56 protein-coding genes, 1 tRNA gene and 1 riboswitch (2 of these 58 cut by a window edge) are annotated in these 57671 nt (G+C 62.3%); of the genes, 29 read left to right on the top strand and 28 right to left on the bottom strand.

Translation table 11 applies throughout. From position 1 onward, the window contains the following. From G365_RS0110620 to ccoN, 7 genes are all read right to left on the bottom strand, one after another. Positions 1-545, bottom strand: partial view of a heavy metal translocating P-type ATPase metal-binding domain-containing protein gene (locus G365_RS0110620; protein ID WP_019645506.1) — the start only. Its footprint begins 1861 nt before the window's first position; 545 of the gene's 2406 nt are visible here — the first part of the coding sequence; it begins with the start codon at positions 543-545; the stop codon falls past the left edge of the window. 84 nt (positions 546-629) lie between these two features. Beyond that, positions 630-1160, bottom strand: a complete 531-nt coding sequence (locus G365_RS0110615) for a FixH family protein (protein WP_019645505.1) — start codon at positions 1158-1160, stop codon at positions 630-632. Positions 1161-1284: 124 nt separating this feature from the next. Next, positions 1285-2811, bottom strand: coding sequence for a cytochrome c oxidase accessory protein CcoG (gene ccoG / locus G365_RS0110610; protein WP_245554734.1), 1527 nt, complete (start codon positions 2809-2811; stop codon positions 1285-1287). 495 nt (positions 2812-3306) lie between these two features. Then, positions 3307-4194: a cytochrome-c oxidase, cbb3-type subunit III gene (ccoP, locus tag G365_RS0110605; RefSeq protein WP_019645503.1), complete on the bottom strand. Its 888-nt coding sequence runs from the start codon at positions 4192-4194 to the stop codon at positions 3307-3309. Then, positions 4178-4363 carry a cbb3-type cytochrome oxidase subunit 3 gene (locus G365_RS0110600; protein ID WP_019645502.1) on the bottom strand — a complete coding sequence of 62 codons (186 nt, stop codon included), beginning with the start codon at positions 4361-4363 and terminating at the stop codon, positions 4178-4180. Before G365_RS0110600 ends, ccoP begins: the two co-directional genes overlap by 17 nt. Positions 4364-4373: 10 nt before the next feature. Beyond that, a complete protein-coding gene (gene ccoO, locus G365_RS0110595; protein WP_019645501.1) occupies positions 4374-5120 on the bottom strand; it encodes a cytochrome-c oxidase, cbb3-type subunit II in 747 nt (248 codons plus the stop codon). A gap of 18 nt (positions 5121-5138) precedes the next feature. After that, positions 5139-6617: a cytochrome-c oxidase, cbb3-type subunit I gene (gene ccoN / locus G365_RS0110590; RefSeq protein ID WP_019645500.1), complete on the bottom strand. Its 1479-nt coding sequence runs from the start codon at positions 6615-6617 to the stop codon at positions 5139-5141. A gap of 372 nt (positions 6618-6989) precedes the next feature. Between ccoN and G365_RS0110585 the strand changes: the two genes are divergently transcribed. After that, on the top strand, positions 6990-8183 hold the full coding sequence (locus tag G365_RS0110585; protein ID WP_019645499.1) for a class I SAM-dependent rRNA methyltransferase: 1194 nt from the start codon (positions 6990-6992) through the stop codon (positions 8181-8183). Between the two features lie 54 nt (positions 8184-8237). Here G365_RS0110585 and G365_RS21150 read toward each other — a convergent pair whose 3' ends face one another. The 3 genes from G365_RS21150 to G365_RS21145 form a co-directional block, all read right to left on the bottom strand. Continuing rightward, the gene (locus G365_RS21150) at positions 8238-9716 is read right to left on the bottom strand and encodes a sensor histidine kinase (RefSeq protein WP_019645498.1); all 1479 of its coding nucleotides are present in this window, start codon (positions 9714-9716) and stop codon (positions 8238-8240) included. A gap of 1 nt (position 9717) precedes the next feature. Continuing rightward, entirely contained in the window at positions 9718-11187 is a 1470-nt protein-coding gene (locus G365_RS0110575) for a dihydrolipoyl dehydrogenase family protein (RefSeq protein WP_019645497.1), read from the bottom strand. A 359-nt stretch (positions 11188-11546) separates the two neighbouring features. Then, positions 11547-12299 (bottom strand): TVP38/TMEM64 family protein, encoded by a 753-nt coding sequence (locus tag G365_RS21145; RefSeq protein WP_019645496.1) that lies wholly within the window; start codon positions 12297-12299, stop codon positions 11547-11549. A gap of 241 nt (positions 12300-12540) precedes the next feature. Between G365_RS21145 and rpmH the strand changes: the two genes are divergently transcribed. From rpmH to G365_RS0110540, 7 genes are all read left to right on the top strand, one after another. Further along, positions 12541-12675 (top strand): 50S ribosomal protein L34, encoded by a 135-nt coding sequence (gene rpmH / locus G365_RS23505; protein ID WP_081628516.1) that lies wholly within the window; start codon positions 12541-12543, stop codon positions 12673-12675. A gap of 30 nt (positions 12676-12705) precedes the next feature. After that, positions 12706-13293 (top strand): ribonuclease P protein component, encoded by a 588-nt coding sequence (gene rnpA, locus G365_RS23500; protein ID WP_322095813.1) that lies wholly within the window; start codon positions 12706-12708, stop codon positions 13291-13293. Continuing rightward, a complete protein-coding gene (gene yidD, locus G365_RS21135; RefSeq protein ID WP_019645494.1) occupies positions 13280-13600 on the top strand; it encodes a membrane protein insertion efficiency factor YidD in 321 nt (106 codons plus the stop codon). The genes rnpA and yidD overlap by 14 nt, the downstream gene beginning before the upstream one ends. Positions 13601-13805: 205 nt before the next feature. Continuing rightward, positions 13806-15527, top strand: a complete 1722-nt coding sequence (gene yidC, locus G365_RS0110555; RefSeq protein ID WP_019645493.1) for a membrane protein insertase YidC — start codon at positions 13806-13808, stop codon at positions 15525-15527. 90 nt (positions 15528-15617) lie between these two features. Further along, complete coding sequence (gene yihA / locus G365_RS0110550; protein ID WP_245554741.1) at positions 15618-16187, top strand: ribosome biogenesis GTP-binding protein YihA/YsxC; 570 nt, start codon at positions 15618-15620, stop codon at positions 16185-16187. A gap of 84 nt (positions 16188-16271) precedes the next feature. Further along, complete coding sequence (argB, locus tag G365_RS0110545; protein WP_019645491.1) at positions 16272-17204, top strand: acetylglutamate kinase; 933 nt, start codon at positions 16272-16274, stop codon at positions 17202-17204. 166 nt (positions 17205-17370) lie between these two features. Beyond that, complete coding sequence (locus G365_RS0110540; RefSeq protein ID WP_019645490.1) at positions 17371-18087, top strand: pyrimidine 5'-nucleotidase; 717 nt, start codon at positions 17371-17373, stop codon at positions 18085-18087. 20 nt (positions 18088-18107) lie between these two features. Here G365_RS0110540 and G365_RS0110535 read toward each other — a convergent pair whose 3' ends face one another. The 3 genes from G365_RS0110535 to G365_RS0110525 all read right to left on the bottom strand — a co-directional run bounded on the left by G365_RS0110535 (position 18108) and on the right by G365_RS0110525 (position 21457). Further along, positions 18108-20198: a methyl-accepting chemotaxis protein gene (locus G365_RS0110535; RefSeq protein ID WP_019645489.1), complete on the bottom strand. Its 2091-nt coding sequence runs from the start codon at positions 20196-20198 to the stop codon at positions 18108-18110. Positions 20199-20488: 290 nt separating this feature from the next. After that, entirely contained in the window at positions 20489-20815 is a 327-nt protein-coding gene (locus tag G365_RS0110530) for a hypothetical protein (RefSeq protein ID WP_019645488.1), read from the bottom strand. A gap of 33 nt (positions 20816-20848) precedes the next feature. Continuing rightward, positions 20849-21457, bottom strand: coding sequence for a class I SAM-dependent methyltransferase (locus tag G365_RS0110525; RefSeq protein ID WP_019645487.1), 609 nt, complete (start codon positions 21455-21457; stop codon positions 20849-20851). A 152-nt stretch (positions 21458-21609) separates the two neighbouring features. Between G365_RS0110525 and G365_RS21130 the strand changes: the two genes are divergently transcribed. After that, on the top strand, positions 21610-23193 hold the full coding sequence (locus G365_RS21130; protein WP_019645486.1) for a glycoside hydrolase family 17 protein: 1584 nt from the start codon (positions 21610-21612) through the stop codon (positions 23191-23193). Here G365_RS21130 and modB read toward each other — a convergent pair. From modB to G365_RS0110505, 3 genes are all read right to left on the bottom strand, one after another. Next, on the bottom strand, positions 23183-23896 hold the full coding sequence (gene modB / locus G365_RS0110515; RefSeq protein ID WP_019645485.1) for a molybdate ABC transporter permease subunit: 714 nt from the start codon (positions 23894-23896) through the stop codon (positions 23183-23185). The two genes, G365_RS21130 and modB, sit on opposite strands and share 11 nt — an antisense overlap. A 72-nt stretch (positions 23897-23968) precedes the next feature. Next, the gene (modA, locus tag G365_RS0110510; protein ID WP_019645484.1) at positions 23969-24721 is read right to left on the bottom strand and encodes a molybdate ABC transporter substrate-binding protein; all 753 of its coding nucleotides are present in this window, start codon (positions 24719-24721) and stop codon (positions 23969-23971) included. A gap of 128 nt (positions 24722-24849) precedes the next feature. After that, positions 24850-25227 carry a winged helix-turn-helix domain-containing protein gene (locus tag G365_RS0110505; RefSeq protein WP_019645483.1) on the bottom strand — a complete coding sequence of 126 codons (378 nt, stop codon included), beginning with the start codon at positions 25225-25227 and terminating at the stop codon, positions 24850-24852. Between the two features lie 156 nt (positions 25228-25383). Then, positions 25384-25478: riboswitch (glycine riboswitch) on the top strand. 146 nt (positions 25479-25624) lie between these two features. Here G365_RS0110505 and G365_RS0110500 point away from each other — a divergent pair. Beyond that, positions 25625-27061, top strand: a complete 1437-nt coding sequence (locus G365_RS0110500) for an L-serine ammonia-lyase (protein WP_019645482.1) — start codon at positions 25625-25627, stop codon at positions 27059-27061. A gap of 103 nt (positions 27062-27164) precedes the next feature. Here the strand turns inward: G365_RS0110500 and G365_RS21125 are convergent, their stop codons facing one another. The 4 genes from G365_RS21125 to G365_RS0110480 all read right to left on the bottom strand — a co-directional run bounded on the left by G365_RS21125 (position 27165) and on the right by G365_RS0110480 (position 30065). Further along, on the bottom strand, positions 27165-28010 hold the full coding sequence (locus G365_RS21125; protein ID WP_019645481.1) for a lysophospholipid acyltransferase family protein: 846 nt from the start codon (positions 28008-28010) through the stop codon (positions 27165-27167). Beyond that, positions 28010-28807, bottom strand: coding sequence for a GNAT family N-acetyltransferase (locus tag G365_RS0110490; protein WP_019645480.1), 798 nt, complete (start codon positions 28805-28807; stop codon positions 28010-28012). The genes G365_RS21125 and G365_RS0110490 overlap by 1 nt, the downstream gene beginning before the upstream one ends. 211 nt (positions 28808-29018) lie before the next feature. Beyond that, a complete protein-coding gene (locus G365_RS0110485; RefSeq protein WP_026345260.1) occupies positions 29019-29435 on the bottom strand; it encodes a Fur family transcriptional regulator in 417 nt (138 codons plus the stop codon). Between the two features lie 312 nt (positions 29436-29747). Beyond that, complete coding sequence (locus G365_RS0110480; RefSeq protein ID WP_155976222.1) at positions 29748-30065, bottom strand: hypothetical protein; 318 nt, start codon at positions 30063-30065, stop codon at positions 29748-29750. 360 nt (positions 30066-30425) lie between these two features. Between G365_RS0110480 and G365_RS0110475 the strand changes: the two genes are divergently transcribed. Continuing rightward, positions 30426-30515: transfer RNA gene (locus G365_RS0110475), tRNA-Ser, on the top strand. Between the two features lie 256 nt (positions 30516-30771). Here the strand turns inward: G365_RS0110475 and G365_RS0110470 are convergent. Beyond that, positions 30772-32391: an ABC-F family ATP-binding cassette domain-containing protein gene (locus G365_RS0110470; RefSeq protein ID WP_019645477.1), complete on the bottom strand. Its 1620-nt coding sequence runs from the start codon at positions 32389-32391 to the stop codon at positions 30772-30774. 102 nt (positions 32392-32493) lie between these two features. Between G365_RS0110470 and G365_RS0110465 the strand changes: the two genes are divergently transcribed. The 3 genes from G365_RS0110465 to modC all read left to right on the top strand — a co-directional run bounded on the left by G365_RS0110465 (position 32494) and on the right by modC (position 34935). Next, a complete protein-coding gene (locus G365_RS0110465) occupies positions 32494-32802 on the top strand; it encodes a DUF2293 domain-containing protein (RefSeq protein WP_019645476.1) in 309 nt (102 codons plus the stop codon). 252 nt (positions 32803-33054) lie between these two features. Then, entirely contained in the window at positions 33055-33771 is a 717-nt protein-coding gene (locus G365_RS0110460; protein WP_019645475.1) for a hypothetical protein, read from the top strand. A 39-nt stretch (positions 33772-33810) separates the two neighbouring features. Further along, on the top strand, positions 33811-34935 hold the full coding sequence (modC, locus tag G365_RS0110455) for a molybdenum ABC transporter ATP-binding protein (RefSeq protein ID WP_019645474.1): 1125 nt from the start codon (positions 33811-33813) through the stop codon (positions 34933-34935). A gap of 9 nt (positions 34936-34944) precedes the next feature. Here the strand turns inward: modC and G365_RS0110450 are convergent, their stop codons facing one another. Beyond that, entirely contained in the window at positions 34945-36543 is a 1599-nt protein-coding gene (locus G365_RS0110450; protein ID WP_019645473.1) for a gamma-glutamyltransferase family protein, read from the bottom strand. A 273-nt stretch (positions 36544-36816) separates the two neighbouring features. Between G365_RS0110450 and gpt the strand changes: the two genes are divergently transcribed. Both gpt and G365_RS0110440 read left to right on the top strand, forming a co-directional pair. Next, positions 36817-37305 (top strand): xanthine phosphoribosyltransferase, encoded by a 489-nt coding sequence (gene gpt / locus G365_RS0110445; RefSeq protein WP_019645472.1) that lies wholly within the window; start codon positions 36817-36819, stop codon positions 37303-37305. Positions 37306-37434: 129 nt separating this feature from the next. Then, positions 37435-38199: a methyltransferase domain-containing protein gene (locus G365_RS0110440; RefSeq protein ID WP_019645471.1), complete on the top strand. Its 765-nt coding sequence runs from the start codon at positions 37435-37437 to the stop codon at positions 38197-38199. A gap of 67 nt (positions 38200-38266) precedes the next feature. Here the strand turns inward: G365_RS0110440 and G365_RS0110435 are convergent, their stop codons facing one another. From G365_RS0110435 to G365_RS0110420, 4 genes are all read right to left on the bottom strand, one after another. Beyond that, the gene (locus G365_RS0110435; protein WP_019645470.1) at positions 38267-40666 is read right to left on the bottom strand and encodes a DUF3772 domain-containing protein; all 2400 of its coding nucleotides are present in this window, start codon (positions 40664-40666) and stop codon (positions 38267-38269) included. A gap of 79 nt (positions 40667-40745) precedes the next feature. Next, positions 40746-41150, bottom strand: a complete 405-nt coding sequence (locus tag G365_RS21120; protein WP_019645469.1) for a Rieske (2Fe-2S) protein — start codon at positions 41148-41150, stop codon at positions 40746-40748. A gap of 10 nt (positions 41151-41160) precedes the next feature. Further along, on the bottom strand, positions 41161-41595 hold the full coding sequence (locus G365_RS0110425; protein WP_019645468.1) for an EVE domain-containing protein: 435 nt from the start codon (positions 41593-41595) through the stop codon (positions 41161-41163). Between the two features lie 32 nt (positions 41596-41627). Then, positions 41628-41924, bottom strand: a complete 297-nt coding sequence (locus tag G365_RS0110420; RefSeq protein WP_019645467.1) for a YciI family protein — start codon at positions 41922-41924, stop codon at positions 41628-41630. 345 nt (positions 41925-42269) lie between these two features. Here G365_RS0110420 and G365_RS0110415 point away from each other — a divergent pair, with 345 nt between their 5' ends. From G365_RS0110415 to bioB, 9 genes are all read left to right on the top strand, one after another. Next, on the top strand, positions 42270-43052 hold the full coding sequence (locus G365_RS0110415) for a hypothetical protein (RefSeq protein ID WP_019645466.1): 783 nt from the start codon (positions 42270-42272) through the stop codon (positions 43050-43052). A 67-nt stretch (positions 43053-43119) separates the two neighbouring features. Then, a complete protein-coding gene (pyrF, locus tag G365_RS0110410) occupies positions 43120-43860 on the top strand; it encodes an orotidine-5'-phosphate decarboxylase (protein WP_026345257.1) in 741 nt (246 codons plus the stop codon). Next, positions 43861-44550 (top strand): phosphoribosylanthranilate isomerase, encoded by a 690-nt coding sequence (locus G365_RS0110405; protein WP_019645464.1) that lies wholly within the window; start codon positions 43861-43863, stop codon positions 44548-44550. It abuts the gene before it with no gap. Between the two features lie 95 nt (positions 44551-44645). Then, on the top strand, positions 44646-45938 hold the full coding sequence (ahcY, locus tag G365_RS0110400; RefSeq protein WP_019645463.1) for an adenosylhomocysteinase: 1293 nt from the start codon (positions 44646-44648) through the stop codon (positions 45936-45938). Positions 45939-46203: 265 nt separating this feature from the next. Next, positions 46204-47049 (top strand): hypothetical protein, encoded by an 846-nt coding sequence (locus G365_RS0110395; RefSeq protein WP_019645462.1) that lies wholly within the window; start codon positions 46204-46206, stop codon positions 47047-47049. Between the two features lie 65 nt (positions 47050-47114). Continuing rightward, positions 47115-47795, top strand: a complete 681-nt coding sequence (locus G365_RS0110390) for a Crp/Fnr family transcriptional regulator (protein WP_019645461.1) — start codon at positions 47115-47117, stop codon at positions 47793-47795. Positions 47796-47898: 103 nt separating this feature from the next. Continuing rightward, a complete protein-coding gene (locus G365_RS0110385) occupies positions 47899-48084 on the top strand; it encodes a YgaP family membrane protein (RefSeq protein ID WP_019645460.1) in 186 nt (61 codons plus the stop codon). A gap of 180 nt (positions 48085-48264) precedes the next feature. Beyond that, the gene (locus tag G365_RS22935; protein ID WP_169545118.1) at positions 48265-49155 is read left to right on the top strand and encodes a glycosyltransferase; all 891 of its coding nucleotides are present in this window, start codon (positions 48265-48267) and stop codon (positions 49153-49155) included. A 109-nt stretch (positions 49156-49264) separates the two neighbouring features. Continuing rightward, on the top strand, positions 49265-50323 hold the full coding sequence (gene bioB / locus G365_RS0110375) for a biotin synthase BioB (RefSeq protein WP_019645458.1): 1059 nt from the start codon (positions 49265-49267) through the stop codon (positions 50321-50323). A gap of 104 nt (positions 50324-50427) precedes the next feature. On the opposite strand, the gene G365_RS22930 is transcribed toward bioB, so the two are convergent. Both G365_RS22930 and G365_RS22925 read right to left on the bottom strand, forming a co-directional pair. After that, positions 50428-52392 carry a methyl-accepting chemotaxis protein gene (locus G365_RS22930; RefSeq protein ID WP_019645457.1) on the bottom strand — a complete coding sequence of 655 codons (1965 nt, stop codon included), beginning with the start codon at positions 52390-52392 and terminating at the stop codon, positions 50428-50430. 187 nt (positions 52393-52579) lie between these two features. Continuing rightward, a complete protein-coding gene (locus tag G365_RS22925; protein ID WP_051089872.1) occupies positions 52580-54547 on the bottom strand; it encodes a methyl-accepting chemotaxis protein in 1968 nt (655 codons plus the stop codon). A gap of 297 nt (positions 54548-54844) precedes the next feature. Between G365_RS22925 and coaBC the strand changes: the two genes are divergently transcribed. The 4 genes from coaBC to cysK form a co-directional block, all read left to right on the top strand. Further along, complete coding sequence (gene coaBC / locus G365_RS0110360; protein WP_019645455.1) at positions 54845-56062, top strand: bifunctional phosphopantothenoylcysteine decarboxylase/phosphopantothenate--cysteine ligase CoaBC; 1218 nt, start codon at positions 54845-54847, stop codon at positions 56060-56062. A gap of 35 nt (positions 56063-56097) precedes the next feature. Continuing rightward, the gene (dut, locus tag G365_RS0110355; protein ID WP_019645454.1) at positions 56098-56559 is read left to right on the top strand and encodes a dUTP diphosphatase; all 462 of its coding nucleotides are present in this window, start codon (positions 56098-56100) and stop codon (positions 56557-56559) included. A gap of 17 nt (positions 56560-56576) precedes the next feature. Then, entirely contained in the window at positions 56577-57032 is a 456-nt protein-coding gene (locus G365_RS0110350; RefSeq protein WP_019645453.1) for an RrF2 family transcriptional regulator, read from the top strand. Positions 57033-57131: 99 nt separating this feature from the next. Then, positions 57132-57671, top strand: partial view of a cysteine synthase A gene (cysK, locus tag G365_RS0110345; protein ID WP_019645452.1) — the 5' portion only. The gene runs 420 nt beyond the window's last position; only the first 540 of its 960 coding nucleotides appear in the window; it begins with the start codon at positions 57132-57134; its stop codon lies off the right edge, out of view.

Genomic DNA, 57671 nt, shown 5'->3' with positions numbered 1-57671 from the left:
AGCAGCTCTTTTTCCGAACGCTGTGTCTCCTGATCCAAGGCCGACGGATCATAAGGCACCAGCCGGTAGCCGATGCGGGACACCGGCGCGGTCACCTCCCCGGCCTGATCCGGGGTCCCGGTCCAGCAGAGGGTCAGGCGGCGGGTGGTCATATTAACGCGGGCCTGTGTCACCTGTGGCACCCGGCGCAGCACGGTTTCAATCAGCCAGATACAGGCGGCACACTGCACGCCTTCGACCATCAGATGCAGGGTGGTGACCCCCGTGGCAGTATCATAGTGCCCGTAAGACGCAAAATCGGTGACGGATCCATCGTCGTCATCCGGCCGCAGGGATTTTGCCTGCGGATCAAAACACCGCTTCTGATAATAGGAGTCGAGCCCGAGACCGTTGATCAGATCCCACGCCCCCTTACAGCCGTGACAGCAGAATCCATCCTGTCCATCCGGCACAGCAGCGGGCAGCGGCCCCCCGCAATGACGGCAGACTGTCAGGTCAGCCCCGGACGGGGCGACGGACGGGCTGGGGGCAGAAACAGTCTCCACGGGATGTCTCCCTTACACAAAATGCGGCGGAGCAGAAAAACAAACGGCCCGGCCCAGGTCGGGCCAGACCGGATTGAGAGAATATCAGCGCAATTCCAGACGGGAATTGAGACGGAACACCTGTTCGTTCGGGCTGCCGACATTCCGGCGGGCAACCACCCGCACATCCCAGAGCCCCGGCAGCGGCACAGCCGCCACCGCAGCATACTCACCGGGCGCCGATGCCAGAAGCTCAACCTTCTGATCCATCCCCGCCTGCGTCGGGCGCCGCAGTTCAGCGATCACCGTCAGGCCATCAACCGGGGCCGCGTCTTTATCCTGTATCTTGAAACGGACGGCGGCCTGACGGCCTTCCCCCGCAGCCGCCGGGCGCACGCCGGTGACCGCGAAGTCACCGCTCCAGCCCAGCGAGGCCTGCGCATCAGCGGCGGCAATTTCCTTGTTATAGGCAACGCCCTTCTCATAGGGGTCCGCCGTCTCCAGCCCGTTGAAGGTAGAGGTGGCGAAATAAATCATTGTTGCATTAACACACAGCACAATGGCGAACCCAGCGACGAAGATCCACGGGTACCACCATCCATCCCGGCGCTTCTGTGCAACCTGTGCTTCAGCCATTTTCCGGCCCCTTATATATGACTGCCAACTGTCTGCAGTGCAGATCCTGCATAGGCAACAGGGGCACCATAGCGGTGCCCCTGCCTGTGTTTCAACCAAGTGTCTTTGGGGGTTAATCGGCCGCTTACTTTTCCGGCCCAGCGAACAGAGACTTATGCTCTTTCACCTCACCCGTCTCCGCATTGGTCAACACGAAGATGAGGTCGGTCGCTTTACCCTTCAAGACCTGCGGCTTGGCGGTGACATAAACCCGGAAAGTACCGACAGAGTCGCCCTTCACCGGCAGATCAACCTCCGTCCGGTCTTCTTCCATCAGACCGACAACACGCAGGCTGGCTCCCTCAACCCCTGACAGCTTCAGGCGGTACGTCTGCGGCAGAGACCCCATGTTCAGGACCTTAAAGGTATAGCCATTCCGCAGGGAACCATCAGACAGCGCAACGAACAGCGGGCTGCGCTCATGCAGGACATTCACCTCCAGACGCGAACGGCTGGACAGGCTCCACGCCATCACCGCCGTCACCACCACCAGAAGAACGGCATAGATGACGGTCCGGGACCGCACAAAGTTATGCGGAATCGGCTCACCCTTGGCCCGGGCGATCTGACGGTTATTGCTGTCATAGGTGATCAGGCCACGCGGCAGATTGAAGCGGTCCATCACCGCGTCGCAGGCATCGATACACAGACCGCAGCCGATGCACGACAGCTGGCTGCCATCACGGATGTCGGTTCCGGTCGGGCAGACCTGAACGCACAGGGTGCAGTCCACACAGTGGCCACGGGTTTCAAAGGAGGTGTCTTTTTTGGCAAAGCCGCGCGGCTCTCCACGCCACTTTTCGTAAGTGACGATCAGGCTGTCTTCATCAAACATCGCAGCCTGAAAACGCGGCCACGGACACATATAGATGCAGACCTGTTCGCGGGCCCAGCCAGCCAGCACAAAGGTAAACCCGCCGACCAGCAGAATGGTGGTATAGACCCCCCAGCCTGCATTCAGGTGCAGCAGATCAACCACCAGCTGCGGCGCATCATTGAAGTAGGCGGCCCAGCCAAACCCGGTTGCCAGAGAGATCAGCAGCCAGATGGTGATCTTGATCGACTTGCGGACGAACTTATTCACCGTCCACGGGCCACGGTCCATTTTGATCCGGGCGTTGCGGTCCCCTTCCAGCCAACGCTCAACGGTCACAAAGACATCAGTGAACACGGTCTGGATACAGGTGAAACCGCACCACACACGCCCCAGAAGGGCGGTGAAGAAGAACAGACCGACAGCCCCGAGGATCAGCAGGCCGGTCAGGTAGTACACTTCCTGCGGCCAGATCTCGATCCCCATGAAGTAGCCGCGCTGACCGCTCAGATCCATCAGGATCATCTGGTCCGGTGCGGCCCCCGGGCGTTCCCAACGGAACCACGGCCCGGCGAAATAGATCGCCAGCAGAAAGATATTCAGGAAGTTTTTGATATTCCGGAATTTGCCGGTGACGTGGCGGGGATGAATTTTGTGGTAGTCGGCGTACAGCGACTCCTTCACCGGGCCTTCACCCTTATGCGCCTTGCTCTTGGGCGCAGTACCGGCAGCAGCCCCCTGGGCCTTCTCTTCCGGCGCGACCTTATCCTCGACCGCCATCTCCGACCGACCTTTCATCCTCTGCCGTTCCATCTCCGCCAATCCCACAGCGGACCCCGACGGGGTGGAACGCTCTCTCCAGACAGGACCGCCGCTTTTGGCGCAGCAGCCTTCTTAATTTTCTGCCCTGTGCACGGTCCGGGCCGGGACCTGTGTACAGGGATACCCACATTCCGCATGTTGTAATACCGACCCCGGAGGAAGGCATTGATAACTGTCAATCTGCCTTCCCGCTCAACGCCCCCGGAGCAACACCCAGCCCCCGGACCGTCACCGGCGCGCTTTGAGTATACTGGAGGCTTTCCAGCATGTTCACCCCCTCTGCGTCCGATGGTGCCTAAATACCATGATCCGGCGCGCATAGGTGCCATGCATATACCGCACCCCAACGACGCAAAAGCCGGAAACCATAAAAAAAGCCGCCCCGGAAGCACGGTGACGGCACTTTCACCTCAAGCGGGTGAACAAACAAAAACCGGGATGGGTCACCCCATCCCGGCCTTGCGTAACCGATTACTTACCGCCGCCCAGCGAGTGGACATACACGGCCAGCATCTTGATTTCCTCGTCCTTCAGACGGCCCTGCCACGCCGGCATGACGCCGTGCTTCGGAGCCGCAATCTGGGCGGAAATCATGTCAACGGTCATGTCCTTACCCGGACCGGCATACAGCCACACCGCGTTGCCAAGGGCCGGAGCCCCGACCGCCTGACCACCGTCGGAAACCGGATTGGCCCCGTCGGAAGAATGGCAGGCTGCGCAGTTGTTGACATACAGGTCCTGCCCCGGACCGGCTTCCACCTTGCCCTGCGACATCGCCTTCACATAGGTGGCGACCTGACGGATTTCATCCGCCGACAGGGTCCCGGCAAAGGCCGGCATTTCCGAAACGCGGGTTTCGGCAGACTTATCAGACCGGATGCCATGCAGCAGCGTGGTCTGAATGTCGGTCAGGGTGCCACCCCAGATCCATTCGTCGTCCGCCAGAGTCGGGTAGCCCTTGGCCCCCGCACCGTTGGACTGATGGCAGGGAGCGCAGTTTTCCTTGAACAGCACCGCGCCGCCCGCCATGGCGTACTGACGCAGGTTAGAGTCGGTATAGATCTCATCCACCGACTTGCTGCTCAGACCCTTCAGTTCCGTCTCGTGAACGGAACGGGCCTTGGCGACATCCTTCTCCAGTTCCGCGCGGGAGCTGTAGTTGAAAGTCCCCTTAATGAAGCCGTCCTTCACCGGGAAAGACGGATAGACAACCCAGTACCCCACGGCCCACAGGACGCAGATGTAGAAAACATAAACCCACCATTTCGGGAGGGGGGTGTTCAGTTCACTGATCCCGTCCCATTCGTGGCCCGTCGTGGACTGGCCGGAAATGGCGTCCTTTTCAGGATTTCTCGCCATTGGCTCTCTCCTCGTATTCGTCATCCCGCAGCGGGATCATCGCATCGTCCTGGAACCGGCCCTTATTACGGGGCCGGTAAGCCCACACGATGATCCCGATAAAGACGAGCATCAGCCATAGCCCCCAGAACTGCCGGAGAAACACCGAAAGGTCCTGAAGTGCCTGCATGATGATGTCCTCAGCGGTAGATGTTGGCGTCGGCCTTCTTGGCCGGGTCGAAGTCGGTGAAGTCCACCATGGTGCCCAGAACCTGCAGATACGCAATCAGGGCATCAGCCTCGGTCACTTTCGCCGGGTTACCGTCGAAGTCACCGATTTTGGCTTTCGGATACCGCTGCAGCAGGGCGGCGGTGTCCGCATCCGGGGTGGCCTGCGCCTTGAAGTCCGCAACCGCATTGGCGATGTCGTCTTCAGTATACGGAACGCCAACCAGACGCAGGGTCTTCAGGTGGGCGGCCGCATCATCAAACTTCAGTTCGTTGCGGGCAAGGTGCGGGTAACCCGGCATGATGGATTCCGGAACCACATCACGAGGATTGACCACGTGGCGGAGGTGCCATTCGTTGGAATACTTGCCACCCACACGGGCCAGATCCGGACCAGTGCGCTTGGAGCCCCACTGGAACGGGTGGTCGTACTGGGATTCAGCAGCCAGCGAATAGTGGCCATACCGTTCCACTTCGTCACGGAACGGACGGATCATCTGCGAATGGCAGTTGTAGCAGCCTTCGCGGAGGTAAATGTTGCGCCCGGCCAGCTCGAGCGGGGAGTAGGGACGGACGCCCTTCACCTTTTCGATGGTGGATTCAACAGAGAACAGCGGCACGACTTCGACGATACCACCGATAATGATGGTCACGAAAATACCCAGAACGAGAAAGAGAACATTCGTCTCCATCTTCTCGTGGTGTTTGACCAGACTCATAATCGCAGTCCCCCCGCCTTATCGCCGCACACCGGCCGCCAGGGCTTCCGGCGACTCGTAGGGCTGTTCCGAACGGACATCACCCTTGATTGTACGGTACATGTTGTAGGCCATGATCAGGCCGCCGAGGACGAACAGAACGCCACCGGAAGCACGGATCACGTAGTAGGGATGCATCGCCTCAACCGATTCGATGAACGAGTACTGCAGGAAGCCGAACTCGTCATACGCACGCCACATCAGACCCTGCATGATGCCGGAAATCCACATGGCAGTGATGTACAGCACGATACCGATGGTGGCGACCCAGAAGTGGTAGGACACCAGACGCATGCTGTAGAGAGACTTGCGGCCCCACAGGACCGGAATCAGGTAGTACATGGTCCCGAAGGAGACGAACGCCACCCAGCCCAGAGCACCGGAGTGCACGTGACCGACGGTCCAGTCGGTGTAGTGGGACAGGGAGTTCACCGCCTTGATCGACATCATCGGACCTTCGAAGGTCGACATGCCGTAGAAGGCCACGGACGACACCAGGAAACGCATCACCGGATCGGTACGCAGCTTTTCCCAGGCGCCGGACAGGGTCATCAGACCGTTGATCATGCCACCCCAGGACGGCATCCACAGCATCACCGAGAAGGTCATGCCAAGGGTCTGGGTCCAGTCAGGCAGGGCAGTGTAGTGCAGATGGTGCGGACCGGCCCAGATGTACAGGAAGATCAGCGCCCAGAAGTGCACGATGGACAGACGGTAAGAATAAACCGGACGCTCGGCGCGCTTCGGAATGAAGTAGTACATCATCCCAAGGAAGCCGGCGGTCAGGAAGAAGCCCACCGCGTTGTGGCCATACCACCACTGGATCATCGCCGACTGCACGCCGGCATACAGCGAATAGGACTTCATGCCGACGAAGGACACCGGAATGGACAGGTTGTTGCCCAGATGCAGCATCGCAACGGTGACGATGAAGGCCAGCAGGAACCAGTTGGCCACATAAATGTGGGGTTCCTTACGCTTCATCAGGGTGCCGATGAACGCGGTCAGGTAAATCACCCACACCACGGTCAGCCAGATATCAATCCACCATTCCGGCTCAGCGTATTCCTGACCCTGGGAATAGCCCAGAACGTAGGAGGACGCAGCCATCACGATGAAAATCTGGTAGCCCCAGAAAATCAGGTTCCCGGTAACCTTGCCACCCCACAGCCCGGCGCGGCAGGTGCGCTGGACGATGTACAGCGACGATCCGATCAGGATGCTGCCGCCGAAGGCAAAAATCACCGCAGAGGTGTGAACCGGACGCAGACGGCCAAAGGTCGTCCATTCCAGATCAAGGTTCAAAAACGGGTAGGCAAGCTGCCAGGCGATAAAGTCACCCGCCAGGAAGCCGACCACCCCCCAGAACATCGCCGCGACGACGAAGTTCCGGACAACGTCAGTGTTGTAGGCGGTTGCATCCGCCTGGGCGCCATGCGCCATGGTCGCTTGGGTCATGACCCCTCCTGTATCGACCACTGGATTCCTTCCCGAAGGAAAAGTCTCGACCGCCTTGGTCCAACCCGTCGGCCTGAGTGGTCAGGCGGGCGGTTTCCCCGTGGATCATGGCGGGTGTTTCTGCTGCCATCAGATCTGCCCCTGCGGTGCCCGGGTACCGGACGACAAAAAGCAGACCAAAGAACAATGGCGACAGGCGTGGCAGCCCTTGCAGGCAGAACCACGCTGACGCACTATGCCCCTGACGGCCCGAAAGACCATTGATCTATATCAAACCCCGGGTCTGTTCCAAGTGAAATCCGGCCTTCCGGACCGATCTGTCCCCAACAACAAATCATTGATTTCTGACTGTTTCAGTGGAGTTTTCTCTTGATGACCGCACCGCAGCATCCCCGTGTCACCATCCAGAAGGGGCGGTCGTCGCGCCTGCGCAAAGGGCACCCGTGGCTGTTTTCCAACGAAGTGGACATGACGCCCCAGACCAAAGCCCTGCCGCGCGGCGGGTTGGTCTCGGTGATTGATGCCGGGGGTGAAGCCCTTGGGATTGCCACCTTTAATCCGCATTCCCTGATCGCCGCCCGCCTGCTGACCGCCGATCCGGCCGCCACCATTGACGCCGGTTTTATTGCCAACCGGCTGCGCCGGGCCCTGTCCCTGCGCGACACCCTGTTCCCGCAGCCCTATTACCGACTGATTCATTCCGAGGCGGATGGTCTGCCCGGCCTGATCGTTGACCGTTATGGCGATGTGGTCTCCGTTCAGTTCAACTCGGCGGGGATGGATCAGCTGCGCGACTGCGTTCTGGAAGCCCTGCACACCGTGCTGAAACCGACAGCCATCGTGCTGCGCAATGATTCTCCGGTGCGGGCCCTCGAAGGGCTGGACAGCGGGCATGAAGTCGTTTTCGGCAGCATCGACGGCCCGGTCGAGATTGTTGAAAACGGCACCCGCTTCCTTGCCGATGTCGCCACCGGCCAGAAGACTGGCTGGTTCTTTGACCAGCGGCCCAACCGCGCCTTCATCGCCTCGCTCGCCAAGGGACGGACGGCGCTGGATGTCTACAGCTATGCCGGGGGCTTTGGCCTGACCGCCCTGACTCAGGGGGCAAAAAGCGCCCTGCTGGTGGACCGGTCAGAAGAGGCCCTGTCGCTGGCGAAGCAGGCTGCCGCCCTGAACGGCATGGGTGAGCGGCTGGACACCCGCTGCGGTGACGGCTTTAAGGTGATGGAAGCCCTGCAGGGCGAAAACCGTCGATTCGGCGTCGTTATCGCGGATCCGCCCGCTTTCGTCAAAACCCGTAAGGATCTGGCCAGCGGATCCAAGGGATACCGGAAAATGGCCCGCCTTGCCGCCGCACTGGTGGAAAACGGCGGCTTCCTGCTGTGCGGGTCCTGCTCTCACCATATGCCTGCTGATCAGTTCTTCGAAGAGGTCAGTCTGGGCATCGGGCAGGCCGGGCGCAGCGGCCGTGTGCTGTGGTCACACGGGGCGGGGCCGGATCATCCGGTCCATCCGCACCTGCCGGAAAGCGCCTATCTCAAGGCGCTGGCCTTCCAGCTGGACTAAGCCGGAGAAACAGACTGCGGGGGCTCCGGCCCCCGCAGCCCTCTCCGGCCAATCTTATCCGGCCGGTAAGATCAGGGTCAGGGCCGTTCCCTGCGCTCCGGTTTCCGTGACCTCAAGATCCCCGCCCATTGCCCGCAGAAGATCGCGGGCAATGGGCAACCCCAGCCCGGTCCCACCGGGTCGGGCCGACCCTGAAAACGGCCTGAACAGATTTTCCTGTGCCTTGGCAGGCAGGCCCGGGCCGTTATCACGCAGCAGGATCCGCCGGAACGCTCCGGCGGGTTCAACCGAGACCGCCAGTGCCGTGGCCCCGGCTTCCGCCGCGTTTCGCACCAGATTTTCCACCACACGCAGCAGCATCGACGAATCCGCCATCACCCAGCCGGAACGGTCCTCCGATGCCTGCGCCTCGGGGCCAGAAAACATAAGGCCACTGGCCCGCACCACCCCTGTACAGACCGCCACCGCATCGACCGGCATCAACACCGGCACCGGCGGGCCTTCTGACGCATAGCGCAGAGTCGAGGTCGCCAGACCAATCGCCCGCTCCAACGCCCGGGCGATACCCTGCGTGGTTTCCCGCAGGTCATCGGCGGCGGTCTCCACCTCCAGACGGAACCGGCGGAGACGGCGCCCCGCCAGCGGCGCCGACGACACCAGCCGCACCACCACGCGGGAAGACCCCGCGTTCTGCTCCAGCCGGTCCGACTCCAGCAGGGCGGTCGTCAGCACCCCTTTCAGATCGTGGGCGATCTTTGATACCCCGGTCCCGACCGCCGCCAACCGTTTCTGCTGATGCAGGGCCTGCGCCAGACTGGATTGTAACGCGGCCAGCCGACGCTCAGCCTCCCCCACCTCATTCAGGCGGGGAGACGCCGCCAGAATCCGGGACGGATCCTCAGGATCTTCCTGAAACCGTAGCATCGCCGCACTCAGGCGACGCAGGGGACGGACCAACAGCCAGTGCAGACTGACGCAGACCAGCACCGCCGCCACGGTCGAAATAAACGCTGACAGCGCCAGAATACGCCAGCCGTATTCCCGCATTTCCACGATCATCGGCTGCTCGTACAGCAGGGCCTCGACGATCACCGCCGGATCTTTCGGGGACGGGCCGATCACCGCAATGATCCGCTCCTCCCGTCGGGTCAGGGCCTCCATCGCATCGGCAATCAAAGGAAAGAACATCACAGCGCGGATGTCATACCGGGCATCACTGTCCGGCGGCATATCCGGCCCCAGCACCAGCCGGGGATGATCAGGTCGCCATGCCATCATCCCCAGCGTTCCGGCATTGGCCAGAAGGCGGCGCTGCAGATCCATGTCCACCATACCGTCAGGGGTTGCTTCAACCGCCATCAGTGCCAGATGAGCATCGGCCAGCACGTTCTGGAGATAGGTCAGACGGAACCGGCCGATTGAGGGGGCGAAAATCAGCACTTCCGCCACCATCACAAACAGCACGGTCAGCAACATCAGCCGCCACGACAGCCCTTGCCAGAACCGCACCCCCGGCTGTTCCTGTCCCGCCATCTTACGGCAGCCTCCGCAGCAGGCGTACAATTGCCCGCACCGGGGCGGAAAACACCAATGGCCCGACAGCCTGCGCAGCCGCCGCTTTCACCACCTCAGCCCGGCTGGGATACGGAACAATCTGCGAGGCCAGCACCGCCAGACTGATCGTGCCCTGTACCGCCAATGTCAGAACCGGCAACAAGGCACCGGCACCGGCACCGGCAGCACCGGCACCGGCCAGCCGCCACCCCGGCAGCCGGATTCCCGGCCAGATCTGCCGCCGGACCAACACCAGCCTGCAGTGCCCGTCAGTGCGTTGCTCCGTCACGGCCCGGTCATTCGCCTCAAACCCTGCGGTCACCACCCGCACCGCCGCCGCCCCGGACTGCCGCCGGGCCTCAGCCTCGGTCAGACCGACCCATGCAAGTTCCGGGTCGGTCCAGATGGCACGTGGCACCGGCACCGCCGTCGTTCCCGGCAGGCGGAACAGCGCGGCCCGGATCACCTGTCCGGCCTGCCATCCGGCCATATGGGTCTGGCGAGGCCCCGGCTCCCCATCGGGGGCGGCAACATCGCCAATGGCATAGACCCGGCGGTTGGTGGTCCGGAAGCCACGGCCAACCGTGATCCCCGCCGCATCAAAGGCAATCCCCGCTTCCGCCAGCCCCAGTCCTGCTGTACGCGGCACCCGGCCAGTCGCCAGCAGCAGGTGCGACACCGTCAGGGCCGCATCATCCCCCAGTGTCAGGCGAATCGCCGTCCCCGAAGGGTCAACCCGCCGAAGCCCGGTTCCTTCCCGCAGAGTCACCCCTTCTTCAATCAGGCGGTGCCGGAGGCAGGACACCAGCGCCGGTTCCTCCTGCGGCAGCAACGGTCCATCGGTGATCAGCGTCACCTCTGCCCCCAGACGACGGAAGGCCTGCGCCATTTCCACGCCCTGCGGCCCACCCCCGAGAATGCCCAGATGAAGGGGCAGTTCCGTCAGATTGAACAGGGTTTCGCTGGTCAGGGCCGAGACCTGATCCAATCCCGCAATCACCGGACGGTGGGGCAGACTGCCGGTGGCGATCACCACCCGTCTCGCCCGCACCACCGTCAGGCCGCCGCCGTGAACCGTCACAATCACATCCCGGGCCGACTCGAAACGGGCGGTACCCGACAGCACCGTCACCCCCAGAGCCGTAAAACGCTCCACCGAGTCGTGGGGGGCAATCGTCGCCTGTGCCGCCCGCACCTGCGTCATCACTGCCGACCAGTCCAGCCGACCAGCCCCGGCCTGCATCTGTTTCTGCGCAACCGCCAGAAGGGCCTTAGACGGAACACAGCCTGTCAGCAGACAATCCCCGCCCATCACCCCGGCCAGAGGCCCTTCCGTGGCAATTGCCGCGTCAACCAGCACCACCGACGCCCCCAGCCGCGCCGCGCCGGCCGCCACACTCAATCCTGCCGCTCCGCCACCAATCACGCACAGGTCAGGGGTCAACAGCATGGATGGGGGTTCCTTTCTCTTCTTTTGGTCCCTCACGCGCCGGGCGGGGGCATCCGCCCCCTTGGCTCACGCGCGAATGGTCGCGCGGGGCCTCAATGGCCCAGTCAGGCTGGCAGATGCCAGCCTTCCCTCAACACACCCTCACGCGCCGGGCGGGGGCATCCGCCCCCTTGGCTTACGCGCGAATGGTCGCGCGGGGCCTCAATGGCCCAGTCAGGCTGGCATGTGCCAGTCTTCCCTCAACACGCCCTCACGCGCCGGGCGGGGGCATCCGCCCCCTTGGCTCACGCGCGAATGGTCGCGCGGGGCCTCAATGGCCCAGTCAGGCTGGCAGATGCCAGCCTTCCCTCAACACACCCTCAATCGCCGGGCGGGGGCATCCGCCGCTTCCGCCACAGCACCGGCAGCAATGCCAGCACCGCCAATCCCAGCAAGGGCAGGAAAATATCCGGGCGAAACAGCAGATCCGGATCGGGTTGTTCCATCATATCCGCCAGCCCCGCCCCCAGACTCACATATATAAGTGTCCCCGGCACAATTCCCAGCGCTGTCGCCCCCACAAACACCCGCAGCCGGACCCCGATCAGCGCGGGGATCAGGTTCACCACCCAAAAAGGCAGAACCGGCAGCAGCCGTGCCGCCAGTAATGTCGAGAAGGCGTGATCGCGCAGCCCATCCGTCAAGGCAGCAATCCCCGGCAGCGACTCCATGCGGGAACCACCCGCACCGCCCCATGCGGTGCGGGCCAGCAGAAACACCGCCACTGCCCCACCCGTTGCGGCGACAAACACCAGCCCCGCCCCCCAGACCGGGCCAAACAGATACCCCCCCAACAAAGTCATCCACACCGCGCCCGGCACAGAAAAAGTGACCCCCAGACTATAGACCAGCACAAACAGCAGAGCCGACAGAACCGGGTATACCGCCGTCAGGGCAACAAAACGGTCATGCTGCCCGGCCAGCACCGACCACAGCAGCCCGGCAGGCAACCAACCCACCGCCGCCAAAACAGCCGCAATCACCGCCAGCCCCACGGTCACCGCCAGTACGGACCGGGCCACCCATTGCACAGAGGTCGGCTTGCCCCCGGAGTCGGAGCGGAAAAACAGCACAGCCCCCCCTCCTCTTCCTGCAGACGCCCTTCGGTTCAGTATTCTGTTTATCCCTGAATGCCTGATGGATCGAATAAACTCCCCGTGAGGCCGAAAAAAGCCCCTCTGCCGCCGTAACGGGATTGACTTACAGCCCCACCCCCCGTTATACACGGCCCTCCTGAATGACCCGCAATCCTTGCCGGGCCGCTTCTTCTGTGGCGGTAAGGGTCTTTGATACAGAGTTATCGGAGTTCGTACCGTGAAGCGCACCTATCAACCGAGCAAGCTCGTCCGCAAGCGCCGCCATGGCTTCCGCGCCCGTATGGCGACCCTGGGTGGTCGCAAGGTTCTGGCTAACCGCCGTTCCAAGGGCCGTAAGCGCCTGTCCGCTTAAGTCTGTCGCGTGACGACGGAGAAAGCCCCTGTGTCAGCGACTCCCATTCCGATGGATCTGTGTCGCCTTAAACAGCGCAGGGACTTTTTACGCGTTGCCGCAGAACGCCGGAAGTGGGTGACGCCCGGCCTGATCCTTCAGGCCGCGTCTACCCCGCTTTCCGCACGGACTGAGCGCCAGACTGCTTTGTCCGCCCTACCGCTGCCTTCATCAGAAATGGTGGATGTCAGCTCCGGTCTTCCGGACGGAACGATCCAGGCCTCGGCCCGGGTCGGTTTTACCGTTTCTAAAAAGGTCGGTAATTCTGTGGCCCGCAACCGGGCCCGGCGGCGTCTGCGGGCCGCTGTCGATGCGGTGATGCCTTTGCTGGCACAGGATGGCATGGATTACGTGCTGATCGGCCGCCCCGCCACCATCGACCGCCCCTGGGACGCTCTGCTGAAAGATCTGCGGACCGCCCTGACCCGGATCCGCACCGTGGAAGCAGGCAGCGACCCCCTGCCGCCACGCCGCAAAGGCGGTAAGCCCGGCAAAGGGCAGCAAACCCATTTCGGACGTGGAAAAGGCCCTGCCCCCCGCGATACCGCGCCCGTCAGCACCGGCGATGACCGCACCTGAGCCCCGGCACCGCCTGCCGCGCCTGCCAGCCCTGCTGGATCTGCCGCTGCGTCTGCTGTTGCTGTTTTTAATACATGCCTATCGTCTGGTGCTGTCCCCGGTCCTGCCCCCAAGCTGCCGGTTCACCCCCACATGCTCGACATATGGCCTGGAGGCGATCCGCCGTCATGGCGCCCTTTATGGTGGCTGGCTGACCCTGCGTCGCATTGCCCGCTGCCATCCATGGGGCGGCATGGGGTACGACCCGGTTCCGGGGGAGAGCCATGACCCGGGCTGCAGACACTCCCATCAAAAGCCTGATAAATAACAGCCTTCCCGCCTGCCGACTCGGACAGGGGCAAAGCCGTCGCCGCGTTCATCCGTATAAGAACCGCCTGATACTGCACAGTGCGGTCACTAAAGAACTAGACTTGCCGCGCCTCTGCCTCCATCTTCTCGGCCAAACTATACGGCATGGGCCCCTCCGTCGGGGGCGCTGCTTCCTTTTCGCCTCCTACGCGGACCTTCGCGCAATGCTTGAACAGAAAAACCTTATCATTGCGGTGGCGCTGTCGCTGGTGATCATCGTCGGCTTCGAGTTTCTGGCCCCCAAGCCGCCGAAGCCGGTGGAAACCGCCGCCCAGAGCCAGACGCTGACCCCGCAGCCGTCCACCACGCCGTCTGTGGCCGCCCCGGGGATGCCCTCCTCGGTCAACGGCCTGCTGAAGGACCGGCCGGCCCTGCTGGCTGACAGCAAGCGCGTCACCATCAGCACCCCGTCCCTGTCCGGGTCGCTGTCGCTGACCGGCAGCCGCATTGACGATCTGGTCCTGACCGGCTACCGGGAAACCGCTGCCGCAGACTCGGCCAAGATTGTTCTGCTGAACCCCAAGAACGCCGCCGACTCCTATTATGCCGAATTCGGCTGGGTACCGTCCGCCGCCGGTGTCGCCACCCCGGGGGCAGACACCACCTGGACCGCTGACCGCGACACCCTGACCGACACCGCCCCGGTCACCCTGACCTGGGACAACGGCCAGGGTCTGGTGTTCAAGCGTGTCATCTCGGTGGACCGCGACTTCCTGTTCACCATCACCGACACCGTGGAAAACAAGACCGCCGCCGAGGTGAGCCTGTTCCCCTACGGTCTGGTCGCGCGCGGCTATACCCCGCACACCGCCGACTTCTACATCCTTCATGAAGGCCCGATCGGCGTGTTCGACGGTACGCTGAAGGAAATCAAGTACAAGGCCCTGAAGGACGAAAAGAAGGTCGAGCACGCCTCGACCGGCGGCTGGGTCGGTATCACCGACAAGTACTGGCTGACCGCCATCGATCTGGACAATGCCACCGAAAGCAAAGCCCGCTTCCTGTACACCGGGGGCAACGGCGACCGCTATCAGGTGGACTATCTGGGCGCGGCCCGCCAGATCGCCGCCGGGGCATCAATCACCACCAAGACCGACTTCTTCGCCGGGGCCAAGCAGGTCAACCTGCTCGACCGCTATGCTGAAGAAAAGCATATCGACCGCTTCGATCTGGCGATCGACTTCGGGTGGTTCTACTTCCTGACCAAGCCGTTCTTCTACGCCCTGCAGGCCCTGCACGGCTGGCTGGGCAACTTCGGTCTGGCAATCATTGCCTTCACCGTGGCCCTGCGTCTGGTCCTGTATCCGCTGGCGAACAAGTCCTACATCGCCATGAACAAGATGAAGCTGCTGCAGCCGAAGGTGAAAGAGCTGCAGGAACGCTTCAAGGATGACCGTCAGCGCCTGAATCAGGAAATGATGGCGATCTACAAGGCGGAAGGTGCGAACCCGCTGGCCGGGTGCCTGCCGATCCTGCTGCAGATCCCGATCTTCTTCGCGCTGTACAAGGTGCTGTTCATTTCCATCGAAATGCGCCACACCCCGTTCTATCTGTGGATCACCGACCTGTCGGCCCCGGATCCGACCAGCCTGTTCAACCTGTTCGGCCTGATCCCGTGGACCCCGCCGTCATTCCTGCACATCGGCGTCCTGCCGCTGATCATGGGGATCACCATGTATCTGCAGCAGAAGATGAACCCGGCCCCGGCCGATCCGATTCAGGCCCGCATGATGAACCTGCTGCCGATCGTCTTCACTGTCATGCTGGCAGGGTTCCCCGCCGGTCTGGTGCTGTACTGGACCTGCAACAACACCCTGTCGATCCTGCAGCAGTGGCACATCGCCCGCCGTTACAACAAACTGACCTCCGCCAAGGCGAAGGCGTAAGGAGCGGCCCCGGTGCGCGACGCAACACAACCGCTGGGAACCGAGGAACTGGAGGAGGGCCGCAAGCTCTTCTCCCGTCCCTGTACCTTCATGCTGGGCATGGCCTCCCTGTCCCAGCTGCCGCCTGATACCCTGCCGGAAGTGTGCTTCGCCGGCCGGTCAAACGTGGGGAAATCCAGCCTGATCAATGCCCTGACCGGGCATAACGGGCTGGCCCGCACGTCTGACACCCCCGGCCGGACGCAGGAAATCAACTTTTTCTCCCTCGACGGGATCATGCAGCTGGCTGATCTGCCGGGCTACGGCTATGCCCGTGCCCCGAAAGATCAGGTCGCCCGCTGGACCCGCCTGATCAAATCCTACCTGCGCGGGCGGTCCAATCTGCGCCGCGTGATGCTGCTGATCGACAGCCGCCACGGCATCAAGTCAACCGATGGCGAAATCATGTCGATGCTGGATGCCGCAGCGGTCAACTATCAGGTCATCCTGACCAAGACCGACAAACTGCGCCCGACCGAGCTGGAGGCCGTACTGGCCAAAACCAAGCTGGATCTGGCCAAGCATGTGGCAGCACACCCGGTGATTCTGTGCACCAGTTCGGCCAAAACCACCGGTCTGGACGACGTGCGCGCCGAAATCGCCGCCCTGTCCCGGTTTTAAAAGATCACGCCTGAGCCACGGTTCAGGCGTGATGCCTGAATGCTCCACCCGTCTCTGCAAACGCGTTCACGAGGATCCGTGTCGATGTCCGACAGCAATTCTCCGATCACCAGTGAAATCCCCGCCGCCGAACGCGACCTGTGGCTGCGCAAGGCGCAGACCCTGTCCGACGCCCTGCCGTATATGTGCCAGTTCGGCGGTAAGCGCGTGGTTGTGAAGTACGGCGGTCACGCCATGGGCGAGGAAGCACTGGCCCTGCAGTTCGCGCAGGATATCGTGCTGCTCAATCAGGTCGGCATCGAGCCGGTGGTGGTCCACGGCGGCGGCCCGCAGATCAAGAAGATGCTGGAGCGCCTGAAGATCCAGTCGGAATTCATTGATGGTCTGCGCGTCACCGATAAGGCGACCGTCGATATCGTGGAAATGGTTCTGGCCGGGTCGATCAACGCCGAGATCGTCACCGCTATCAACCGCTCCGGCGGGTTTGCCATCGGCCTGTCCGGCAAAGACGGCAACCTGATCAAATGCCGCAAGCTGGCCCGGACCAAGAAAGATCCTGACAGCTCCATCGAAACGGTGCTGGATCTGGGCTTCGTCGGTGAGCCGGTGGAAGTGAACACTCACATCCTGAAGCACTTCGAACAGTCCGACATCATTCCGGTCGTTGCCCCGATCGGGTATGGCGAACAGGGCGAGACCTTCAACATCAACGCCGATACGGCTGCCGGGTCAATTGCCGGGGCTCTGCAGGCGGCCCGCCTGCTGATGCTGACCGACGTGCCCGGTGTGCTGGACAAAAACAAGAAGCTGATCCCCGACCTGACCATCACCGACGCCCGTCGCCTGATGGAAGACGGAACCATTTCCGGCGGGATGATCCCCAAGATCGAAACCTGCATCGACGCCGTCGAAAGCGGGGTTGAGGCTGCGGTGATCATGGATGGCCGCATGCCGCATGCGGTGCTGCTGGAGCTGTTTACCCCGCGTGGTGCCGGAACCCTGATCCACAAAGGCTAACACCTTCCTCAAAGCTCTTCTCAGCCAGCCCCCTGCCCTTCCGGCGGGGGGTTTGCTTTTGGGGCCGGGCGAGGAAATAGCCCCACCCTGCAAGCGGGTGGGGACGGCACCGGACAGTTCTGGTAAGACTTGACACCCCGATCATCACAGTGAGGACTGATCCTTCATGCCGTCTGCCGTCCAGCGTCTCAGCCCGTCCATCACCCATATTGATACGTGGCTGTTTGATTTGGATAACACGCTGTACCCGGCCAGCAGCAGCGTCTTTCCGCAGATTGACGCCAAAATGAAGGCGTTCATCGGCACCTTTCTCGGCCTGTCACCGGAAGAAGCCTTTGCCCTGCAGAAGCGTTATTACCGCGAATATGGCACCACCCTGCGCGGCCTGATGCTGAATCACGGGCTGGAGCCGGATGCGTTCCTCGACTACGTGCATGACGTCGATCATTCCGCGCTGGAACATGATGCCGCCCTGCGGCGGGCCATCTCGGCGCTGCCGGGGCGCCGTCTGGTGTTCACCAACGGCACGGTGAAACATGCCGACCGGGTTCTGGAGACGCTGGGGCTGGCCGATCTGTTTGAGGGCACGTTCGATATCCGTGCCGCTGACTTCATTCCCAAGCCGCAAATGCAAACCTATCACCGCCTGATCGAGACCTATGGCATTGATCCGCTGCACACCGCCTTTTTTGAAGACAGCCACATCAACCTGAAGACCGCGGCGGAACTGGGGATGACCACGGTTCTGGTGCGGTCCGGGCCGGATCATGCCCCGCTGTCGCAGGTTGATCCGGCCGAGCTGGCGCAGTACTGCCATCACATCACGGATGATCTTGCCCTGTGGCTGAATGATGCGCTGAACGATCTTGGTGTCATCACCTGATCCCTCGGCAAGTTTCACCGTCAGGCGCGGGTGATATCACCAAGGAAGCGCTCGACCTCCTGCCGCAGGGCCTCGGCACGGCTGGACATGGTTTCCGCCGCGTTCAGCACATCGGTGGCGGCATGGCCGGTGCGTTCCGCGCCGCCCCGGACGTCACTGATGCTGCCGGCCACCTCAGAGGTTGAGGTTGCCGCCTGCGAGACGTTGCGGGCAATTTCCTGCGTGGCCGCCCCCTGCTCTTCCACCGCGCTGGCGATGGTGGTGGCGATCTCGTCAATCCGCTGGATGATGCCGGTGATCGTCTGGTTCGACTGCACCGCCTGACGGGTCGCCTGCTGCACTGCACCGATCTGCTGGGTGATCTGCTCGGTCGCCTTGGCGGTCTGGTTGGCAAGGCTCTTCACCTCGTTCGCCACCACCGCAAAACCCTTGCCCGCATCCCCGGCCCGGGCCGCCTCGATCGTCGCATTCAGCGCCAGCAGGTTGGTCTGGTTGGCGATGTCATTGATCAGGTTGACCACCACCCCGATCTGTTCAGTCGAGGCCTCAAGACTGCGGATCAACGCCGTGCTTTCCTCCGCCGCCGTCACTGCCTCGCTGGCAATTCGGGCCGAGGTGGTGACATGGCTGCTGATCTCATTGATCGAGGCCGACAGCTCTTCCGCCGCCGCCGCCACCGTCTCAACATTCTGGCGGGAGGCATCCGCCGCCCCGGCGACCAGACCGGCCTGCTCGCTGGCCGAGACCGCAATCGCATTCATGCCCTGCGCCGTTGCTTCCAGCGTCTGCGCCGTGCTGTCCACCGCACCCAGCAGACTGCCGACCTCTCCTTCAAACGACCGCGTCAGGGTCTGGATCCGTTCTGCCCGCTGCACCTGCACCTGACGGGCCTGCTCCTGCTCCGCCGCCAGTTCGCGGTTGCGGGCCATGTTATCGCGGAATACCGCCATCGCATCCGCCATCGCCGCCAGTTCCTGCGGACTGTGGATCTGCGGCACCGCCTGCAGGTCGCGCCCTTCCGCCAGTTCGGTCATTGCAGCGGTCAGCGTCATGATCGGGCGGGCAATCCGCTGGCCGATCATAACCGCCAGCAGCACCGACAGAACGACGGCGACAAACCCGACCGCCAGCATCATCCACCGCGCCCGCACCGCCTCCGCCATCACCTCGGACTCCGGGGCGCTGACGATCAGCACCCACCGTTCCGCAACGCCATCAACCCCGAACGCCGTCGCGCTGACCAGACTCGGCACACCCGTCGCCGGGTCGGCCATTGCCCGCAGGGCTGATCCGGCCTTCTTCACATCCGACAGAAGCGACAGAATCTCTTTATTCTCAACGACCTTTCCAATAGATGCCTTATCAGGGGTCGCCACCCACTTCCCATCATGGGACACCACCATCGCGTGGCCGGTGTCATACAGCGTCACCTGTGCGGCCCGCTTCTGCAGTGTGGTCAACGGAATATCGACAGTGGTGATACCAACCGGCTTACCCTGCAGATCCAGCGTCGGGCTGGAGATGGTGGTCATCAGGGTCGGCGTCCCCATCACTTCGTATTCATACGGTGGGGTGATGACTGTCCGCTTTTCTTTCAAAGGCAGGTCGTACCAAAACTTCTCAGCCGGATCGCCGGTCATCGGGGCAACGGTGATTCCGGCCTGCCCTTTTGCATCCCGCGCGGCATAAATCAGATAGCGACCGGCATCATCCCCCATCGGGGTCTTGGCATACCGGGCGTCCTGTCCGTCAAAGTTTGGCTCAAAACCGCCATAAAACCCTATAAAGTCAGGATTATCATGAAGTTCTTTCAACAGGACCTGTGAGTACAGAACCCGGTCGAACCCGCCCTCTTTCTGCAAAAAGGCATGGGCAATCGACGCCCCGGAGCGGGAAAATGCAGCCGCCCGCAGCAGCATTGCCCCCATGCTTTCCCCTTCTTCATTCGCCCGGCTGCGCAGGGTATCCTGCGCCCGGCTCTGCGACGCATCGCCCAGGGTGCTTGATGCGTACCAGATTACCGCCAGCAATGATGCCAGCACCGTTGCCAGAAAAGGCACCAGGATCTGGCGGCGGATCGAGCCACTACGGCGGCTGATGGCCTGTGTCATTCCTTACTTTCCCCCACATACTGCTTTAACAGAAGCTGCCCACCGGTTCTGCACCGGCGCATCCCCATGCGCCGGGCCCCGTCTTTTCGGGAAACTCTACACCGACCTTAACATTCGGAGTTTAAAATATGGAGACAAAGTAAGGACTTAGTTCTTTCGAACTACATTTCACGGAGTATTCGGGATACTCCATACGATCAAAGAAGACCTATGCGCGTATATTGTTTCTGTCAGGAAATATTTAAACGACTCCCTCCCCCGCACACAGATCCGGGGCTTGCCCGGACTTATCAATCCAGCAGATCTTCGTCGAGAAGAGCCAGCAGCAGACCGCGGTTACGACGGTCAAGCCCGCCCCAGGCAACCCAGAAATTACTGCTGACATCGACCGCCTGTGCCGCAAAATCAGCCTTCATCAGCAGAGCGGCCAGCATCACCCGCTCTGACTTGTTGCCAAGAAAAGCCGCAACAACCGTATCAACCGCCCCGCCCCCAAGCGCATCAGACAGGGTCATCCAGTCCGGGCATTCCATCACGCCGGGATAGGCCTTCTCCAAAGCAGCCCGAACGGCAGGGTTATGGTTCAGAACACGGGATAACAGGGTCTGTTCTGACATCAGGGTCTCCCTCTCAGTGCTGTCGCGGGTCTCTCAGGGGGCTGAAGGCTTATGGGCAACCAGCCGCACAACGGCAGCCCGCCCCTGATGCAAGGGGCCTTCATCCAGATCTGTCTCCACCTCTTCCAGCAGATCAAGGTGAAGACCGGCAAAGTCACACCGTAAATCCTCAGCCCGGTAGAGCAGAGACGGATCTTTAGGCCCGCCACTCTGGAACGCCAGCTGATCCGGCCGAAAAGCCTCAAGGATCAGGACTCCGCCGGGGCGTAACGCCGCCGCCATCGCCGCATGCATCCGGGGGCGGTCCCCGGCGGCAAAATGCAGGAACACCGATACCACCCCGTCAAAGGCCGCCACCGGCCAGTTCCAGTCGAGCAGATCCGCCTGAACAGTTTTCAGGGGGACATTCTGGCTGGCGGCAAGGCGGCGGGCCTTTTCCAGCCCGACGGCAGAACCATCGACTGACAGCACATCCATCCCCTGCCGGGCCAGCCACACACCGTTGCGCCCCTCTCCGTCACCGGGCACCAGCACCTTCGCCCCGACAAACAGATGGTCCGCCTGATGCAGAAGATGCGTGTTTGGTGCAGTGCCATAGGCATAGGCGCTGCCGGAAAATTTTCCATCCCAGAATGCTGACATCGGGCTCCCTTTCAGCGGGGAAAACAGGAATCGCGAATAGTTGGTCTTTAAAATGCCGGGCACCGCCGGGGGGATGCAAGTTTTCACTTCCCCGGCAGGCGGGCTTGCCGTAAGCAACCCGGATGCAACAGTCTTTTTCACGGGGGCGACAGATGATCGGCCGTGGTGTAGTGGCAGCGGTTCTGGCGGTCTGTGCAGCGGTGGCGCTGGGCAGCTGGGTACGGCTGGGTCAGCCGGTGGCGGTGCCTGATGCGCCTGTCACCCGGGCGCAGTGTGTCTCGTATGCCCCCTTCCGGGGGGAAGAAACCCCCTTTGACAAGACCTTCAGTGTCAGCGAGCAGCGTCTGGAAGAAGACCTGCGCCACCTGTCCGCCTTTACCCCCTGTGTCCGCACCTATGCGACCACCAACGGGCTGGACAAAGTGGCCGCTGTGGCCGAACGGCTGGGGATGACCGTCCTGCAGGGCCTGTGGATCGGCGCCGAAGACGCCGCCAACCGCAAGGAACTGGAGAAGGTGGTCGAACTGGCCCACGCCTACCCCAAGACCATCACCGGGGTGATTGTCGGCAACGAAGTGCTGCTGCGGCGGGAACAGGCGGCCGACCGGCTGGCCGTCTATATCCGCGAGGTCAATGACCGGGTGGAGCAGCCGGTGACCTATGCCGACGTCTGGGAATTCTGGCGTCGCCACGGGGCAGCCCTGAAGGATGCGGTGGATTTCATCACCATCCATCTTTTGCCGTACTGGGAAGATGATCCGTCTGACATCAGCGAGGCGCTGGTGCATGTCAAACAGATCCACGATCAGATGGCTGCAGAATTTCCCGGCAAGGAAATTCTGGTCGGGGAAATCGGCTGGCCGTCAACCGGCCGTCAGCGTGAAGCCGCCGAAGCCAGTCTGGTGAACGAAACACGCTTCATCCGGGGTGTCCTGCAGATGACTGCGGCAGAGGGCTGGCGCGCCAACCTGATTGAAGCCACCGACCAGCCGTGGAAGCGGCAACTGGAAGGTACCACCGGCGGCTTCTGGGGTGTTCTGGGCGAAGGCGGGACCCCGAAAATCACACTGGCTGGTCCGGTGGTGGAAATCGCCGACTGGCAGCGCTGGCTGCTGGCGTCGGTGGCGGTCGGGCTGGGCATTACCCTGCTGGCAGGCCTGACCGGGGGCCCCCGCGCCGATGCCACCGGCTGGACAATCAGCGTAACCGGTGGACTGGCAGCCGGAGTGCTGGTGGTGTTCTGTGCCCGTCATGCCCTGTTTGCTGCCCGGTCTCCGCTGGAATGGGGGGAACATGCCGCCTCTATCGGGCTGGCGGTTCTCGGGCCGGCAATGCTGCTGTCTCTGCTGCGTCAACAGCAGCCGGTCCAACAGCAACTGGGCCAACAGCACCCGGTGGGAACGGCAATCGCCGGCTGGCTGTACCGCCTGACTCTGTTTTCCGCCAGCGTCACCGCGATCGGGCTGGCCTTTGGCGGGCGGTACCGTGACTTTCCGGCAACCGCCATTCTGGGGGTCGCCGTGGCAGTGGTGCTGCTGATGCTGGCCCGCCGCTCAACCGCAGTCCTCCCGGAGCGTCCGGAAGACCGCTGGCTGGCCCTGATCACCGCCGCCATGGCGCTGGGCGTGGTCGGGCTGGAAACCGTGAAGAATGACGATGCGCTGGCGTGGGCAGGATCTGCCCTGCTGCTGGCCGCCCCGGCCCTGCTGCGCTGCCGCAGCAGCCTCAGCCGCTGATCCGCCGTTTCAGAAAGCGTGACAGACCTTCTGACGCCAGCAGCGCCAGAAACGCCAGACAGACCGACAGCACACACAGACGCAGCGCCGCCCAGTCCCCCCCCGGGGTCTGGGCGGCGGTGTACAGGGCCACCGGCAAGGTGCGGGTCTGTCCGGGAATATTCGAGACAAAGGTAATCGTTGCCCCGAACTCTGACAGAGAGCGGGCAAAGGCCAGAATGATCCCCCCGATCAGTCCCGGGGCCATCAGGGGCAGGGTGACGGTCACGAACACCCGCAGCGGGCCCGCCCCCAAAGTCCGCGCCGCAGCCTCAAGTCCGGGGTCAAGGGTTTCCAGCGACACCCGCAGGGCCCGCACCAGCAGCGGAAAACTGACCACCGCCGCCGCCACCGCAGCCCCCTGCCAGGTGAACGCCAGCGTCACCCCAAAGGTATCCAGCAAAATCTTCCCCACCGGCCCTTTCCGGCCCAGCAGCAGCAGAAGAAGATATCCGACCACCACCGGCGGCAGCACCAGCGGCAGGTGAACCAGCCCATCCAGCAGCACCTTACCCGGAAATGACCGCCGCGCCAGCAGCCATGCGCAGGCCAGCGCCAGCGGCAGGCTACCGGATACCGCCCACAGCGAAACCCGCAGGCTGAGGCGCACAGCCTCAGCTTCCGCCGGGGTCAGGCTGAGGGCAGAGAGAACAGAACTATCCATCCGATCACATGCTCCCGGACAGGGGAAAGGGTGACTGTACCCGCCCCCGGCCCGACCGGCCAGTCAGCCTGCTCAGGGTGCCCTGAAGCCATAGCGGGCAAAAATAGCCCGGATCCGGCCCTGTTGCAGAAAAGCGGCAAACCGGTCAGCATCCCCATCTGCCGCCTTGGTCAGGGCCAGCGGGTAAACAATTTTCGGGTGGCTGTCAGCCGGGAAGGTGGCCACGATTGCCACATCCTTCAGACTGGCGGCATCGGTGCTGTAAACAATCCCGTAGGGGGCCTCGCCCCGCTGTACCAGCGCCAGCGCCCCCCGCACATCACTGGCCCGGGCCAGTTGCGGCTCCAGCGCATCCCACTGCTTCAGGGCGGTCAGGGCTTTTTTGGCATACTGCCCGGCAGGCACATGATCAGGGTCCCCCACCGCCAGACGCCCACCCTGCAACAGGCCGGTGATCGGGGTTTTCTCCAGATCAACCGCCGCCGTTCCCACCGGGGCCACCAGAACCAGCGCGTTGCCGAGATAATCGACACGCCCGCCCGGCTTCAGGGTATTGGCTTTTTCCAGATACTCCGCCCACTCGACGTTTGCGGACAGGAATACCTGTGCCGGAGCGCCCTGCTCAATCTGCTTCGCCAGCGTGGAGCTGGAGCCGAACGACGTAATCACCGGAATCCCGGTTTCCTGTTTAAAGGCGGCTGCGGCTTCGGTCAGGGCCTCGTTGGTGGAAGCGGCGGCGAAGACCAGCACATCGGCCTGGGCGGCCTGAGCCCCCAGCCCAAGGACAAAAGCCGTAAACAGAGACAGCAGGGGGCGTTTAGCCATTTCAGACTCCCGAGGTGACAGAAGGGCAACTTTCTATATCTGATTGGATATAGCGCTATTTGATATACATCTGGATATAGCGCAGGGCAAGCAAAGCCCGCCGGTCCCCCACATCTCATTCTGAGGGCTCAGATCTGCGGAGAAGACGGCGACAGCAGAGCTTCCAGCTGTGTCTGCGCCGGAGCCATCGCCCGGCAGGCCTCTTCTTCCATCTGCCGGTACAGGGCGACCACGGCCTCCCCCGTTGCGGTCAGCCGGGCCCCGCCCCCGCGCTGCCCGCCGGTCACACTTTCCACCAGCGGGGTCCTGAAACTGAGGTTGACCGCCTCAACCAGCAGCCAGGCCCGGCGGTAAGACATGCCCATCGCCCGCGCCGCTGCCGAGATCGAGCCGCTGTCACGGATTCTTTCCAGAAGATCAATCCGCCCCGGCCCCAGCACCAGCGTGGCCCCGTCCTTCAGGCGCAGACGGGGATGCAGACGGAAAGGGGGGGCAGTATCGGGCATGGTGGTCTCCGGGCTGAAAACTGTCTGTCCATCAGTGATTTTGCATCTGTATCCCGGCCCCTGACGGAGCCTTGACGGGGGATCACAAGCCCCGTAGCGTGACCGGATCCGGCGGTCAAGACCACCGGCAACGATATAGAACTGATGATACCTCAGACGACCCCTGTGGGAGAGCTGGACCGCACCATGCGGCCCACGCCGAAGGAGCAACCGCCCCGGAACCTCTCAGGCCCCCGTACCACAGACGAATTGAGGCTCTGGAGAGAGGGCGGAACAGCACTGACGCTGCCGCCCCACCGAAGGTCAATCCGGCCCAGCCGGGAATGTCTCAGGTCAAAGGACAGAGAGGGGCATCATCCAAACACCGGGCCCACCGCCCGCACTGGGAGATGCCGTCTTGGATACACTGCCGTCAGGCGCACAGCCGACCCCGCCGCCAACCGCCGGGGCTGCCACTAATCTCAGCGTTTTTGACCTCTACACCATCGGTATCGGGCCGTCATCGTCCCATACCGTCGGGCCAATGCGGGCCGGGTTCCGCTTTTCGCAGGGACTGATCCGGCGCGGCCTGCTGGGACAGACCGCGCGGGTCAAGGTCGGCCTTTATGGGTCTCTAGCCCTGACCGGAATCGGGCATGCGACCGACAAGGCTGTCCTGCTTGGCCTGTCCGGGCAACGGCCCAGCAAGGTTGATCCCGACGCCGCCCCCCGGATTGTGGAAACCATCCGCACCACAGCCCGCCTGCTGCTGGCCGGAGAAAAGGATATCCCGTTTGAAGAGCCGCAGGACCTGCTGTGGCACTACGCCGATGTTCTGCCCGATCATCCCAACGGGATGCGGTTTCAGGCCTTTGCCGCCGATGGATCCCTGTTGCGGGAGCAGGATTATTATTCGGTCGGGGGTGGGTTTGTCGTCGCCCATGGCGATGAGGACGCCGCCATCACACCGGGGTCAAACGTCTTCCACCCCCACCCCTACAGTTCGGCGGCGGAGCTGCTCGATATCTGCGACCGCGAATCCCTGAGCATCGCGCAGGTGATGCTGGCCAACGAACTGGTGTGGCGCCCGGAACATGAAACCCGCGACTTTCTGCAGCGGGTCCGGGATGCAATGATTTCCTGCATCGACCGGGGCTGCGCTCAGACCGGAACCCTCCCCGGCGGACTGAACGTGCGGCGGCGCGCCCACGACCTCTACCGCGAACTGGTCGCCAAGCCGGAAGCAGGGATGCGCGATCCCTTGACCGTTCTGGACTGGGTCAATCTGTATGCTCTGGCGGTAAACGAAGAAAATGCCGCGGGCAGCCGGGTGGTCACCGCCCCGACCAATGGGGCATCGGGCGTCATTCCGGCGGTGCTGGCCTATTACGAACGCTTCTGTCCCGGGGCCACCGCCGCCGGAGTGCAGGATTTTCTGCTGACCGCCGCGGCCATCGGCGCGCTGTATAAAACGCGGGCCTCAATCTCGGCGGCTGAAGTCGGCTGTCAGGGAGAAGTCGGCGTCGCCTGCTCGATGGCGGCCGGTGCCCTTGCCGCGGTTCTGGGTGGCACCCCGGCACAGGTTGAGAATGCCGCCGAGATTGGCATGGAACATAACCTCGGCCTGACCTGCGACCCGATCGGCGGTCTGGTACAGGTCCCCTGTATCGAACGCAACACCATGGGCGCGGTCAAGGCGATCAACGCCGCCCGGCTGGCGCTGCGCGGGGACGGCACCCACAAGGTTTCCCTCGACCGGGTGATCGAAACCATGCGTCAGACCGGGCTGGATATGCAGAGCAAATACAAGGAAACCTCACAGGGCGGCCTTGCCGTCAACGTGGTGGAGTGCTGAGGGGGGGCCCGGACAAGCAGAAGGGGCATTGTGGACGACACAATGCCCCCGGAACGGGCTTGCCCCGGCCCTGCACAGGGTGCATAGACCGGGCTGGCCTTCTTTAGTCTGCCTTACTGCCGGACGCGGCCACCTCTGGCAGCGTCACCGCAACGGGCACGGGCGCCACAACCGGGCGCCCGCTCAGTGCCCCGTTCATACCCCGGCGCACCGCCGATTCGCAATGACGGGCCAGTGCCTTACGGTCACCGCACTGGGCCAGCGTCACCGGCTCCAGCAGGTCAATTTCCACCGTAAAACCGCCTTCGAGCAAGACTTCCCACAGGTGGGTCGCCAGATCCATATCCCCATACCAGGCATATAGCGGGCGCAGACCATAGCCCATCGGCACCCCCCAGTGACGGGTATAGGCAATCGACACCGGCTGTACCGTCACCGGCTGGCCGTCAACATCCTGCTCCGCCACGTTAAACAGGCTGCTGCGGAACGACAGAACCCGGTTGCCGTCAGAAGACGTGCCTTCCGGGAACAAAATCAGCGGCTCGCCCCGGCGCAGGGCATCGGCAATCTGGCTGCGGCTGCGAGCTACGGCCGTCTGACGGCGGTCGATGAAAACCGTGCGGGCCAGACGGGCCAGAATCCCGAAGCCCGGCCAACCACGGACTTCCGCCTTTGCCACAAAGCTGCCCTGCACAAAACTGCCGAGCGCAATGATATCAAGGTAGCTGACGTGATTGGCAACACACAGCAATGGCCGCTGCGGTACCAACCGACCACGCACCACAATCTTCATGCGCAGGATGTGCTCTGCCGTCATCCGCCAGTAAAAGCAGGATATCGCGCGGTATCCGGTGCCTGCCAGCAGGGCAACGCTGTAGACCGGCATCATCACCAATGTCCACAGAACATAGAGCAACAGCCGCACGGTGGCGGAAATGACAGCGAACATCAGGGGGCTTCCGAACGGGCAGTACGGTCGTAGTGCTTATAGTATTTGTCAGAAACCATATCGGTTTTAACAATCACGCACACATCCGTGGTGTTGAACTGGTGATCAATCACGGCCCCGTCGCCGATAAACCCACCCAGCCGCAGATACCCTTTCACCAGCGGCGGCAGAGACGCCAGCCCGCGCACCGGGTTGATGTCATCCTTTGCCAGCAGATTCATCGGGGTATACAGACCGGGCAGAGCCTTCGGACACAGCGCGTCGGGGGCGCGGTGATAATGGTACAGATAGGACAGCGGCAGCGCCAGTTTCTGCGGGTCGGTGCCGTGCAGGCTGGCACAGCCGAACATCAGCTCAATCTTATGATGGAAGACGTACGCCGCAATACCACGCCACAGCAGCTGCATGGTCAGCTTATTACGATACGCGGCATCAACGCAGGAGCGCCCGAGTTCGAGAATTTCGCCCGGATAACTCAGCACCGCACTGAGGTCATATTCCGACACTGAGTAAAACCGACCGATCTCGGCCACACTGCTGCGACGCATCAGCCGGTACGTGCCGACAATGCCCTCAGCTCCGGCACCCCGGTTGCGGTCAATCACCAGCAGGTGATCGCACACCGCGTCAAAATCATCAAAATCCCGCAGCACGGCAGCCATTTCCGCCGTCGGCTTGGCCCCCATCTCGTCATAGAACACACGGTACCGGAGCGCCTGTGCAGCGGCAATTTCACGGTCGTTTTCGGCAAGGCGGATTTCCTGAGACCCTTCGGTCAGGGCGTCAAACGCGGCCATCGTCTATCCTGTCTGTGTGGCGGCCCGTTCCCGGGCACACAAAGGTGGGGCGCATCAAATCGCCTGCCGCCGGATCGCGGATGACCGGGCAGCAGGACACCAGATGTACCGTAAATCATGATAAAAGGGCCACAGAAACCTGTGGCCCTTGGCAACCGGGACACCCCGGGAAAGCACTGTAGCAGAGAAACGCTTTCACTCTGAGATCAGCTTATTCCTGCTCGTCCATCCGCACGCCATAGAGCTCCAGCCGGTGCCCGACCAGCTTGAAGCCATGACTGGCAGCGATACGGCGCTGCAGTTCCTCAATCTCATCGTTATGGAACTCGATCACCTTGCCGGACTTTACATCGATCAGATGATCATGATGCTCGTCCTGCACTTCCTCATAGCGGGCCCGTCCATCCCCAAAATCGTGACGGGCGAGAATCTCCGCTTCTTCCAGCAGGCGGACGGTGCGGTACACCGTGGCGATGGAAATCTTCGGATCAATCTCGGTGGCCCGGCGGTACACTTCCTCCACATCCGGGTGGTCGGACGCATCCGACAGGACGCGGGCGATGACGCGGCGCTGCTCGGTCATCTTCATGCCTTTTTCGACGCACAGCTGCTCGATTCTCGATGGCACGGGACGGCCCTTTCCTTACTGGCTGCGGCTGCGGAGGGGAAGCAGCCGGACTGATTGTATGATCACTCCCAAGCGCCGGAAGGCCATTCCCCACACCGGCAGCCGGAAGAGAACCCGGGCCGCTGCAGAATGGCATGGCTGACCTGACAGAGCAATGCGACTGCTGTCTTATGTAGCGGGCCGGAAGATCAGACGAAAGCCCTTCCTGCGGATAGGCGTGTAAAAAAGTCAGGTATCCCGGTCAGACGCATCCATCGGGTCAGACCCAGACAGGCATGGCCGGAAAAGATCTGACACCATCATCTGGCACCATCACTGGAAAGAAGAGCGGCGGCGGCGGGCCTGATACGCCAGCGACACCTTGCGGGGACGGAACAGCAGCAGCAGGGTCACCCCCAGCCCGCCCATCACCATCCATGCCGGCAGCTGCAGCAGCCATGACGTCACGGCCCATGGCAGATGCAGATGAGAGTTATCGGGAGTTACCGGGGCCTGCCCGGCCAGAAGGGTCAGGATTTCGCCGGTTGCCAGCGTATCGCGCCCGGCAGAACCAAGCGCAAGCACTGCATCGGCTGAGGCGGCCAGAAAGGCCAGCCCAAGAACAAGCCATCCGAAGAACCGTCCCATCATGATGGTCCCCGCGTCGCTGAGAGAGTCGACAAAGCCCGGGCCGCCGGTCTTGCCTGAGCCTTGACGCGGTTGACCGGCGGAATGCTCCCCTGACATAGGGACGGATGCTGCCGGATACGCAAAGCGGGTAAGCGGACGACCTTCTACTGGTGTGTGAGAGTGTCTCTGGAACGCCCTAAAAAATCTATAAAGTTTTCTGCCAAAGAGGGGCGAATTAAAAAAATATCCCCCTGACGGAAAAAAGCCTTTGCATTCAGCAGTCCGGTCGGCTATCTAAACGGCCTCGCGACGGGGAACACCCGGAAGCGACCGGTCCTTAAGGGCAATCAACCTGCCTAACCTTATGACCGGAAAATTTGTGGAGAGGTGGCCGAGTGGTTGAAGGCGCACGCCTGGAAAGTGTGTATACGGGAAACCGTATCGAGGGTTCGAATCCCTCCCTCTCCGCCAGAATTCAGACCGCCCGCGCCAATCAGCGCCGGGCGGTTTTTCTTTGCCAAATCAAGGCATTCTCAGATGTTCTTGCCCTCTCCGCCGGGGCAGCGATCTCCATTTGGGGACCAAGCCGGTACACATTTTGGTACGCGCCGGGCACCCGATGGATGACAGCAGCCGTAAATGAAGAGACTTGGGTCTATTGGGCAAAGCGGCACTCCGGGCTCAGACTCAGCCTGTGCCCGGAGTGTCTCTGATCAGCGGTGACCGGTCAGGACCGCAGCCCCGGCGCTTCCTGCCCGGTACGGGCCACATACTCGGTATAGCCGCCGCCGTACTGATGAATCCCCTCCGGGGTCAGCTCCAGAACCCGGTTTGACAGTTCGGCAAGAAAATGCCGGTCGTGCGAGACAAACAGCATGGTGCCTTCATAGGCAGACAGCGCTTTGATCAGCATTTCCTTGGTATCGAGATCAAGGTGGTTGGTCGGTTCGTCGAGCACCAGAAAGTTCGGCGGATTAAACAGCATGATCGCCATCACCAACCGGGCCTTCTCGCCCCCTGACAGCACCCGGCACGGCTTTTCCACATCATCCCCGGAAAAGCCGAAGCATCCGGCCAGCGCCCGCAAAACCCCTTGATTCGCCTGCGGGAACTGGGTGTCGAGCGTTTCAAAGATGGTCTTATCGCCATCCAGCGTTTCCATGGCGTGCTGCGAGAAGTACCCCATGCGGACACTGGCGCCGATGGTGACGGTCCCGGAATCCGGCTGACTGGCCCCGGCGACCAGCTTCAGCAGGGTCGATTTACCGGCACCGTTGACCCCCATGACACACCAGCGTTCCTTCCGGCGGATCGTCAGGTCGAAATCCTGATAGATGGTGCGGCTGCCATAGCCCTTATGCACCCCGCGCAGAACGGCAACATCCTCACCGGAGCGGGGAGCGGGCGCAAAATCGAACGACACCACCTGACGGCGCTTCGGCGGCTCAAACCGCTCGATCTTATCCAGCTTCTTAACCCGGCTCTGCACCTGAGCCGCGTGAGACGCCCGGGCCTTGAAGCGTTCAATGAACTCCAGTTCCTTCGCCAGCATCGCCTGCTGCCGCTCAAACTTGGCCTGCTGCTGCTTTTCATTCAACGCCCGCTGGCGTTCGTAAAATTCATAGTCGCCGGAATAGGTGGTCAGGGTGCCGCCATCAATTTCGATGATCTTGTTGATGATCCGGTTCATGAACTCGCGGTCATGCGAGGTCATCAGCAGCGCACCGTCATACCCCTTCAGGAAGCCTTCCAGCCAGATCAGGCTTTCCAGATCCAGATGGTTGCTCGGTTCGTCAAGCAGCATCACATCAGGGCGCATCAGCAGGATGCGGGCCAGCGCCACACGCATCTTCCAGCCCCCGGACAGCAGACCGACGTCACCGTCCATCATCTCCTGACTGAAGCTGAGCCCGGCCAGAACCTCGCGGGCCCGGCCTTCCAGCGCATAGCCGCCCAGCTCCTCGAACCTGGCCTGTACCTCGCCGTAGCGCTCGATGACCGCATCCAGATCCTCGCGGTCAAGATCGCACATCGCCACTTCCAGCTCGGCCAGTTCGGCGGCCACAGCGCTGACCGGCCCGGCCCCGTCCATCACCTCCGCCACCGCACTGCGGCCGGCCATTTCACCGACATCCTGATTGAAGTATCCGACCGACACATTCTTTTCAGTGGAGACCTGCCCTTCATCGGGCAATTCCTCGCCAGTCACCAGACGGAACAGCGTCGTCTTTCCGGCCCCGTTGGGACCGACGAGACCGATTTTTTCGCCACGGTTCAGGGCGGCGGAGGCTTCGACGAACAGAATGCGATGACCATTCTGCTTGGTGATGTTTTCAAACCGTATCATTGATGTCTGGGTTCCCTTGGGGTGGTTGGCCCCTTATGCCACAGGATGCCCACCGGGGAAGAGTCCTGTTCACCCCAGCCGACAGAAGAGAGGAGTCCGCCGATGTCCCGTGTTGATGATTTAAAAGCAGCCCTGCGTCGTCTGGCCCCTGATCTGCCACGCTACGATCAGGGGGCGGTGATTGACCATGCCCTTGACAGCCGGGGACTGCGGACCGCCTCGGCGGAGGCTGCGGCATGGCTGTCACTGGTTGCCCATGCCCGCCATGTCTATACCGACTATGACGACCTGATTGCCTCAGGCTATGACCGTGACGCCGCCCGCTTTTTTGTGGTCGATACCCTGAATACCACCATCGGGGACTGGGGCTGCCGCCGCCGGGTGACCGCAGAAGAGATCCCCATCGACTGACGGTCTAACCAAGGGGTGAATTTTTTACCCCCTATTCCCCATAAAGTAGGAAAAATGTGCCCGGTCCGGGCCGCCACAGGCGGGCAGACCACGCCTTTCAGGCCGTCTGCAAACCATTTACCGACCTGAAAACAGCTCTCTTAATGATCTTTGCAGGTCTGCCGCGGCCTGCGGATATGGCTTTGTTTTTGCTTCCGGGATAGTCCTCCACCGTACACACCGGTGTCCCTTTTTCTAAACCCGGAGCCCGCCATGGCTGACGCAATCGGCACAACATCCCGCGATATCTGGACACAGGCCCTGTCCCGCACCCCTTACGCGACCAAAACCGCCTGGTCCGATGACGACTCGAAGGCCACCGAGCAGGCCGGGGCCGCCGCGGTCACCGGGGCAGCCAGCACCGTGGCCCTGTCCGCCAGCGGTCAGGCCGAAGCAACCCTGCAGGGGATTGAGCAGAAAGTCGCTGCAGCCGGGAAGGCACTGGGCCTGTCACCGGATAAAGACGGCAATTACGACTTCACCGGGTCTCTGCGCAAGGCAGTAATCGCGCTGGGTGATCAGCTGAACAGCATCCTGTCCCGCAGCCGAATTCCGGTGGATGGCAACATCAGCGTCTACAAAGCCGCCGATGGTAGCCTGAAAGTCCGGGGCGAACCCCGGATGAAGGAACTGATCGAGAAGGCCATCAACGAAGACAGCTCGTTTAAGGAAAACTTCGACAAAACCAGCTCCATCGCCAAAGCCGATTCGCTGTCCAAAATCGCCGAAGCCGCCCGCCGTTGGAAAAAAGCCTATCCGGCCAAAGAGAAAGAAATCGAGAAGTGGGCCCAGCGCGCCGCCGAGAACGTCCAGAATGCCAGTTTCCAGCTGGATCTCGGCCGGAGCGGTGCCACCGGTGCGCTGGTCAACGGTGACGGCAACGCGATCGGCATTGATCAGCCGGGGGCCCTTGGCGTTCCGCTGATTTAACGGCACTGTGGCATCCTATTCCAAACCAGAGGACCGGCCATGCTGACCGTCGATATTGCCCGCCAGCAAGGGGATCTTTCCCTGTTGCTTGCCTTGTCGGTCGGTGGCGGAGAGCCGGGTATCACGGCGGTCTTTGGCCCGTCGGGGGCCGGAAAAAGCAGCCTGCTGACGCTGATCGCAGGACTGCAGACCCCGGACCGGGGCCTGATCCGACTGGGGGACCGCGTTCTGTTTGAGCGCACCCCCGGCTGCCGCCCCCGCCACAACCTGCCGCCGGAAACCCGGCGGCTGGGACTGGTATTTCAGGATGCCCGCCTGTTTCCGCACCTGTCCGTACGCAGCAACCTTCAGTTCGGCTGGTCCCTGTGTCCGCCGGAAGACCGCCGCCTGACCCTCGGGCCGGTGGCGGAGATGCTCGGAGTATCTTCTCTGCTGGACCGTCGTCCGGCCTCCCTGTCCGGGGGGGAGAAACAGCGGGTGGCCGTTGGCCGGGCCCTGCTGTCATCCCCCCGGCTGTTAATGATGGATGAGCCGCTGGCAGCACTGGACAGCGCCCGGAAAGCGGAAATTCTGCCCTTTCTGGCCCGGTTACCGCAGGAGTTCGGCATCCCGGTCCTGTACGTCACCCATTCGATGGAAGAAGTGCTGCGGCTGGCCGATGATCTGGTACTGATCGACCGGGGGCAGGTCGCAGCACAGGGGCCGGTGGAAACGCTGCTGAACCGCCGCGATCTATGGCCGCTGACCGGCGGGCAGGACCCTGCCACCGTGCTTGCCGCCGAGGTGACCGGAATACACCCTGGATCCCTGCAAGTTCAGACCACCGCCGGGCCGCTGTGGATCGGGGCTGAGACAACGGACGACCGCATCAGTCACGGTCAAAGGGTCCGGGTCCGGATTTTTGCCCGCGATGTCGCGCTGGCGCTGGAACGGCCCCGCGCGATCAGCACCCGCAACATTCTTGCCGCCACCCTGACCGGACTCGACAGCAGCGGCAGCGGTACACTGGATGCCACCCTCCGCCTGCCCGGAGACGGCCAGCTGGCCGCTAGGATCACACGGGCGGCCGCCGACGATCTCGGCCTGCATCCCGGACAACCGGTGTTTGCCCTGATCAAAGCCGCCTCTCTGACGCGCGGCGGCATGATCAGTCACAGCCCATGAAGAAACCCGTCAGAATGCGGCAACCACCCCATTGCTGCGCGGGTCTGCCGCCCCTTCCAGCAGGCCATCTGGGTGCCGCACCACAGCGGCGGCATGGCCCATAATGTCTTCGTAGGCCCCCAGCACGGCAATCTCATGCCCCGCCCGCTCCAGCGCGTCATACAGCGCCGGAGAGAAACGGTTTTCCAGCTTCAGGTCATGGGGCTTCGAGTCGCCATAACTCTTCCCCAACACCCAGCGCGGAGCAGACACCGCCTGTTGCAGCGACTGCCCGAAACGGGCGTAACGGGTAAACAGGGCGGCCTGCGTCTGCGGCTGGCCGTCCCCCCCCATGGTCCCGAAGGCCATCACCCGGCCATCCCGGAACTTGGCCAGCGCCGGAGCCAGCGTGTGCATCGGCTTGCGCCCCGGCCGCAGACAGTTGGGGTGATCCTGCTCCAGCGTGAAACCGGCCCCCCGGTTGTGCCAGAGAATCCCGGTCTCCGGCAGCACCACCCCTGATCCAAAGCCGTGATAGACGCTCTGGATAAAGCTGACCATCCGCCCCTCGCCGTCAGCAGCACAGAGATACACCGTATCCCCGTCCCCCAGACGGGCAGGCCACGGGGCCGCCCTGTGACGGTCAATCTCTTCCGCCAGCCGGTCGAGCACCGAGTCGTGCAGGTACGTGGTCGGATGAACCTCCATACTCAGCGGATCGGTGACATGGGCATTCCGCACCTTCAGGGCCACCTTGGTGGCCTCGACGATGGAATGGATATGGTCAAAGCCTTCCGCCTCTGTCGGGTTGAGGCGGTCAACCAGCGCCAGAACCATCAGGGCCGTCAGCCCCTGCGTCGGCGGCGGGGCATTGAACAGAGAGATACCGCCGTCAACCTGCGTCGCCAGCGGACGCCGCCGCACCGGACGGTGCCGGGCCAGATCCTCGGCCTTCAGCGGACTGCCGCAGCGGGCCAGATCGGCGGCGATCCGCCGGGCGACCTCGCCCCGGTAGAAATCATCCAGCCCGTTCCGGGCCAGCAGCTCCAGCGTGGTGGCCAGCGCCGGCGTGCGCAGAATGGCTCCTTCGGCCGGCACTGACCCGCCGATCAGCATGAAATCCCGGAAGCCTGGCACCGCCTCCAGCACCGGGCGCTGCCGCCGGGCCATCGCGTGCAGTGCGGACGCCACCGGAAAACCGTTGCGGGCATACTGGATAGCATCTTCCAGCAGCCGTTCCAGCGGCAGGGTTCCGTTCCAGCGGCTGGCAGAAATCTCCAGCGCCGACTGCCAGCCCGAAACCGTGCCCGCCACCGTACAGGCCGCCAGCGGCCCGTGCAGCGGCATGCCGGAAAACCCTTTGCTGCGGTACTGGGCCGCATCGGCCTGCCGGGCAGCCGCCCCGGAACCGTCAATCGACACCGGCGGACGCCCGGGCTCGTGGATCAGCCAGAAGCCATCCCCGCCCAGGCTGTTCATATGGGGATAAACCACCGCAATGGTCGCCGCCGCTGCCACCATGGCCTCGATGGCATTGCCGCCCTCCCGCAGGATGGCGAGGCCGCTCTGGGCGGCCAGATGGTGCGGGGCGGCGATCAGGCCACGCAGGGCAGAGGCGGTATGCAGCATCGATGATCCCGTTTGCTCAGTCTGATCTCAGGAGGGCCCGATACCCGGGCCTCCGAGGATCCGGTTGCCCCCGGGGCCGGATCAGGTGCGGAAATGCAAAATTTAAGGCATCCGCACCCGCCGAGGGGGCTTCCGAATTTGGCGTCATTGTTTAAAATGGCGCGCTTCTGGTAAAGCACGAAAATTTCACAGGCCGGACTTTCCGCCTCCAGCCCCTGAAGAAAGGGGTCTGACCGGCGTTTCCCCGGCCTCACCCAACCCGGAAGCCCTGAGATGAAAGACTATACCGCCAGCCGTTATCTTCCGATCGCGTGGGAACTGTTCCACCGCGACACCCGCATGCTGGCCCACAAGCTGGTGCAGATGGCCCCGTTCAAGGGCATCGTCGCCATCACCCGTGGCGGCCTGATCCCGTCGTCGATTCTGGCCCGTGAGCTGGACATCCGCCTGATTGACTGTATCTCCATCGTCTCCTACGACGACCGGGTGCAGGGCGACCCGACGGTGATCAAGGACGTGCAGAAAGACATCGTCGGCGATGGCGAAGGCTGGCTGGTGGTCGACGACCTCGTCGACTCCGGCGTTACTGCCCGTCTGGTGAAAAAGCTGCTGCCGAAGGCCCATATCGCCACCGTCTATGCCAAGCCGCAGGGGCAGGATGCGGTGGATACCTTCGTGGTGCCGATCGAACAGACCACCTGGCTTCTGTTCCCGTGGGATGCCGAACTGCAGCCGAACGAGCCGCTGGCCCGCCGGAAATAACCGGGGCCAGTCCGCCGGACAGGATCCCTGACCGGAAAATTGCAGACGGGGGTGGAGAAATCCACCCCCGTTCCTGTATGCAGGATCCCTGAAACAGACAGAGCCGCCCCCGGCGGAGGAGACAAAATCATGACCACAGCATCAACCGGGCAGATCTGGGATGCCGGACGCTATCAGGCCAACGCCGGATTCGTGCCGGTGCTTGGCGCGCCAGTCCTGACCCTGCTGGCCCCGGCGGAGGGGGAGCGGATTCTCGACCTCGGCTGCGGTGACGGCGCGCTGACCGAAAAACTGGTGGCCTGCGGCGCGGTGGTCACCGGGGTGGATGGATCCGCAGCGATGATTGACGCCGCCCGGGCCCGGGGCCTGACCGCCGAGGTGATGGATGGCCATGCCCTGAACTATTCCGCCTGCTTTGAGGCGGTGTTCTCTAATGCCGCCCTGCACTGGATGACCCGGCCGGAACCGGTGGTCGCCGGTGTCGCCCGTGCCCTGGTACCCGGCGGGCGCTTTGTCGCCGAGTTCGGCGGTTTCGGCAACGTTGCTGCCGTGGTCACGGCCCTCACCGCCGCCCTGAACCGCCGGAACATTGACCCCGCCCCCCGGAACCCGTGGTATTTCCCGACAGTTGAGGAATACTCTGCCCTGCTGATCCGGCATGGCTTCGTGATCGAGGACATCGCGCTGGTGCCCCGGCCGACCCCGCTGCCCACCGGCATGGCCGGGTGGCTGGAAACCTTTGCCGGTCCCTTTGTCGCCGGACTGGAAGAGACCGAGCGGCAGGCCATTCTGGACGAAGCGGTGGCAGCGATGGCCCCGGCGCTGCGGGACGGGTCCGGCGGCTGGTGGGCCGATTATATGCGCCTGCGGTTCCGTGCCCGTCTGGGGGCATAAGTCACCCCGGGATATGCGTTAAAAAAGGGCGGCCCGTCAGAGCCGCCCTTTTTTCTTTACCGGCAGATCAGGACTGTTTCGACCCGTCGTTCAGCATCCGGACCTCGCGCTGCGGGAAGGGAATACCAATTCCCTCAGCCCGCAGACGCTTGAGGATATTGATGCGAATTTCGCTGGAGGCGGAGGTGGCAACCTCAACATCCTCAAGCTGGAAGCGCAGGGAGAATTCCAGCGCACTGTCGCCAAAGTTCATCAGAAAGGCGCTGGGGGAGGCCGAAGACTGAATCACCCGCGGATGGGCCCGGGCACAGTCCAGCAGAATATCCCGGACCCGATCCGGATCCGCATCATAATCGACGCCGATATTGATCACCCCCCGCCCGAACCGGTTGTTGAGGAACCAGTTGGTCACCGGCGCGGTGATCAGCGCCGAGTTCGGGATAATCACCGTAGCCCGGTCAAAGGTCTCGATCTCGGTGGCACGCACCTTGATCTTACGGACATATCCTTCCGTCCCCCCCGACACAACACGGTCACCGACTTTGATCGGGCGTTCAAACAGCAGGATCAGGCCGGATACAAAATTGTTCACAATGGTCTGCAGACCAAAACCGATACCGACGGACAGGGCACCGGCGACGATCGCCAGATTAGACAGGCCGAACCCCAGCGTGGATGCCGCCCCCAGCACGGCGATCACCGTGCCGATATACCCGACCGAGGTGGAGAACGAATGCTGCAACCCCGCATCCAGACGGGTCATCGGCAACACCCGGGTTTCCAGCACGTTTTTCACCAGACGGGTGGCAAACAGCAGGATGGCAAACACCACCAGGGCTGAAAACAGGTTGATGACCGACAGATTGATTCCGCCGATGGTCACCCCGTCAACAAACAGACGCCATGCTGACTCCAGCGCCTCCTGCCCGACCCCCCAGACCAGCAGCAGGACGATCGACGCCGGAATGCCCACCGCCGAGGCAATCACCACATTAACCCAGAACCGCACCATGGCATCGCCACGGGCATGCTCTTCATCCACCGCCTGGTCCGTGGTCTCGGCAGAAAAGACCCCGGTCCGGCGCAGGGCACTGTTGAGCAGTTCCCGCAGAACCACATACAGCACCACCGCAACCGCGCAGATCACCAGTGTCTGCACCAGATTGGTCGCCAGATAATGCCCGAACTCGACATACCCGACCGCACCGGCGATGAACGCGGCGAGAGCAGTCGCAGAAACCGGCCACCGCAGCCAGCGGCTATGCAGAACCAGACGCGAATCCATATCGCTATGCCACGGGCGGGCCCGGCACAGCAGCAGCAACGGCACAATCAGCGCCACGGTGACGGTGAACAGCGAAACACTCGCCGCTTCCACCGAAACATCGTACAGGGTCAGGGCCGCAGCCAGAACAGTGTCGAGGATCAGAATCAGAAGAACGGCAGTGATCAGATGGCTGACAGAGCGCGCGGACTTATCGGGCAGCGGAACCACTCGCCACCCCGGTTTGGTCGGTGAAAACGCCGCCCACACCAGACTGGAATTGACCAGAAAACCGATCAGGGCCCCGGACAGAACCCCAAACACCTGCGCGTTGCTGGGACTGAGGATCGAGGCGCTGAAAATCACCGCGTTGACCATCCCCAGAAACAGTGCGAAGGGCAGCAGACGGATAAGCGCCCGGCGTACCGCCACCCAGACCCGTTCAGAAAATCCGAGCTCCCGCTCATCACTCCAGGACGGCAGCAGGCGCCGGTTGAGCCAGCGGCGCACCGGCCATACCAGCAGCAGGCCGAGCAGCAGCGTCACCACCAGATTGCGCACGGTTGTCTGTACAGCAGCATCAGACCAGTTTATCGACTGGGCAGAGGCAACGGACTTCCCAAGGCCGGAGGACTGCTCATCCAGTTCCTGCGCCGCCAAAGCCCAGGTGCCGGGGTTCAGCGGCAGAGGGGCGCGGCTGAACAGCTGATTGGCGAATCGGACCCGCAGCACAGAAGAGATTCGCTGTGACAGGGACTGTGCCTGTACCCGCATCAGCTGGGCCTGCTTGATTTCGGCATCAATCTGCGCGGTCTGTGACGCCAGACGCTGCCGCACCGCCGCCACATCTTTCGCCTCGGCATCCTTGTCTTCCGGTGCCGGACCAAGGGCCTCAAGCTCTGAAGCAACGCCCTGCTTTTCGGTGTTGAGGTCTGCGATCAGCGGGGTCAGGGCATGCCCCTGATCCTGCAGCTGAGCCCGCAGAGTCTGCAGGGACAGATCATCAATCTTGCCCCGGCCAGCCTCGGCATCGACGATCCGCTTTTCCGCACCGTCAAACAGCGCAGAGGCCGCCTTGAAAACATCCGCCGCCGGGCGCTTTTCCGGCGCCCCGGCTGCATATCCTGCAGGGGCAGTGACCAGAACGGTCAGGGCCAGCAGCAGGGCCGGGAGGAGTCGTAACAGGGAAGACAGGGATGGCATGGCAGTCGGGGCTCGTTTCAGTCAGACACACAGAATCAGGAAAACCGGGACAGAAAAATGCCCGGTGGATATGGCAGGATCAGGGCAGCCCCACAGGGGATACCCCCCCGGATGTGGCAGCCGGGGCAGGAAAGTCAACGGTCACTATCCCAGCCTCTACCCGTACCGCCACCGCTGTCAGGGACCGTCCGGCACAGGGGCCGGCCGTACAGAACCCGTCCTCGATCCGGAACAGGGCCCGATGCAGGGAACACTGGATTGCATCAAGCTCCGGCGTCAGGAAGGTGTCGGGCTTCCAGTTCAGCGGCACCCGTTGATGCGGGCAGGAATTGACATAGGCCCGGATCAGATCACCCTGCCGGACCACAAAAATCCCGGACCGTTCCCCGGCACTGTCGATCACCACTTCCTTACATCCGGGGTCGCGCAGGGCAGACAGCGGAAAAGTGGTCGGGCCGCGGCCCTGTTGCTTCGGCTCAGTCATCGCAGATCCGTCATCCCGGCGCCCTCTCCCGCAGGGCCTGACAGCCCCCCATCCGGCAGACCACATCCCATTCCGGGCCCGTCACCGGCATCACCGACAGGCGGGCCTGTTTCAACAGCATCATGGCCGACAGCTCCGGCTGTTCCTTAATCCGGGCCAGAGGCACGGGGAAAGGCAGCGGGCGGTCTGCCGCGACATCAACACAGACAAACCGGCCAGCGGGATCGGTGGGGTCGGGGTAAGCCCCGCGCACCACCGTCACGATCCCCACCACCGCCTTACCGGTGTTGGAATGATAGAAAAAACACCGGTCCCCCACCTGCATCGCCTTCAGGAAGCCCGCAGCCTGATGATTGCGGACACCGGTCCAGGCCTCGGTGCCTTTTGACACCTGCTGATCCCACGACCAGGTTTCCGGCTCAGACTTCATCAGCCACAGGGGCATCGCAGACTCCTGACAGGCATCACGGTGACGGATCAGGCCTGTTTGGCGCTGCCGAGCAGGCCCCGGTAGGGGCGGACGGTCACGCTCTCGAACAGCCCCGCCCGGCCATAGGGATCATTGGCACACCAATCATAGGCAGCCTGCAGATCCGGCAGATCCATAATGATCATCGACCCGACCATGCCCTGACCATCCGGGGTCAGCAGCGGACCGCCGATGACCATGTGCTGTTCCCATTCCTTTGCATATTCCAGATGGGCACTGCGGGCATCAAGGCGGACCTGCAGGTGGCCGGGCTTGTCAAAGCAGTGAATGACGAACAGGGGCATCGGATTCTCCGGGTCAGAAGACAGTTGGGCAGGGGCCTGAAGGTGGACCCGGATTCCGGCCCCACACTGCCCCCACACTCTGGCCCCAGAGTAGTCGATCCCTTCTGTTGGGAACAACCGCTTTTGCCGCCCTCCCCCTCTCCGCAGATCCCGGGCTGACCACGGCAGAGAGAATCGCGAAACAAAAAGCACTCAGCGATTTGGCTGATCAGACAGAAGTTCTATTGCTAAGATGTATAGCCTTGTGATGTTCTCAACCATTCGAAAGTAGCCGCCCTATTGATGGGGGAAGTCGAGGGGCGGCAATACGCGTAAAATCAAAGGCCTTTGTCGGGGAGCCTGTGTGTGACCTTGGAAAATGAACGTATCCGCCTTGGCGTCGGTGGCCCGGAAATGATCCGGCTGGCCGAAGATATCGGAACACTGGCGGTCCGGGTGGCCGAGGCCAAAGGCGGAGAGCGGCTGAAGGCCGAAACCGATCATTATGTAAAAGGCCAGATCAGCCGCATGCGGGTTGCCTGCGGTGCCTGTGCGTCCCGGATGGTCAAGGATGCCGCCGCCGACGCCCTGCGGGCCGAACCGATCGAGCGCCCGGCCTGGGATCGACGGTCTGATTTTCTGCTGCGTCTGGTGATGGCGTTTTACCCCCAGGGGCTGGTGACGGAGCGGAAGGAAGGATCACTGGCCCTGCCCCGTCACTGTCTGTCACGGCTTGGGGTCTTTCTGCGGGAAGTGCTGGGAACCCTGCCCTATTCCGACCTGAATGCCGACGTCAGCCGCCTGATCAGCCGCTTTCCCAATGTGCAGGATGTTGAGCTACGGCGGATTCTTCTGGGGCATCCCCCATCCCGCCTGCTGCTGCTGAAAACCCTGATCCGGCTGGTTCAGGCGTTTGAGCACACTGACGAGGTCCGGGGGATTTTTATGGAAACCATGCGGTCTGAGGCGTGGCCGAATGTCTTCCGCCCGACACCACAGCACTTCGCGGCCCTGTGCGACGGGCTGTTCGGCGAATTGATGGTGATGTTGCAGAACCCGAAGGAAGGCGACGACCTCGACCAGTGGTTCGGCCGGGGTGCCACCGAACGGCTGCTGGATATGCTGGAGAGGGTTGCCGTCCCCGCATAGGCGGGTGGCAGGCGCGGCGCAGGATGGTATAACGGCACGGTTGACTGATTTTGACCGGAAGACCGTGATGACCGCATTCCCCAATCCGCTGTTCGTTGCCCTCGACACGCCCGATGTGGCGGAAGCCACCACGATGGCCGCCAAGGTCGCCGAAGCCGCCGGAGGGGTAAAACTGGGGCTGGAATTCTTCGTCGCCAACGGCCCCAAAGGGGTGCGGGAAGTGTCGAAGGCCAGCGACGATGTCCCGGTGTTTCTGGATCTCAAGTTCCACGATATCCCCAACACCGTGGCCGGGGCGGTGCGGTCTGCCTGTGCCGCCCGCCCGGCCATCGTCAATGTCCACGGGGCCGGGGGCCGCGACATGATGAAGGCCGCTGTCGATGCTTCGCACGACGGTGCCGCCAAACATCTGGTCACCCGTCCGCTGGTGCTGGCCGTAACCGTACTGACCAGCATGGACCAGAACGACCTGTCGGCCACCGGGGTCTCCCGCAGTGTCTCCGATCAGGTGCTGGAACTGGCCCTTCTGGCGCGTGAATGCGGGATTGACGGCGTTGTCTGCTCTGCCCATGAAGCCGCCATGCTGCGGGAAGCCTGCGGGCCGAACTTCAGACTGATCGTGCCCGGTGTCCGTCCGGCATGGTCCGCCACCAATGACCAGAAGCGCATCATGACCCCCGCCGATGCCCTGCAGGCGGGTGCGGACATGCTGGTGGTCGGCCGACCGATCACGGCGGCAGTCGACCCGGTGGCCGCCGCCCACCGGGTGGCGCAGGAAATCCGCCTCGCCCAGAGCGGGAGCCTGTAAATGACCGGATCCCAGACCCTGATCAAAATCTGCGGCCTGACCGATGAAGAAGCCGTGGAAACTGCCGTTGAGGCCGGTGCGGATTTTCTTGGCTTCGTCTTCTTTCCCAAAAGCCCGCGTGCCGTGACACCGGAACGGGTGGTGCAGATGGTCGCTGACCTGCCGCCGGATATCTGGGATGAAGTGAAGACAGTCGGACTGTTCGTTGACCCCACCGACGCTGAACTGGATGACGTTTTCCGCATCCTGCGTCTGGATGTGGTGCAGCTGCACGGCCACGAAACGCCGGAGCGGGTCGAACACATCCGGCTGGAATACGGGGTTGAGGTGATCAAGGCCATCGGGGTGGCCACCGCCGCCGACCTTGACACCGCAAAGGCTTACGCAGGCATTGCTGACTTCCTGCTGTTTGATGCCAAGCCCCCGGCCGGAGCGGACCGGCCCGGCGGCAACGCAATCAGCTTTCCGTGGGCGCTGATGCAGGACTGGCACGACCTGACAGAAACGCCCTGGCTTCTGGCTGGTGGCCTGACCCCGGACACCGTGGCCGACGCCATACGCCAGTCAGGAGCACCGGGCGTTGATGTCTCCTCCGGCGTGGAATCGGCCCCCGGCGAAAAGGACCCGGAGCTGATCGCCCGCTTCATCGCCGCCGTTGCGACCGAAGATGAAGCCGCCGCCTTGGGGTAGAGTTGAAGATATAAAGATATCCTTATATCGCCCTTGCAATCCCCTCCGGCCTCTGCTACATGAGGCTGGACTATTATCGCTGCGGGAGCACAGCAATGACCTTTACCGACTTCAAGGTAAAAGACATGTCTCTGGCCGACTGGGGCCGGAAAGAAATCGTGATTGCCGAAACCGAAATGCCGGGCCTGATGGCCCTGCGTGAGGAATATGGTGCCAGCCAGCCGCTGAAGGGCGCCCGTATTGCCGGTTGCCTGCACATGACCATTCAGACCGCTGTCCTGATCGAGACGCTGGTGGCCCTGGGCGCGGAAGTGCGCTGGTCATCCTGCAACATCTTCTCGACCCAGGATCAGGCCGCTGCCGCCATTGCCGCCGCCAACATTCCGGTTTTCGCCTGGAAGGGCATGAACGAGGAAGAGTTCTGGTGGTGCATTGAAGCCACCATCGAAGGCCCGAACGGCTGGCGCCCGAACATGATTCTGGATGACGGCGGCGACCTGACCCAGATCATGCACGACAAGTACCCGGAACTGCTGGCCGACGTGAAGGGCATCTCGGAAGAGACCACCACCGGCGTGCACCGTCTGTATGAAATGGCCAAGAAGGGCACCCTCAAGGTTCCGGCCATCAACGTCAATGACAGCGTCACCAAGTCGAAGTTCGACAACAAGTACGGCTGCCGCGAGTCGCTGGTTGACGGCATCCGCCGCGCCACCGACGTCATGCTGGCCGGCAAGGTTGCCGTCGTTGCCGGTTACGGCGACGTGGGCAAGGGGTCTGCCGAGTCGCTGCGCGCGTCCGGCTGCCGCGTGATCGTCACCGAAATCGATCCGATCTGCGCCCTGCAGGCCGCGATGGAAGGGTACGAAGTGACCACCATGGAAGATGCCGCCCCGCGTGGTGACATCTTCGTAACCACCACCGGCAACATCGACATCATCACCGTTGACCACATGCGGGCGATGAAGGACCGGGCGATCGTCTGCAACATCGGTCACTTCGACAACGAAATTCAGGTCGCTGGCCTGAAGAACCTGAAGTGGCACAATGTGAAGCCGCAGGTCGACGAAGTCGAATTCCCCGATGGCAAGCGCATCATCCTGCTGGCCGAAGGCCGTCTGGTGAATCTGGGCTGCGCCACCGGCCACCCGAGCTTCGTGATGTCGGCGTCCTTCACCAATCAGGTGCTGGCCCAGATCGAGCTGTGGAACCACGCCGACAAGTACGAAAATCAGGTCTACGTGCTGCCGAAGCACCTCGACGAAAAGGTGGCTCTGCTGCACCTCGCCAAGCTGGGCGTGAAGCTGACCACCCTGTCGCAGGCACAGGCCGAATACATCGGCGTTGCGATGGCCGGTCCGTTCAAGCCGGACATGTACCGTTACTAAGACCCTGCCGGTTTTAGGATGGTTTGACGGGCGGGTGCAACGGCACCCGCCCGTTATGCTATGCGGCATGCGACAGGCCGCCTCGGCACAACAGATCCAGTGGGCATTTTTTGCCGATCGCCTTTTTCTGCGCCTGAAATTCCGCCGGGAGTCGTAGACGTTAAGCCGAATGGTGTGTTTTTTGCATATTCGCAGAACGCCGTGAATCGGTCTGGTTGTGGGGCCAGATGGATTCATCTGTTTTGCTTTGCGTGCGGGGACAGCCATGGCCATCACATCACTGCTTACCTACCTGAACCAGTCATCTTCCGATGACATGTTCCAGACCCTCCGCAGTCGCCAGACCCAGGTGGCGACTTCAACCCAGACCTCGATCAACCGCTATTCAAAAGAAAGCGGGATCGAGAACCCGAAATCTGGAAACCCTTTCGGGGATGCCAGCTCGGTTTCTCTGTCCAACTCCGCCAAAACCAAGCTGAGCGACGCAGAGAAAGAGGCCCTGAAAGAAGAGGCGCTGCAGCGGGCCAATGCCGTCCTGGGTCGCGCCGGGATCCGCCCGTCCGCCCGCCAGACGCGCAGTGCTACGGCAGCAGAAGTGCCAAAGCCGAAAGACGACGCGCCGCTGGCCGATAAGGTCAAATACAATACCAAGCTGCTGGAAAAAACCGGGCCCGACGGCAAGGCGCTGAACCAGTATCTCGCCAAGTACTTTGACAATGCCCAGTCGAAGGAGGCCCAGTATATTCAGGACCGTGTTCAGGGCCTGATCATGCGCATGAACAGCCCGACCCGCGACATTCAGGGCGATATCATGGCCCAGAAGGCCAACGCCAAGGATGGCAAGCAGGTCTTTACACTGGTCGGCAAAGACAATACCCGCCTGCGGATCGAATTCACCACCTCTGCGGACCCCAAGCAACAGGGCAGTCTGCGCGTCACCTATTCCGGGAAAGACATCGGCGCGGTGGATATTCAGCTGAAAAAGACCGCCGCCGAGGCCCCGGCAACCCAGCCGACTCTGGATGCCAAGATGGAACAGAAACGCATCCTGTCGAGTGGCCGGCTGGAATCGACGCCGATTTACGACAGCAAATACAACGGCACCCTCTGATCCGGGCCGACCGTATGGCAGACTGCCCCCTGCCATACGGCCCCAGCCTCAAGAGGACACCCTGAATGATCCCCGTGGATCTCTTCTCTGCCTTCCCTGCCCTGAAGGATCTGGACCCTGCCAGTCTGGGCAGCCTGCGGCAGCATCTACGCCCTGTCCACATCCCGGCCGGAACCCGCCTGTTTTCAGAAGGGGATCCCTGTCAGGCGTTTCTGCTGGTGCAGAGCGGCTGCATCCGCGTTCAGAAGGTGGCGGAAAATGGCCGGGAAATCGTGCTGTACCGGGTCGAAAGCGGCCAGACCTGCATCCTGACCACCCTATGCCTGATGGCCGGGCAGCCGTATGGCGGAGAAGGCCTTGCCGAACAGGATATCGACGGCGCCCTGCTTCCGGCCACAGCGTTTTCGCACCTTCTGGCCCAGTCCTCGGTTTTCCGGTCTTTTGCCTTTGCGGCCTATGCCACCCGGCTGTCCGATCTGCTGATGCTGATTGAGGATGTCGCCTTTGGCCGGATTGATACTCGTCTCGCGGCCCTGCTGATCAACCGCCACGATGCCGGGGGGACAGTGATAGCCACCCATCAGGATCTGGCGGCAGAGCTCGGGAGTGCCCGCGAGGTCATCTCCCGTCAGCTGAAGGATTTTGAACGCCGGGGCTGGATCAGCCTGCACCGGGGACGCCTGATCGTATTGGACACCAAAGCCCTGTCCGGCCTTGCCGCCGGAGCCCCGCCAGCCAGCCGGTAAAACAGTCCACCGGTAAATTTGTTTTTTCTTATGTGACCAAGTTACCGACACCCGGATCATTCGCTGCCACACTCCGGTCCATAACCCTTTTCTGGAGGATGTCATGAACCGGAATGTTGGCGGAATCGACCGGGCCCTGCGCGTGATTGTCGGGGTTGCCCTGATCGGGCTGGCGGTAACCGGCACTGTCGGCTGGTGGGGATATCTGGGGGCGGTGCCCCTGCTGACCGGCTTGATTGGCTGGTGCCCGGCCTATCTGCCCTTTGGCCTCAAAACCTGCCGGATGTAAGCCTTTTTCTGCCGTCTTTCAGGCCCGTCTCCCCGCGTCCGGTGAGGGGGCCTGAACGGCGGTAAGGATTCGACTGGACGAGCCCGCCCTTGCCCTGTAGTCACCTTTCAGACAGGAACCGCAGGAAGGGGGAGGCCGCCGGTCAACCGGCTGCCGTGTCAGGCGATGATTTCTTATGCGATGACGGTTTACAACAAGGCTGCCTTTCTGCCGTTGGTTTTGCACTGGCTGGATGCAGAATGGCAGCAGACCGGCGGCGAAATCATCATCGTCAATGACGGGTCCACCGATGACAGTGCCGCCGTTTTGGACGACTTTGCCGGATCACGCCCGCATGTGCGGGTGATCCATCAGCAGAATCAGGGGGTTTCGGCAGCCACCAACGCGGGAGTACAGGCCTGCCGGGAACAGTCCATCCGTCTGGTTGACGGCGACGACCTGTTGCTGCCCGGCAGCACACTGGCCCTGCACCGGGCTGCAACGCAGACCGGCTGCACCTCGGCCTTCGGCCTGTGGGGGGACTGGACTCTGGCCTCCCCGCCACAGGCTGAAGAGACCACATGGTCAGCCCCCCGCGTGGTTACAGACCCGCTGCGTCTGGCCCTGAAGTCCCAGATGTTTGTCCCATCGTCGGTTCTGCTCGGACGCAAGGATGCCGACCGCATCTTTCCAATCGGAACCACCCTGCGGACCAGTCAGGACTTTGTGATCAGCCTGCGCCTTGCCGTTCTTGGGCCGGTCGCCGCCCTGCCTCAGAGGGTGTGTGTGATGGGTAAGGACGAACATGGCCTGTCCCGCAGCAAAGCCAAAATGTATGCCGACAGCGCCCGGATCATCGCCGATCACTGGCAGGACTGGAGCCCGGCCCACAGACGCTACGCCATCCGCCGCAATGCCCAGCGGGCCTATCTGTATGCCCGCCGCCACCTGTCACTGTCCGGTTCGGAAATGGCCCGGCTGCAGATGCTGCGCCTGCTGTCATATCTGCCCCTGCCCGTGTCAGAGGCCGCACCGCAGCACATCGCGAACAGTTATGCCGAAGCCCTGCGGTCACCGCAGGACTACCCTTAAGGATCCCCATCCCCCCATCTGCGGCAGGGATGTGTGCCGGTTGCCGGGGGGCAACGCCTGTGTTACAGCCTGTGTCAACGATCCGTAATGACCTTGCCGGAACCCGCGCATGACCGTCCACACCCCCACTGCCCAGCCGTCGGCCCCGATGCCGGTTCTGCCCGCTGTCTTCGCCGACGTCGCAGGCACCCGCGACTGGACCCAGCCGCGCCACGACTGGACCCGTGAAGAAATCGAAGCGCTGTTTGCCCTGCCGATGATGGATCTGTTGTATCTGGCACAGACAGTCCACCGCGCCTGGTTCGATCCCAACAGCATTCAGCGGTCCACACTGGTCAACATCAAGACCGGGGCCTGCCCGGAAGACTGTAAGTACTGCTCGCAGTCCCGTACCGCCAAGGCCAAGCTGAAGATCGAACCCCTGATGGGGGTGGAAGAGGTCCGTCAGGCTGCCGTCCGGGCCCGCGATACCGGGGCGACCCGCCTCTGTATGGGCGCGGCGTGGCGATCCCTGAAAGAACGGGATCTGCCGGTGATCGTCGATATGATCAAGGCTGTCCGGGCCGAAGGTCTGCAGACCTGTATGACCCTGGGCATGCTGAAACCGGAACTGGCCACCGCCCTGCGTGAGGCCGGTCTGGATTATTACAACCACAACGTCGATACCTCGCCGGAACACTACGGCAAGATTATCGGCAGCCGCACCTATCAGGACCGTCTGGATACCCTGAAGGCGGTGCAGGATGTGGGGATCAAGGTCTGCTCCGGCGGGATTGTCGGTCTGGGGGAAAGCCGCAGCGACCGGGCCGGAATGCTGCACACTCTGGCCACCCTGTCGACCCACCCCAACAGCGTGCCGATCAACATGCTGGTGAAGGTGGAAGGCACCCCGCTGGCCGATGAAGGCGTGACCAGCGATGTCGATGAAATCGAATTCGTCCGCACCATCGCCGTCGCCCGCATTCTGATGCCACGTTCCGTCGTGCGCCTGTCCGCCGGTCGCCATGCCATGTCGGTCAGCACGCAGGCACTGGCCTTCATGGCTGGGGCAAACTCGATGTTCTATGGCGAAGAGCTGCTGACGACCGAGAACAGCGCCATGACCCGCGACAATCAGATGTTTGAAAAGCTTGGCATTTCTGCCATGTCAAAGAATCCGAACGACTGATTTCCGGTAACGGTTTCCAGTAACGGTTTCTGGCGTTGGTACCATAAGCAATGGGGGGAGAGCCTACCGCTCTCCCCCCATTGTCATGACCGCAGCCGGAAGGATCAGTTCTTGCGGATATAGTCCAGAAAACTGCCGACTTCCTTTGACAGATCATTTGCCCGGTCCGTCAGGGTCAGCGCGGCGGCATGCACCTGCTTCGATGCACTCTGTGCATTGTCAGCCACCGTCACCACATGGGTGATATCGTCGGACACCTGCGTGGTCCCCTGAGAGGCCTGCTGAACATTGCGGCTGATTTCCTGCGTCGCCGCGCTTTGTTCCTCAATCGCCGAAGCCACCGTCACCGCGACGGTATTCACCTGATCGATAGCCCGCCGGATTTCGCTGGTGGCCTCGACGGTTGCCCGGGTGGCCATCTGCACCGCCTGAATCTGACGGCTGATATCTTCCGTTGCCCGACTGGTCTGGGTCGCCAGCGATTTCACCTCGTTGGCAACCACCGCAAAGCCTTTCCCGGCCTCTCCGGCCCGGGCAGCCTCGATGGTGGCATTCAGCGCCAGAAGATTGGTCTGGCTGGCGATGTCATTGATCAGGCTTACCACCTCACCGATGCTGACGGCGGACTGGTTGAGGGAAGAGATGGCATCCTGCGCACCCTCCACCCGGGTCACGGCCTGCGCCGACAGGACAGACGCCTCTTCGATCCGCTGGGCGATCTCACTGATCGAAGCGGTCAGTTCTTCTGCCGCACTTGCCACTGTCTGCACATTGGCCCCGGCCTGCTCCGCAGCGCTTGCCACACTGGTGGACCGGGTCCCGACTTCCTGCGCGGTATCCTGCAGCATGCCGGACAACTGCTCCAGCTCACGCGCCGCAACCGTCACCGCCCCGGCAACATCCTGCACCTTGTGCTGGAACTGATCCGCCATCTGGACGTATTTGGTGACGTCTTCCCAGTTCAGCATCGGACCGACGTATGCGCCTTCCTGATCAAAAATCGGGATAACCGTATTCTCGATCACCAGCCCACCGAGCGTAAACTTGCCTTTGTAGGGCAGCTTCGACGGATCCCGCAACATCCGGTCCAGAAATTCCGACCGCTGATGGAAGCTGGTAATCGGACGGCCCAGAACCTCCTCGGCCTTACAGCCGATCGCGTCTTCAACCTGCCGCAGCAGGGCCAGCGCTGAAGAGTTGATATAGGTGACCCGCAGATCCTTCGGCTCGCAGATCATCACCTTGGCTGGCTGCTCATCAACCATCTGCTTCAGCTCGAACGCCCGGATCACCGCGCTGCGCAGTCCTTCAATCCCACGCGCCAGTTCCCCGATTTCATCTTTCCGGTCCTGACCGGAAACCGGGGTATTGGGATGGCCGCCGGCAATCTTGCCGAGGTCAACCACCAGCCGCCCGACAGAGCGGGTGATATCGCGCGAAATAAACAGGGCCAGCACCACCAGCGCCGCCATCACCGCTGCGGCAAACGCCACCAGCGTGTTGCGGACCATCGCAAAATGGGCTTCCAGATCATCGACATAGACCCCGGCCCCGATCAGGTAATTCCATCCCGGCACGGTGGCAACGTAACTGATCTTACGCAGATCCTCGCCACCCTTGACCTTGGGGAACCAATAATCGACGCGGCCCTGACCGGCATCACGCACCACGGCAAGCATATCTTTGACGTACAGATTGCCTTTCTGATCCTTCAGCCCGGACATATCCGTCCCGACCAGAGCCGGGTTCTGCCCATGGGCCAGCGCCTTCCCGGAGCGGTCAAGAACGAACAGATAGCCGGTGCCGCCGTCAAACCGCACTGCGCTGACAGCGTCCAGCCACCGCCGCTGCGCCTCTTCCGCCGTCAGAGTGCCTGCCTTGACCGGGCCGGTCTGCAGGCCCTGCGCCATGCTCTGCGCCCCTTCCAGGACATTGTGCAGCATGGTGACCCGGCCATCGACCAGATCGTCATGCAGCACGCTCAGCGACCGCCACAGCACGACGGTCAACGCCAGTGCCGACAGCAACAAAACACCCAGTAATTTCAGACTGATCCTGATCCGGCCCATCGCAAACGCCTTCCCCTTCGTACATGGGTGACTGATCTGCCCCGATCATATCCCGGTTCCGTAGAGGAAGAAGCTGAAATCTAGAACTATTGATGTATACGGATGGGTAATCGACTGTTTCCTTAAGGATTGTCCTGCGGTGAAACACAGCCCAAGGTCATCTGTATACGTCTAATAAGACACACCCTCAGCTCTTGCGCATATAATCGAGGAAGTCAGCGACCTCCTTCCGCAGCGAATCGGAGCGATGTGTCAGATCTGCCGCAGCGGAATGAACCCGCATCGCGGCCTCCTTCGCCTCTGAGGCCACCTGCACCACTGCCGTGATATCGGTGGAAACCTGCGTGGTTCCGGCAGATGCCTCTGCCACGTTCCGGCTGATTTCATTGGTCGCAGCCGCCTGTTCCTCAATTGCGGCAGCCACTGTTGAGGAGACCTGATTGACCTGATCAATCGCATCACGGATCTGTTCGGTCGCCTGTGTCGAGCTGCGGCTGGCCTGCTGCACCCCTTCAATCTGACGGACAATGTCCTCGGTCGCCCGCGCTGTCTGCGTCGCCAGCGACTTGACCTCGTTTGCCACCACGGCAAAGCCTTTTCCGGCCTCCCCGGCACGGGCTGCCTCAATCGTCGCATTCAGGGCCAGCAGGTTGGTCTGACTGGCGATGTCGGAAATCAGACGGATCACCTCGCCGATACTGGCGGCCGAACGGTTCAACGAGCCCATCGCCTCCTGCGCCATACCAACCCGTTCCACGGCCTCCTGCGCGGTGCGGGTGGAATGCTCAACACTGCGTCCGATTTCATTGATCGAGGCCGAAAGCTCTTCTGCGGCGCTGGCAACGGTCTGCACATTAACCCCGGCCTGCTCCGCCGCCCCGGCGACACTGGCAGACCGGTCGCCGACCTGCTCCGCCGTTGCCTGCAGCGCCGTCGAAAGCTGCTCCAGCTCCCGGGCCGAATCGGCCACAGCGTCAGAGACCGCCTGCACTTTCTTCTGGAAACTGTCGGCCATCTGCACGTATTTGGTCGCATCATCCCAATTCAGCATCGGGCCGATATACCCGCCATCCTGATCAAAAATCGGGATCACGGTATTTTCGATAACATGATCCCCAAGGCTGAATTTCGAGCGGATCGGCAGCTTCTGCGGATCCCGGAGCAAAGCGTCAATCTGATCTTTATGGCGGCGGTGGAAAATAGACACCGGCTTGCCAATCACCTCTTCCGCCTTACAGGGCATCAGGTGCTCCACCCGGCGCAGCAGATCCATGCTCGCCTTGTTAATATACGTGATGTTGAGGGTTTCACGGTCACACAGCATCACCCGGGCCGGCTGCTCATCAACCATCTGATTCAGCTGGAAGGCCCGGCGGACCGTCTCGCGCAGGGCAATCATTGCCCGCCCGATATCCCCCAGCTCGTCCCGCCGTGCCGTGGGAATACGGTCAGGAATCCGACCCTCTGCCAGCACACTGACCACGCGGCTGAGGGCGGTTACAGCCCCGACGATATCGCGGGAAATCAGCCAGGCCAGCCCCAGGGCAAACACCACAACAGCCGCAACCGCGATCATGAAGGTCCTGACCGCCCCCTGAAAGGCGGCATCAACGTCATCAACATAAACACCGGTCCCGATGACCGCATTCCAGCCCGGTACTTTCATGACATAACTGACTTTGCGCAGGGGGTCCTTCTCACCCGGCTTGGGATACCAGTAATCCACACGGCCCTCTCCGTTCTTCAGGGCCACATCAACCATCTTCTGCACAAAAAACGTTCCGGTCTGATCCTTCAGTCCGGCGGCACTCTGGCCCACACGATCCGGGGCAACCGGCATCACCAGATACATCACCTTGTCATCAACGGCAAAAAAGTACCCGGTCCCGTTGTCGTAACGGATACCACTGACGGTCTCCCGCCACTGGGCCTGAACCTCCGCCACCGGGCGACCGGCTTTGTCGATCTGCTCTTTCTGCAGGGTCTGGGCCAGCGTCACCATTCCCTGCACCTGATTGCGCAGCATGAACACCCGGCCATCAATCATCGCATCGTACTGATTTTTCAGGGCCAGCCCGACCAGCAACAACAGCGGGATCAAAGTACCAAGCATCATCGCCAGAAGCCGCGCCCGGATCGACCACAGACGTTTCATGCACATTCCTCCCGGTTCCCCGCTGCTGCCATTGCCGGACGCATGATCACTTTCCGCCATGACGCAGCGCAATATTAGCATTATTCTAATGCCTTATTACGAAACAATATTATACATCGTTTTTCCGGCCTGCCTTCCCGTTTCTGCACTGTCCCGACTGAACAGACACATTTTTCCCGGACCAGCCCCCCGAAAAGAACATGGCTTTTCGTGTTGTTTCATTTGATATACGCACCAAATAAGTATAATAACAGCCACAGACGCCGTATACTGCATCCGCCGACAGGGAGACACCGGATGTCCACTCCGCAGCGCGTGCTGTTGATCATTACCGGCGGCATCGCCGCCTATAAAAGTCTGGATCTGATCCGCCGCCTGCGGGAACAGGGGCTTGATGTGCGCTGCGTACTGACCGAAGGCGCGACCCAGTTTGTCACCCCGCTCAGTGTCTCCGCCCTGTCAGAAAACAAAGTCTATCAGGATCTGTTTTCGCTGACGGACGAAGCGGAGATGGGGCATATCCGCCTGTCGCGGGAAGCCGATCTGCTGGTGGTTGCCCCCTGCACCGCCAACATGATGGCGAAAATGGCAGCCGGTCTGGCCGACGATCTCGCCTCCACCGTGCTGCTCGCCACCGATAAACCGGTGCTGATTGCCCCTGCCATGAATCTGTATATGTGGGCCAATGCGGCCACGCAGGCCAACCTTGCCACCTTGCAAAGCCGTGGGATCACCGTCGTTGGTCCCGCCAGCGGCACGCTGGCCTGCGGCGAGGTTGGCGCCGGACGGATGAGCGAGATTCCCGATCTGGTTCAGGCAATCCTCCGCACCCTGCGCCCTGACGCCAGACCGCTGACCGGAAAAACTGCCGTGGTCACCAGCGGCCCGACCCACGAGCCGATCGACCCGGTGCGGTATATTGCCAACCGCTCTTCCGGCAAGCAGGGCCATGCGATTGCCGCCGCCCTCGCCGCGCTGGGGGCCGACGTGACCTTGATCAGCGGCCCGGTTACCCTGCCTGACCCAGACGGGGTCCGTGTGGTTCATGTCGAGTCGGCCCGCGATATGCTGGCCGCCTGTCAGGCTGCTCTGCCCACCGACGGCGTGCTGGATGTGGCAGTCTGTGCCGCCGCCGTCGCCGACTGGGGGGTGGATGTTGCCCCGCAAAAACTGAAAAAGCAGGAAGGCGCCGCGCCCCCCGCCATCGCCCTGCGCCCCAACCCGGATATTCTGGCCACCCTGTCAGCCGCAGGGCCGCAGCGCCCCCGGCTGGTGGTCGGCTTTGCCGCCGAAACCGAATCGGTCATCGACCATGCCATTGCCAAACGGGCCCGCAAGGGCTGCGACTGGATCTGTGCCAATGACGTTTCCGCCGCCACCGGCACCTTCGGCGGTAATCGCAACACCGTTCACCTGATCAGCGCCGACGGCGTTGACAGCTGGCCGGACCTGCCGAAATCCGATGTGGCGACCCGTCTGGCCCGCCGGATCGCGGATACCTTGCTTCCGTCCTGACATCCCCCCTCCCCCGACCCCGGATTTTGACTGCCATGACCACTGCCGTGACCGTTTCTGTTGTCCGCCTGCCGCACGGGGCTGACCTGCCGCTGCCGTCTTATGCCACCTCTCACGCTGCGGGGATGGACCTGTCTGCCGCACTGGAAGCCCCGGTGACCCTAGACCCCGGCGCCTGGGCGCTGATCCCGACCGGACTGGCAATCGCCCTGCCCGACGGCTACGAAGCGCAGGTCCGCCCCCGCTCCGGGCTGGCTGCCAAGCATGCGGTGACCGTCCTGAATGCCCCCGGCACCATCGATGCCGACTATCGCGGCGAGGTGAAGGTGATCCTGATCAACCATGGCCGTGAGCCGTTCGTGATTGAACACGGCATGCGGATCGCCCAGATGCTGATTGCCCCGGTCACCCGGGCGGTCTGGGCAGAAGTGGCTGATCTGTCGGAAACCGAACGCGGTACCGGCGGCTTCGGCTCGACCGGCACCAAAACCCTGTAAGCGACGGAGACTCCGCCATGCTGCGCCCGTCAAAAAAGATGCTGTTTGCCATCGAGGCGGTGCTGGACATCGCCTACCACGCCGGGGGGGAGCCGGTGCAAAGCCGGGAAATCACCCGGCGGCAGGAAATCCCACGCCGCTATCTGGAACAGACCCTGCAGCATCTGGTCCGCTCGGGGATTCTGGTGGGGGTCCGCGGTCCGAAAGGCGGATACCGTCTGGCCCGCGAACGGCGGCGGATCACCATCGGCGAAATTGTCCGCGTCATGCAGTCTCTGGAAGAGTCCGAAGATATTTATCAGGATCTTCCCGGCTCTCCGCTGGGCCTCGGCGTGGTTCGTCCGATGTGGCAGGACCTGCAGGAAGACCTGATGCAGCGCCTTGATACGATCTCGATTGATGATCTGTGTATGAAGGCATGGCGCGACGGCGTCGGCAGCGAGGCCGAAGAAAAGATGGACTTTACCATCTGATCCCCTTGCCCGGTCTGTCGGCCACCCACATTTTACAATTCAAATGCCACAGACCCGTGGTATTATGTTTGAAATTCACACCCACATGAGGGGGATTAAATGACCGAGACCACTGCCACCTTCCGCGGCCGGATTTATGACGACATTCTCGCCACTATCGGTGCTACTCCGCTGGTGCGGGTCAAGCGGCTGGCCGCTGACGCCGGTGTGAAGGCCGACATCCTCGGGAAGTGTGAATTCTTCAACCCGCTGGCCTCCGTGAAGGACCGCATCGGTCTGGCACTGATTGAAGCACTGGAAGCCCAGGGCAAGATCGGCCCCGGCTCCACCATCATCGAGCCGACATCGGGCAACACCGGGATCGCGCTGGCTTTCGTCTGCGCCGCCAAGGGCTATAAGCTGATCCTGACCATGCCGGAAAGCATGTCGATTGAACGCCGCAAGATGCTGAAGCATCTGGGGGCCCAGATCGAGCTGACCCCGGCGGCCAAAGGTATGAAGGGGGCGGTTGCCCGCGCCGAAGAACTGGCGAAGGATCTGCCGAACGCCATTATCCCGCAGCAGTTTGAAAACCCGGCCAACCCGGCGGTTCACCGTGCCACCACTGCCGAGGAAATCTGGGCTGACACCAATGGCGGC

It is taken from the genome of Novispirillum itersonii subsp. itersonii ATCC 12639 (genome assembly GCF_000381985.1).
Lineage (GTDB): Bacteria > Pseudomonadota > Alphaproteobacteria > Rhodospirillales > Rhodospirillaceae > Novispirillum > Novispirillum itersonii.
Note: the sequence above shows the minus strand (reverse complement) of the source record. Positions and strands in the feature narration are given on the sequence as shown.

Coding starts and splice junctions, on each gene's coding strand:
- ahcY (WP_019645463.1), top strand. CDS start 44,646: ATGACCTTTACCGACTTCAAGGTAAAAGACATGTCTCTGGCCGACTGG.
- gpt (WP_019645472.1), top strand. CDS start 36,817: ATGAAAGACTATACCGCCAGCCGTTATCTTCCGATCGCGTGGGAACTG.
- argB (WP_019645491.1), top strand. CDS start 16,272: ATGTCCGACAGCAATTCTCCGATCACCAGTGAAATCCCCGCCGCCGAA.
- ccoG (WP_245554734.1), bottom strand. CDS start 2,811: ATGAAAGGTCGGTCGGAGATGGCGGTCGAGGATAAGGTCGCGCCGGAA.
- G365_RS22935 (WP_169545118.1), top strand. CDS start 48,265: ATGACGGTTTACAACAAGGCTGCCTTTCTGCCGTTGGTTTTGCACTGG.
- ccoO (WP_019645501.1), bottom strand. CDS start 5,120: ATGAGTCTGGTCAAACACCACGAGAAGATGGAGACGAATGTTCTCTTT.
- G365_RS0110425 (WP_019645468.1), bottom strand. CDS start 41,595: ATGCCCCTGTGGCTGATGAAGTCTGAGCCGGAAACCTGGTCGTGGGAT.
- G365_RS21150 (WP_019645498.1), bottom strand. CDS start 9,716: ATGGCGGGACAGGAACAGCCGGGGGTGCGGTTCTGGCAAGGGCTGTCG.
- modC (WP_019645474.1), top strand. CDS start 33,811: ATGCTGACCGTCGATATTGCCCGCCAGCAAGGGGATCTTTCCCTGTTG.
- yidD (WP_019645494.1), top strand. CDS start 13,280: ATGACCGCACCTGAGCCCCGGCACCGCCTGCCGCGCCTGCCAGCCCTG.
- G365_RS0110460 (WP_019645475.1), top strand. CDS start 33,055: ATGGCTGACGCAATCGGCACAACATCCCGCGATATCTGGACACAGGCC.
- G365_RS0110480 (WP_155976222.1), bottom strand. CDS start 30,065: ATGATGGGACGGTTCTTCGGATGGCTTGTTCTTGGGCTGGCCTTTCTG.
- G365_RS0110575 (WP_019645497.1), bottom strand. CDS start 11,187: ATGCTGTTGACCCCTGACCTGTGCGTGATTGGTGGCGGAGCGGCAGGA.
- ccoP (WP_019645503.1), bottom strand. CDS start 4,194: ATGGCGAGAAATCCTGAAAAGGACGCCATTTCCGGCCAGTCCACGACG.
- G365_RS0110600 (WP_019645502.1), bottom strand. CDS start 4,363: ATGCAGGCACTTCAGGACCTTTCGGTGTTTCTCCGGCAGTTCTGGGGG.
- G365_RS0110440 (WP_019645471.1), top strand. CDS start 37,435: ATGACCACAGCATCAACCGGGCAGATCTGGGATGCCGGACGCTATCAG.
- G365_RS0110490 (WP_019645480.1), bottom strand. CDS start 28,807: ATGGCCGCGTTTGACGCCCTGACCGAAGGGTCTCAGGAAATCCGCCTT.
- G365_RS0110585 (WP_019645499.1), top strand. CDS start 6,990: ATGACCGCACCGCAGCATCCCCGTGTCACCATCCAGAAGGGGCGGTCG.
- G365_RS0110530 (WP_019645488.1), bottom strand. CDS start 20,815: ATGTCAGAACAGACCCTGTTATCCCGTGTTCTGAACCATAACCCTGCC.
- G365_RS0110535 (WP_019645489.1), bottom strand. CDS start 20,198: ATGACACAGGCCATCAGCCGCCGTAGTGGCTCGATCCGCCGCCAGATC.
- G365_RS0110525 (WP_019645487.1), bottom strand. CDS start 21,457: ATGTCAGCATTCTGGGATGGAAAATTTTCCGGCAGCGCCTATGCCTAT.
- G365_RS22925 (WP_051089872.1), bottom strand. CDS start 54,547: ATGAAACGTCTGTGGTCGATCCGGGCGCGGCTTCTGGCGATGATGCTT.
- ccoN (WP_019645500.1), bottom strand. CDS start 6,617: ATGACCCAAGCGACCATGGCGCATGGCGCCCAGGCGGATGCAACCGCC.
- dut (WP_019645454.1), top strand. CDS start 56,098: ATGACCACTGCCGTGACCGTTTCTGTTGTCCGCCTGCCGCACGGGGCT.
- G365_RS0110470 (WP_019645477.1), bottom strand. CDS start 32,391: ATGATACGGTTTGAAAACATCACCAAGCAGAATGGTCATCGCATTCTG.
- G365_RS0110385 (WP_019645460.1), top strand. CDS start 47,899: ATGAACCGGAATGTTGGCGGAATCGACCGGGCCCTGCGCGTGATTGTC.
- G365_RS0110405 (WP_019645464.1), top strand. CDS start 43,861: ATGACCGGATCCCAGACCCTGATCAAAATCTGCGGCCTGACCGATGAA.
- yihA (WP_245554741.1), top strand. CDS start 15,618: ATGCTGGGCATGGCCTCCCTGTCCCAGCTGCCGCCTGATACCCTGCCG.
- G365_RS0110450 (WP_019645473.1), bottom strand. CDS start 36,543: ATGCTGCATACCGCCTCTGCCCTGCGTGGCCTGATCGCCGCCCCGCAC.
- pyrF (WP_026345257.1), top strand. CDS start 43,120: ATGACCGCATTCCCCAATCCGCTGTTCGTTGCCCTCGACACGCCCGAT.
- G365_RS0110615 (WP_019645505.1), bottom strand. CDS start 1,160: ATGGCTGAAGCACAGGTTGCACAGAAGCGCCGGGATGGATGGTGGTAC.
- coaBC (WP_019645455.1), top strand. CDS start 54,845: ATGTCCACTCCGCAGCGCGTGCTGTTGATCATTACCGGCGGCATCGCC.
- G365_RS22930 (WP_019645457.1), bottom strand. CDS start 52,392: ATGGGCCGGATCAGGATCAGTCTGAAATTACTGGGTGTTTTGTTGCTG.
- modA (WP_019645484.1), bottom strand. CDS start 24,721: ATGGCTAAACGCCCCCTGCTGTCTCTGTTTACGGCTTTTGTCCTTGGG.
- G365_RS21125 (WP_019645481.1), bottom strand. CDS start 28,010: ATGTTCGCTGTCATTTCCGCCACCGTGCGGCTGTTGCTCTATGTTCTG.
- G365_RS0110350 (WP_019645453.1), top strand. CDS start 56,577: ATGCTGCGCCCGTCAAAAAAGATGCTGTTTGCCATCGAGGCGGTGCTG.
- G365_RS21120 (WP_019645469.1), bottom strand. CDS start 41,150: ATGACTGAGCCGAAGCAACAGGGCCGCGGCCCGACCACTTTTCCGCTG.
- modB (WP_019645485.1), bottom strand. CDS start 23,896: ATGGATAGTTCTGTTCTCTCTGCCCTCAGCCTGACCCCGGCGGAAGCT.
- G365_RS0110540 (WP_019645490.1), top strand. CDS start 17,371: ATGCCGTCTGCCGTCCAGCGTCTCAGCCCGTCCATCACCCATATTGAT.
- G365_RS0110465 (WP_019645476.1), top strand. CDS start 32,494: ATGTCCCGTGTTGATGATTTAAAAGCAGCCCTGCGTCGTCTGGCCCCT.
- G365_RS0110395 (WP_019645462.1), top strand. CDS start 46,204: ATGGCCATCACATCACTGCTTACCTACCTGAACCAGTCATCTTCCGAT.
- G365_RS21130 (WP_019645486.1), top strand. CDS start 21,610: ATGATCGGCCGTGGTGTAGTGGCAGCGGTTCTGGCGGTCTGTGCAGCG.
- bioB (WP_019645458.1), top strand. CDS start 49,265: ATGACCGTCCACACCCCCACTGCCCAGCCGTCGGCCCCGATGCCGGTT.
- G365_RS0110435 (WP_019645470.1), bottom strand. CDS start 40,666: ATGCCATCCCTGTCTTCCCTGTTACGACTCCTCCCGGCCCTGCTGCTG.
- yidC (WP_019645493.1), top strand. CDS start 13,806: ATGCTTGAACAGAAAAACCTTATCATTGCGGTGGCGCTGTCGCTGGTG.
- G365_RS0110390 (WP_019645461.1), top strand. CDS start 47,115: ATGATCCCCGTGGATCTCTTCTCTGCCTTCCCTGCCCTGAAGGATCTG.
- G365_RS0110420 (WP_019645467.1), bottom strand. CDS start 41,924: ATGCCCCTGTTCGTCATTCACTGCTTTGACAAGCCCGGCCACCTGCAG.
- G365_RS0110505 (WP_019645483.1), bottom strand. CDS start 25,227: ATGCCCGATACTGCCCCCCCTTTCCGTCTGCATCCCCGTCTGCGCCTG.